This is a genomic window from Citrobacter sp. CK189, assembly GCF_030333505.1.
Lineage (GTDB): Bacteria > Pseudomonadota > Gammaproteobacteria > Enterobacterales > Enterobacteriaceae > Citrobacter_B > Citrobacter_B koseri.
This window is the reverse complement of the sequence record NZ_JAOWFV010000038.1, coordinates 617,327-674,997: the sequence shown is the minus strand read 5'-3', so window position 1 is coordinate 674,997 and position 57,671 is coordinate 617,327. Positions and strand designations below refer to the sequence as shown.

The window sequence follows — 57,671 nt, the reverse complement described above, 5'->3', positions numbered from 1 at the left end:
CCGCCAGCGACTGCAACTGTTCAAAATCGTAGTCTCCGTTCTCCTGCGCCCCGCTTACGCCCAGCGATGCGCTAATGCGCAGGGTCGTACCTTTTGCGATCAGGATTTCTTTGTCGTTCACGCGCTGGCGTATCCGCTCTGCGATCTGTGCTGCCTGCGCCAGCGTCGTCCCCGGTAAGACAATACAGAACTCTTCGCCGCCTACGCGCCCGGCAAGGTCATGCGAACGTATTGTGCCGCTAATAAGCCCGGCGGCATGGGAGAGCACCCGGTCTCCCGCCTGATGGCCGAAACGGTCATTGACGCTCTTAAAGTGATCCAAATCGATCTGAATAACGGAAAACGGCTGTCGCTGCTCGTGGCAGCGCTGTATCAGTACGCGCGCCCTCTCAAACAATGCGCCACGGTTATACAGCCGTGTCAAAGGATCGTGCCAGGCCTGCCATTGCAGGGAACTTTGCAGCACAAACATATTGCTGACCATCTTGCGGATAACAACCCATGAGATGAGCAACATCATCGTGAAAAGCGCCCACAGGAGACCAAGCGCAATACTGATACTGCCAAAAGCCCCCTGCACGCCTTCTCTCAGGGTATGAACACGCAAAAGCACGCCATCGAAATGATCCAGCCTTTCCCAACTGATATAGCGGCTGCCCATACGGATACCGCCATGCGTATCATGTTCGATGTCATTCGCGAGCAACGCCAGTTCAAGGTCATCAAAGGTATTAACCTGACGCTTTTCCGGCGTTGAGGTCGCCAGTAGCCTGAGCTGATAGTCGTAGAGCTGGTACTCCCCTTCGGAATCTTTTTCGACCGCATCCTCCAGGAAACGCTTCATGGATGACACGGGAATATCCATTGCCAGCACGCCATACCAGTGTCTTTCGTTATCCAGCGACAGGCTCACGGTGACTTTTTGTTGCACTTCGCCGCCCGGCACCGGCGAGCTAAACCAGCGCACGCCGCGCGCTGAATTTTGTCGTTGGGATTGCCCGCTGAACCAGGGTTGGATCACATACTGGTAATAACGGGACATAATGTCGCCGCCATTGGTTGTGGGTTCAGTTGAGACATAAAAGCCTGAACGCGAAACATACATTGTCCGCTGCGCCAGCATGGTAGAAGAATGCGCCAGCCGTAACAAATACCCCAGTTCCAGCGCGGCGCTTAACTCGTTTGCCAGCGCATCGTTATCCCGCGTGAGAAGCGTTGTACGGCTAACAAACGCGTCAGAGACGCCGTTAAGCGGTAACGTTCGCCGTCTGTCGAGCTCCAGTTGCCAGAAACTTTTGCCGCGCAGTTGCGCAAATTGCGCCACCGCATCGTGCAGGTCGGAAAAATCGAGCGGCGTGACCAGCGCTTCGTACATACCGTTGCGCAGAAACAAGAGTTTATCCACGCTGAATTGCAGCTGTCTGTCCAGCACATTAGCGACGTTTTCCAGATGGTTACGTTGACTGGCCCGGTATGCCGACTCCAGCACGACCACTTCACGCCAGGTCAGCAATGTTGAACAAATCATCACAACCAGAAAACAGATATTTACGACATGGCCTGGCCCAAAGCGTCGTGCTAACGTTCTCAGCCAGCTCCAGTTTCCTGGCGTTGTTTCATGCGGCACCTGACGGCTCCCTACTTTTATTCCTGAACTATGTGTCGCGACTCAACGGCAATTTTCTGGGGTAACAAAACGCCCGGCATTAACCGGGCGTTCCTTTATCAGACATCTTCCCGCAACCGCCTGCCATCACCGGGCATAAGTTCATTCTCGTGGAATGCTTCCCGTTTGACGCCAAAACCGTCATACCAACGGCACTCCACCATGCCGCTGGAATAACCGGTTACGATCATGCGTGGACCACCTTCTTTTGCGATAACTTCCTCACTGACAAAAAAGACCATACCTGCCTCCTGTATCCAGTGAAACTTTTTCACCTTAGACGACGATGGCCTTTTTTGCATAATCCGGCGAGGCATAAATTAGTGCGAACCACCGCGAACGTTGGCAACAGTTTTTACCAGTCCTACCACCACGCTGCCGATGATGAAACCGAGCACCAGATTAATCAACATGGGAAGCGTGAGCGCAATAAGACCATTCTGCTGCTGAGCAAAATGGTCGATCGCGTGGTGTAATGGCGCGATGCCGTGCACCACGATCCCGCCCCCCACCAGGAACATCGCGAGTGTGCCGACAATGGACAGCGCCTTCATAAGCCAGGGCGCCGTAACCAGTAACCCTTTGCCCACCGCCTGAGCCAGTACGCTGCGTTTTTCCGCCAGCCAGTACCCCATATCGTCCAGTTTTACGATGAGTCCCACCAGACCATAAACGCCAATCGTCACCACCAGCGCGATACCGGACAACACCAGAACCTGATTGAGCAACGGCGCGTCCGCGACAATTCCCAGCGTAATCGCGACGATCTCCGCAGAAAGGATAAAGTCGGTGCGCACAGCCCCTTTCACTTTCTCCTTCTCAAACGTGAGAGGATCTTGTGCGGCGATCGCGGCCAGACGCTGCTGACGCGCCTCCGGGCTCTCTTTGTGCTTTCGGGCCTCAAGCGTGTGTAAAACTTTCTCTACGCCTTCAAAACAGAGAAAAGCGCCCCCAATCATCAACAACGGTGTAATCGCCCACGGGATAAAAGCGCTGATCAGCAGCGCCAGAGGCACCAGGATGACCTTGTTGATCAACGACCCTTTCGCCACGCTCCAGACGACCGGCAGTTCGCGGTTCGCCCGCACGCCCGTCACTTGCTGCGCGTTTAGCGACAGGTCATCACCCAATACGCCTGCCGTTTTTTTCGCGGCCAGTTTTCCCATCATCGAGATATCATCCAACAGCGTGGCGATGTCATCGAGCAACGTCAGCAAACTACTTCCTGCCAAAATAAATCCCTCAATATTTTTCTTTTGAAGAGGTAAGTATGAAGTAAAAAACGTAATGCCGAAACGGGTAGCAATCGTCAACAAAAATTTAACAAAAGAGTGCAATTATAACGCTCGCCAGCGCGATAGTTTTGACGTTTACTATGTTGCACCTTTTTATTTCCGCCGTGAGGGATTATGCGTTTCAGGCAGTTACTACCACTTTTTAGCGCGCTCTTCGCGCTGTATATCATTTGGGGTTCCACGTACTTCGTTATTCGTATTGGCGTTGAGAGTTGGCCGCCGCTGATGATGGCGGGCGTCCGTTTTCTGTCTGCGGGGATTTTGTTAACAACATTCTTACTTCTTCGTGGGCATAAACTGCCCCCTTTGCGTCAATTGCTCAATGCCGCGCTAATTGGCATTCTGCTGCTGGCGGTGGGGAACGGTCTGGTTACCGTAGCGGAACATCAGGACGTACCGTCCGGTATCGCCGCCGTGGTAGTCGCGACGGTTCCATTATTCACGCTGTGCTTCAGCCATTTCTTTGGCATTAAAACGCGAAAACTGGAGTGGACAGGCATCGCCATCGGCCTGGCGGGGATCATCATGCTCAATAGCGGCGGAAATTTGAGCGGCAACCCCTGGGGCGCGCTGTTGATCCTGATTGGCTCGATGAGCTGGGCATTCGGCTCCGTGTTCGGCGCCCGCATCGCGTTGCCGACAGGCATGATGGCCGGAGCGATTGAAATGCTGGCTGCCGGTGTTGTGCTGATGTTCGCTTCCTTTATCGCCGGGGAAAAGCTGACGACGATGCCGACGCTCTCCGGCTTCATGGCGGTAGGTTATCTGGCGCTATTCGGTTCCATTATCGCCATTAACGCCTATATGTATTTGATCCGTAATGTCAGCCCGGCGCTGGCGACCAGTTACGCTTACGTCAACCCGGTAGTGGCGGTGTTACTGGGAACAGGTCTGGGGGGAGAAAGCCTTTCTTCCGTCGAGTGGCTGGCATTAGGGGTAATTGTTTTCGCTGTCGTTCTGGTGACGCTGGGGAAATATTTGTTTCCCGCCAGACCCGCGACCGCAGTGAGCGAATCGGAGAAATCACTCCAGTAAATGAATACCCTGCGTGTCGATCTGCGCGGTGGGGCCACCGCCGCAGATCCACTCCTCAAGCCGTTCCGCCAGTGCGGCGTCGCTGAGTTTCAACCGGCCACGCAAAGCACACTCCCAGACAATCAGCACACGCCAGCCAAGCTCGCGAAGCCTCAGCATGTCTCGCCGATCGCGCTCCACATTTTTACCGATTTTGTTCAGCCAGAACTCGGTACGCGTGGCGGGAACTTTGAACAGGTGGCAGTCGTGATGATGCCAGAAACAGCCGTGCGTGAAGATAACGCAGCGATACTCATCCACGACAAAATCCGGGCGTCCGGGCAACGTGGCGTCCTGCACATGAAACGCCATCCCCTGCTCCTGCAACAGACCGGCAAGGCGTTTTTCTATCGCCGTATCGCGCGTGGCTATCGCCCGCATATTCTTGCTGCGCGTCGCCTTATCGTGTACGTCCGCCATGCTGGCTCTCTTTCTGGCGCAATGTAACGGCCTGTTTAATTCTCGACTCCAGCAGTTTTGCTACTGCGGCAAATGCCGGAACCACGACGGAGTTACCAAACTGACGGTAGGCCTGGGTGTCTGAAACGGGAATGCGGAACTGATATCCCTGCGGCGATTCAAATCCCATTAACCGCGCGCACTCTCTGGGCGTTAACCGGCGTGGACGGTGCTGCTGATTCACCGGATCGTCGAAATTCGCCTCTCCTGCGGCCATATCCCAGCCACGGTCAATCAGTATCTCCGCGCCATCTTTATAGTAACGCGCCGACAATGTGCGCGTTACGCTGCCGGGATTCGCAGGATAGACCATCCCATAGCCGAAACCGTTACCCCGGGCCTGATGCTTTTTCGCGTAGCGGTACAAATACTTCCACAATACCGGCGTCAGCACATATTTCGCTTCAACCGCCGGTTCAAGCAGCTCCGCCAGCGTGATGCGCTGCTGCGGATAGCGGGTGGCAATATCCCGCAGCGTAAAATCGGTTTTCAGATTAAGATCGCGGCGGAACCCCACCAGCACAATCCTCTCCCGATGCTGGGGTAAAAAATGGCGGCCATCAATAATTTTCGGGTCGTCCGGCCCGTTATCCGCAGCATCAGCGACGTCATACCCCAGTTCGTCAAGCGTTTGCATAATGATGCGAAACGTTTTTCCCTGGTCGTGGCTTTTCAGGTTTTTGACGTTTTCGAGCACAAAAATCGCCGGGCGTCGGGCGTCAATAACCCGCACGACATCGAAAAAGAGCGTCCCCTGCGTATCGCAGGCGAAACCATGCGCCCGTCCCATCGCGTTTTTCTTTGATACGCCTGCCAGAGAGAATGGCTGGCAGGGAAAACCGGCCAGTAGAACATCGTGCTCCGGTATGTGCTGGCGAATATGCTCCGCCGCTTCGCTATCGCTCACGCCGTCGCGGTGGCTCAGCGTAATATCGCGAATATCTTCATTGAAATGATGCCGTTGTGGATCGCAGTAATAATTGGCTTTATAGGTGCGTACCGCGTGTTTATTCCATTCGCTGGTAAACACGCACTGCCCGCCTATCGCTTCAAAGCCACGGCGAATTCCGCCGATCCCGGCGAAGAGATCGACAAAACGAAAGGCATAATGCGGATGGTGTGCCGGAGGCGTTGGCAACAATGTCCTGAGGTGCGTATATTCGCTCTCGCTCAGACGATGCCACGCCGTTGCGTTCGCCACGACGCGTTTAAAAATAGCCGGGCTCCAGTGGTTCTCCCCAACGCCATTCAGATGCGCCACCAGCGTTTTCACATCATAGATTTCCAGCAGTTTGCCCAGCAGCGCCTGTACGGCAGCCCCGGCATTGTCCGTCATCAGATCCTGGAAACCTGTTACTGAAAGATTTTCCTGCATACATTTAACCGGCGAAATTGATATTCGACAGGTTAACACAAAATGAACGCGTTTACGTTTTGGGTATGGTCGCTACTTATCGCGGCTAAAAGCCTGAATTACCGTCTGATCCAACGTGTCGTACTCCCCTCTTAGCTCCGCGCTTAGCTTCGCCATCCAGGTCACCAGGAAGTCGGCGTTATGCTCTGCCAGCAGCTTTCCCCGCGCGGTTTGCATGGTTTGCGGCAAGGTCAGAAGTTTTGTCTGAAAATGGTCGAGGGCGAATTGCTTATCGTTAAGCGGGCGACGTTGCGCGAAGGGATCTTCAGCATCAAATAGCGAAACGCCCAGCCCGCCGGAAACGGCAAACACGCGCGCCAGACCGATTGCGCCCAGTGCTTCAAGCCGGTCGGCATCCTGCACAATCTTCGCCTCGCTGGTCATTGGCGCAATGTGGGCGCTAAAACTGTGCGCCTCAATCGCATGACTGACTGCCGCTAATTTCTCTTCAGGATACGCAGGGAAATCGTTCATTAATATGCGACGTGCCGCGTCAGCGGCCAGCACGGATGAACGATGGCGATCGGGATGATTTTTCGGCAGGCTGACGATATCGTGGAAATAACACGCGGTCAGTACAACAAGCCAGTCAACATCCTCATCCGTCGACAGCTTTTGTGCCGTTCCCCAGACGCGACGAAAATGAAAAATGTCATGAGCGCTATCCTGCTCGTGGTGATTTTTGCCCAACCACGCTTCGAACTGCGATTGCCAGTAGTGTAAATCCACGCTGCCTCCTCTGAATCAGAAAGCAACATTAGCAATATTCCGCCTTGTCTTCACGCTCAATGATTACGGGAGGAGGTATCAGACAGGTTGACGAAGGCAATAAATGGAATAAAAAGAAAATCCGAACGACGTTAAAATAGCGTTAATTACGATAAAATATTCACAAAATAAATTCCAAAAACGTAAATCATAATTTATTAAAAGAAAAACATAACACAGTTAAATATAAAGCAATAAATACATATTAAATTATTTATAATCGCACCCAAAGAAACAATTAGAAATATTTTAAATACATTTGTTACATGTAATATTTAAAAAAGAATGAACTTCCTGGAATAGTATTCAACAGTGATCTTCAGGATTCGATCACTTATTCATATCAATTATTATTATAGGGAATACATAATGAAAAGAAAAGTTCTGGCGATGCTTGTCCCTGCTCTATTAATTGCAGGCGCTGCAAATGCGGCTGAAGTGTATAATAAAGACGGCAATAAACTGGACCTGTACGGTAAAGTTGATGGCCTGCGTTATTTCTCTGACGATGCAGGCAGCGACGGCGACATGTCCTATGCCCGTCTGGGTTTTAAAGGCGAAACGCAAATTGCCGAGCAGTTAACCGGTTATGGTCAGTGGGAATACAACATTCAGGCCAACGGTACTGAAGGTGATAAAGGTGACTCCTGGACTCGTCTCGGCTTCGCTGGTTTAGGTTTTGGTCAAAACGGTACTTTCGATTACGGTCGTAACTACGGCGTGGTTTACGACGTAGAAGCCTGGACCGATATGCTGCCAGAATTCGGCGGCGATACTTACACTCAGACTGACGTTTATATGTTAGGCCGTACTAACGGCGTAGCAACCTACCGTAATAACGGCTTCTTTGGTCTGGTTGATGGTCTGAACTTTGCGCTCCAGTATCAGGGTAATAATGAAGGCACCGGTTTTGGTCAGGAAGGTTCCGGCAACAGTACTAATCGCAAGCTGGCCAAAGAAAACGGCGACGGCTTCGGTATGTCCACCTCCTACGACTTCGACTTCGGTTTAAGCCTGGGTGCGGCATACGCCAATTCCGATCGTACCGATGCTCAGGTTGCTCGTGGTTACGGTGACGGCATGAACCAGCGTAATAACTATGCTGGCGGTGATAAAGCTGAAGCCTGGACCGTTGGTGCAAAATACGACGCCTACAATGTTTATCTCGCCGCCATGTACGCTGAAACCCGTAATATGACTTACTATGGCAATGGCGACAGCGAACTTAATGGCGGTATCGCCAACAAAACGCAGAACTTTGAAGTTGTTGCACAGTATCAGTTTGATTTCGGTCTGCGCCCGTCTATTGCCTACCTGCAATCTAAAGGCAAAGACTTAGGTGGTCAGGAAGTAAGACACGGCAACTGGCGTTACACCGATAAAGATTTGGTGAAATATGTTGATGTGGGTATGACCTATTACTTCAACAAAAATATGTCCACCTATGTTGATTATAAAATCAACCTGCTGGATGAAGACGATAGCTTCTACGCAGACAACGGTATCGCAACCGATGATATCGTAGCCGTCGGTCTGGTTTACCAGTTCTAATATTCATTAGATACTGCACTAAGCCCGCATAATGGAATAATTTCATGATGCGGGCTTTTTATTATCACGCGCGCCCTTTAGACCAATATGCCATAAAGTTAATCGCTTTGTGCTCGACGCCACGCTCGCCAATTAGATGGCGGCGCAGCAGTTTGACGACGGTGGACTCTGCGGCCACCCACCCATAAAACGCCGTGCTGCTGGTCGTGGCCTTATCCCAGAGAAGCTCCCCTTCGGCTTCTTCTTTCACCGTATCCACCGTATCGGGATGGCGACTTTCGGGTACTCTGGCATGCGTTTTTACGGCCTGAATCAGGCATTCACCGCGCTTCGCCGCTGCGGGGTTACGCGGCAACCAAAAAATGTCGGCGAACTTAAACTCGCTTAAATTCGCGCAGTCGCCCTGTTCAGGAACTTCAAAGAACGCCTGAACCTGTGGCGGGTTGGTCTGTCTCGCCAGCATCTCAAGGATGCCGCGCGCGGCGGGGAGCGCCGTCTCATCAGCAATGATTAACGCATTCCGCAGTCCCTGGGGAGGCGTCCATTCATAGCCGCCGCTGTCTTCAGCATACGCCGCGTCAGGCGCCACCATCTGAATGGCGTCGCCGGGTCTGGCGTTAATCGCCCATGCCGAAGCCGGTCCTTCTGTACCATGATTGATAAATTCCACGGTGACCTCCTGGCGAGCAGGATCGACATGTCGCAGCGTATAGGTGCGGATAACCGGGCGCTTCTCTTTTGGCATCCCCAGTACAAGCTGATACCAGTGCCCTTCGGCAGGCAACGACGGCGGCGTACCGTCTTCAGACGGAAACAACATCTTAATGCGCTGATCCGGCGAGTCGCATTTCATCTGCGCCACCTCCTGCCCGCTGAAAACCAGGCTCAGCAGCGAAGGGGAAACCTCCGTCTTACGCGCCAGTTGAACGTTGAACAGGCGGTAGCCCTGAACTCCAGCCATAACTTTTCCTTACGCTTAAATCGCGGAATGACGTGAACGGTAGCGGCTGCGCCAGATAAAGCCAGACACCACGGTAAATAACACAGCGACGAAAAAAGCCGCCACAATCAGCGCCGCTGCGGCGCCGGTTTTCGACACCAGCGGCACCAGCAATGCGCAAAGCCCATAGCCAAGCGTGTGGCTGGTCGCGATCCAGCCCGCGCCTGCGCCGTCTGTCAGCTTATCATTCAGTAAAAGCTGATAAGCGGGTGTTGCCAGAGCAGCCCCAAACGACAGCACCGCACAGCCGAGGTAAAACAACCATAGCTGTTCGGCGAGCATTATCGCCAGGCCACAAATCATCAGCGCTCCGGCACTCAAAAGCAGCGCCATCGGCGTCAGGCGCTGCGGGCGAAGCACCCCGAACTGTGCGATAAGCGCGGCAACTGCGGCCAGCCCCAACAGCCACGCCACCTGATGGCTAATGGCGGCGGTATCCGTGGCGAACTGGCGAGTAAGGGCGGGCGAAAGACCAAGCTGCATCATGCTCACCGCCGCGGCTAATAACAGCGCGCAAAGCAGATAAGGCAGGCAATCCAGCCTCAGGCTGGCGCTCTTGCGCTCCGCTGCGGGCTGCGGCGGCGTGCCAGGCAACCGCAGCAGCATCACCAGCGCCAGCAGTGGCGCTGCCATCAGCAGCCCCATCGGCGCCAGAGGATGAATTGCCAGCATCGCCGCCGCGCACAACGGCCCGAATAGTCTGCCGCAGCTCAAGCCGGAGCTAATGGTTGCCAGAGCGACCATGCGATTCCCTTCCCCCGCTCTTTGCAATGCCCAGACCTGACAGGCTGGCACCATCGCCGACACGGTAAGCCCGTAGGCGATCCGCGCGATGATTAATATTCCCAGCCCCACCGCTGTTGTTACGGCGCCGGTCGCCATCAGCATGCTTCCCAGCCCAAGCAGAGTAAAGCTTGCGCCGTATCCCCCCAGTGCCCACAGCACCACAGGCTTACTGCCCACACGGGCAATTTGCTTTCCCCACCACGGGGAAGACGGCAGGAACAGCATTGAGCCAAGCATCAGCAAAGCCGCCCAAATCGACAGGCTCAGGTTTGTCTGAATCACCAGTACAGGGATCGCGACCAGCAGGCCGTTTTGCCCGACACCGAGTAACCCCGCACTAAACGCAAGCGGCCAGCAGGACAATGGTTTTTGCGGCGTTTCCGCGCTCTCAAGAGACGTCACGATGTTGCAATTCCATGTATTAATTGTGTTTATTTGTAAAATTAATTTTACCGATTCTAACAATTGTTATTGATAATGAGAAACCTTATCGGCAAAATTCGCATTATCATAACGAGTGGGATCTGTTTGATTATGACTTTGCCAACTAAAACGTCAGCCCTGGATGTGGCTGCGCAGTGCTTCCTGAATTCCCTGGTTCGTGAAACCAAAGACTGGCGGCTGACGGAATACCAGCCAACCGAATTGATCATCCCGCTGGGCGAACAGCAGGCGCTCCATTTCAGAGTGGCTTATTTTTCCCCAACCCAGCATCACCGCTTTGAATTTCCGGCGCGTCTGGTCACGGCCTCCGGCAGTCACCCCGTCGATTTCGCCACCCTCTCCCGGCTTATTGTTGATAAGCTCCAGCACCAACTCTTGCTGCCCGCGACCAGTTGCGAAACCTTCCACCAGCGCGTGATGGAAAGCCACGCCCATACGCAGCAGGCGATTGATGCCCGCCATGACTGGGCAGCCCTGCGTGAAAAAGCGTTGAACTTTGGCGAGGCGGAGCAGGCTCTGCTGGTCGGGCACGCCTTCCACCCGGCGCCTAAGTCTCATGAACCGTTTAACCAGCAGGAGGCCGAACGCTACCTGCCGGACTTCGCGCCCCACTTCCCGCTGCGGTGGTTTGCGGTGAACAAAACGCAGATCGCCGGTGAAAGCCTGCATCTCAACCTGCAACAACGGTTGACGCGATTTGCCGCAGAGAATGCGCCGCAGTTACTCAATGAATTAAGCGACAATCAATGGCTATTCCCGCTGCACCCGTGGCAGGGGGAGTATCTGTTGCAGCAGGAATGGTGCCAGGAGCTTGTCGCTAAAGGGCTGATTAAAGATTTAGGCGAGGCCGGCGCGCCGTGGCTACCGACCACCTCTTCCCGCTCGCTCTACTGCGCCACCAGCCGCGACATGATCAAATTCTCCCTGAGCGTGCGCCTGACCAACTCCGTCCGTACCCTGTCAGTGAAAGAAGTGAAGCGTGGAATGCGCCTGGCGCGCCTGGCACAAACCGACGACTGGCAGACGCTACAGGCCCGCTTCCCGACTTTCCGGGTGATGCAGGAAGACGGCTGGGCCGGGCTGCGCGATCTCCACGGCAACATCATGCAGGAAAGCCTGTTTGCCCTGCGTGAAAACCTGCTGGTGGATCAGCCGCAAAGCCAGACTAACGTACTGGTCTCCCTGACCCAGGCCGCACCGGATGGCGGTGATTCGCTGCTGGTTGCGGCGGTAAAACGCCTGAGCGATCGCCTCGGCATCACTGCGCAACAGGCCGCCCATGCATGGGTCGATGCTTACTGTCAGCAGGTGCTGAAGCCGCTGTTTACGGCTGAAGCGGATTACGGCCTGGTGCTGCTGGCGCATCAGCAAAATATTTTGGTTCAGATGCTTGGGGATCTGCCGGTCGGGCTTATCTACCGTGACTGCCAGGGCAGCGCGTTTATGCCTCACGCGGCAGGCTGGCTCGACACCATTGGCGAAGCGCAGGCGGAAAACGTCTTCACCCGTGAGCAGTTGCTGCGCTACTTCCCTTATTACCTGCTGGTTAACTCCACTTTTGCCGTGACCGCCGCGCTGGGCGCCGCCGGGCTGGACAGTGAAGCGAATCTGATGGCTCGCGTACGAACGTTGCTGGCTGAAGTGCGTGATCAGGTGACTCATAAAACCTGTCTCAACTACGTGCTGGAAAATCCGTACTGGAACGTAAAAGGTAACTTTTTCTGTTATCTGAACGACCACAACGAGAACACCATCGTCGATCCCTCGGTGATCTACTTCGATTTCGCCAACCCGCTGCTGGCTCAGGAGGGCTAAATGTCTAAGGCAAACATCGTTCACAGCGGATATGGACTGCGCTGTGAAAAACTCGACAAGCCTCTGAATCTTAGCTGGGGGCTGGACAATAGCGCGGTGCTGCGCTGGCCGGGGCCGCTGCCGACAGGGTGGCTGCGCGACGCGCTGGATCAGATATTTATCGCCGCACCGCAACTTTCAGCGGTGGTTCTCCCCTGGGCCGAATGGCGTGAGGAGCCACAGGCGCTGACGCTTTTCGGGCAGGTAAAAAGCGACATCATCCATCGCGCCGCCTTCTGGCAGTTACCGCTATGGCTGAGTTCTCCGGCAAACCGGGCCTCCGGCGAAATGGTTTTTGATGCAGAGCGTGAGATTTATTTCCCGCAGCGCCCGCCCCGTCCGCAGGGCGAGGTTTATCGCCGTTACGATCCACGCGTTCGCAAGACGCTGAGTTTCCGCGTTGCCGATCCCGTTCTTGATGCAGAACGTTTCACCTGCTGGATGAACGATCCGCGCGTTGAGTATTTCTGGGAGCAAAGCGGCTCGCTGGAGGTACAGACCGCCTATCTGGAGCGCCAGCTCACCAGTAAACATGCGTTCCCGCTGATCGGCTGCTTCGACGATCGGCCGTTTAGCTATTTCGAAATCTACTGGGCGGCGGAAGACCGCATTGGCCGCCACTATTCGTGGCAACCCTTTGACCGTGGCCTGCATCTGCTGGTTGGTGAACAGCAATGGCGCGGAGCCCACTACGTGCAAAGCTGGCTGCGCGGGCTGACGCATTACCTGCTGCTGGATGAGCCCCGCACGCAGCGCACCGTACTTGAGCCACGCGCCGATAACCAGCGCCTGTTCCGCCACCTTGAGCCTGCGGGATACCGGACAATTAAAGAGTTCGACTTCCCACACAAGCGCTCGCGCATGGTGATGGCGGATCGCCATCACTTCTTCACGGAGGTCGGTCTGTAATGAATCACAAGGATTGGGATTTTGTTAACCGCCAGCTGGTGGCAAAAATGCTGGCCGAGCTGGAGTATGAGCAGGTTTTCCACGCGGAATCTCAGGGCGATGGCCGCTACTGCATTAACCTGCCGGGTGCGCAATGGCGCTTCAGCGCTGAACGCGGCATCTGGGGCTGGCTGTGGATTGATGCTCAAACGCTGCGCTGCGCGGACGAGCCCGTTCTGGCGCAAACGCTACTGATGCAGCTAAAGCCGGTGCTGTCGATGAGCGATGCCACCGTTGCTGAGCATATGCAGGATTTGTATGCCACGTTGCTGGGCGACCTGCAACTGCTGAAGGCTCGTCACGGGCTGAGCGCCAGTGACCTGATTGATCTTGATGCCGACCGCCTTCAATGCCTGCTAAGCGGCCATCCTAAATTCGCTTTTAATAAAGGACGTCGGGGCTGGGGCAAAGAGGCGCTGGAGCGATATGCGCCAGAGTACGCCAACACCTTCAGACTGCACTGGCTGGCGGTAAAACGTGAGCATATGGTCTGGCGCTGCGACAGCGAGCTGGATATCCAGCAGTTGTTGACGGCCGCGATGGGCCCGCAGGAGTTTGCCCGCTTCAATCAAGTCTGGCAGGAAAACGGGCTGGATAACGACTGGCTGCCACTGCCGGTACATCCGTGGCAGTGGCAGCAAAAAATCGCCCTCGACTTCATCGCCGATCTTGCCGAAGGCAGGATGGTTTCTCTCGGCGAGTTTGGCGACTTGTGGCTCGCGCAGCAGTCGCTGCGCACCCTGACCAACGCCAGTCGCCAGGGCGGGCTGGATATCAAGCTGCCGCTGACCATTTACAACACCTCCTGCTACCGGGGGATTCCGGGCAAATACATCGCCGCCGGGCCGCTGGCCTCACGCTGGCTGCAACAGGTTTTTGCGACCGACGCCACGCTTAAGCAAAGCGGCGCGGTGATCCTCGGTGAACCGGCGGCGGGCTATGTGTCCCATGAAGGCTATGCCGCGCTTGCCCAGGCCCCCTACCGCTACCAGGAGATGCTCGGCGTTATCTGGCGTGAGAATCCGTGTCGCTGGCTGAAGCCGGACGAAACTCCGATTCTGATGGCGACACTGATGGAGTGCGATGAAAACAATCAGCCGCTGATAGGCGCATATATCGACCGCTCCGGGCTGGACGCTGAAACCTGGCTCACGCAGTTGTTCCGGGTGGTAGTGGTTCCGCTGTATCACCTGCTCTGCCGCTACGGCGTCGCGCTTATCGCCCACGGACAAAATATAACGCTCGCCATGAAAGAGGGCGTACCGCAGCGCGTGCTGTTGAAAGACTTCCAGGGCGATATGCGGCTGGTGAAAGATGCGTTCCCGGAGATGGACTCCCTGCCTCAGGAGGTGCGTGACGTCACCGCTCGCCTGAGCGCCGACTACTTAATTCATGATTTGCAGACCGGCCACTTCGTGACGGTTCTGCGCTTTGTTTCGCCGCTGATGGCTCGCCTTGGCGTACCGGAGAGGCGTTTTTATCAACTGCTGGCAGCAGTGTTGAGTGATTACATGCAGGAACATCCACAAATGTCAGCGCGCTTTGCGCTTTTCTCACTCTTCAAGCCACAAATCATTCGCGTAGTGCTGAACCCGGTAAAACTGACCTGGCCCGACCAGGACGGCGGCAGCCGCATGTTGCCGAATTACCTTGAGGATCTGCAAAACCCGCTGTGGCTGGCAACCAGGGACTGAATCATGACAAACACTGTAGATTTTATTGGCGTAGGCATCGGCCCGTTCAACCTGAGCATCGCGGCGCTGTCTCATCAGGCCGAAGGATTAAGCAGCCGCTTCTTTGACGGCCGCCCGCATTTTGCCTGGCATCCCGGCATGCTGGTGCCGGACTGCCATATGCAAACCATGTTCCTGAAAGATCTGGTTAGCGCTGTGGCTCCCACAAGCCCGTACAGCTTTGTTAACTATCTGGTGAAGCGCAAAAAATTCTACCGCTTCCTGACCACCGAACTGCGTACCGTGTCCCGCGATGAGTTTTCCGACTACCTGCGCTGGGCCGCCGAAGGGATGAACAATCTGCATTTCAATCATACCGTTGAGAGTATTGATTTCGACGAGAGACGCCAGCGGTTTGTGGTGCAGACCAGCCAGGGCGAAAGCGTTGCCCGCAATATCTGCCTTGGCATTGGCAAGCAACCGCACCTGCCGCCTTGCGTAAAAACGGCGACGCAAACCTGCTTCCACGCCAGTGAAATGAGCCTGCGCCAGCCAGACCTCGGCGGCAAGCGAGTCACCGTGGTTGGCGGCGGGCAAAGCGGCGCCGACCTGTTCCTCAATGCGCTGCGCGGAGAATGGGGCGACGTTGCAGAGATCAGTTGGGTCTCGCGCCGCAATAACTTTAACGCGCTGGATGAGGCGGCGTTCGCCAACGAATACTTCACGCCTGAGTACGTTTCAGGCTTCGTCGGTCTGAATGAAAGCGCGCGCCAGAAGATGCTCGACGAGCAGAAAATGACCTCCGACGGCATCACGGCCGACTCGCTACTGACCATCTATCGCGAGTTGTATCACCGCTTCGAGGTACTGAGGCAACCGCGTAACGCTCGTCTGCTGCCAAGCCGCTCGGTCACCGGGCTGGAAAGTCGCGGCCAGAGCTGGCAACTGCTGCTGGAGCATCATCTGGATAACGGCTATGACACTCTGGAAAGCGACGTGGTGATTTTCGCAACCGGCTACCGTCCCGCGCTGCCGCAGATACTTTCACCGCTAATGTCGCGAATCGCCATGCGCGATGAGTGCAATTTCAAAGTACGCGACGACTTCACCCTGGAGTGGAACGGCCCGAAAGAGAACAACATCTTCGCGGTCAACGCCAGTATGCAAACCCACGGCATCGCCGAACCACAGCTCAGCCTGATGGCCTGGCGCTCCGCCCGTATTCTTAATCGCGCGCTGGGGCGTGATTTATTCGATCTCAGTATGCCGCCCGCCCTGATTCAATGGCGCAGCGGCAGCCGGGAAAAACCGCAGCCGGAGGCTGCTTCTTTAACTCGCTACACAGCATCTTTGGGCTGATTTTTTCCGCCCGTGTGAAGGAATAATGATGATAAGCAAAAAGTATACGCTTTGGGCTCTCAACCCGCTGCTTCTCGCCATGATGGCGCCAGCAGTCGCTCAACAAACCGATGATGAAACGCTCGTGGTGTCTGCCAACCGCAGCAATCGCACCGTAGCGGAGATGGCGCAAACCACCTGGGTTATCGAAAACGCCGAACTGGAACAGCAGATTCAGGGCGGCAAAGAGCTGAAAGACGCGCTGGCTCAGCTGATCCCTGGCCTTGACGTCAGCAGCCAGAGCCGCACCAACTACGGTATGAACGTGCGTGGCCGCCCGCTGGTCGTGCTGGTTGACGGCGTGCGTCTCAACTCTTCACGCACCGACAGCCGACAGCTGGACTCTATCGATCCTTTCAATATCGACCATATTGAAGTGATCTCCGGCGCGACGGCCCTGTACGGCGGCGGCAGTACCGGTGGTCTGATCAACATCGTGACCAAAAAAGGCCAGCCGGAAACCCAGATGGAGTTTGAGGCTGGCACCAAAAGCGGCTTTAACAGCAGTAAAGATCACGATGAGCGCATTGCCAGCGCCATCTCCGGCGGCAATGACCATATCTCCGGGCGTGTTTCAGTGGCGTACCAGAAGTTTGGCGGCTGGTTTGACGGTAACGGCGATGCCACCCTGCTCGATAACACCCAGACCGGCCTACAGTATTCCGATCGCCTGGACATCATGGGCACCGGTACGCTGAACATCGATGAAACCCAGCAGCTTCAGCTGATCACGCAGTACTATAAAAGCCAGGGCGACGACGATTACGGGCTGAATCTTGGGAAAGATTTCTCCGCCATTAGCGGGGCCAGCACACCATACGTCAGTAAGGGGCTGAATTCCGACCGTATTCCCGGCACCGAGCGTCATCTGATCAGCCTACAGTACTCCAACAGCGATTTCTTTGGTCAGGAGCTGGTCGGCCAGGTTTACTACCGCGATGAGTCACTGCTGTTCTACCCGTTCCCGACCGTAAATGCGAACAAACAGGCGACGGCTTTCTCCTCGTCACAGCAGGACACCGACCAGTACGGCATGAAACTGACTCTGAACAGCAAACCGCTGGACGGCTGGCAAATCACCTACGGGCTGGATGCCGACCACGAGCGCTTTACCTCCAACCAGATGTTCTTCGATCTGGCCCAGGCAAGCGCTTCCGGGGGGCTGAACAACCAGAAGATTTACACCACCGGGCGTTACCCGTCGTATGACATCACCAACCTGGCGGCCTTCCTGCAATCGAGCTATGACATCAATGATATCTTTACCCTCAGCGGCGGCGTACGCTACCAGTACACTGAGAACAAGATTGATGATTTCATCGGCTACGCGCAGCAACAGCAGATTGCCGCCGGGAAGGCGACATCCGCCGACGCCATTCCAGGCGGCTCGGTCGATTACGACAACTTCCTGTTCAACGCCGGTCTGCTGATGCACATCACCGAACGCCAGCAGGCATGGCTCAACTTCTCCCAGGGCGTGGAGCTACCGGACCCGGGTAAATACTACGGTCGCGGCACCTATGGCGCAGCGGTGAACGGTCACCTTCCCCTGACCAACAGCGTGAACGTTGGCGACAGCAAGCTGGAAGGCGTGAAGGTCGATTCTTATGAGCTGGGCTGGCGCTTTACCGGCGACAACCTGCGCACCCAAATCGCGGCCTACTACTCGATTTCCGATAAGAGCGTGGTGGCGAATAAAGATCTGACCATCAGCGTGGTGGACGACAAACGCCGCATTTACGGCGTGGAAGGCGCGGTGGACTACCTGATTCCAGATACCGACTGGAGTACCGGTGCGAACTTCAACGTGCTGAAAACCGAGTCGAAAGTGAACGGTAGCTGGCAGAAATATGACGTGAAGGTGGCAAGCCCATCGAAAGCGACAGCCTACATTGGCTGGGCGCCGGACCCGTGGAGCCTGCGCGTACAGAGCACCACCTCCTTCGATGTGAGCGATGCAGAAGGCTACAGCATTGATGGCTATACCACCGTCGATTTGCTCGGCAGCTATCAGCTTCCGGTGGGTAAACTCAGCTTCAGCGTTGAGAACCTCTTCGACCGTGACTACACCACCGTCTGGGGGCAGCGCGCGCCGCTGTACTACAGCCCAGGTTACGGCCCCGCTTCCCTGTATGACTACAAAGGACGCGGCCGCACCTTTGGTCTGAACTACTCAGTTCTGTTCTAAACCGCCCTCCTTGCCCGGCACATGCCGGGCAAATTCACCGAATGTCAATACGCAATCAATAGCATTGAACTATTTTTGAAAATTCAACAATAGGCCGCATCCTTTTATTTTTAATAAACAGGCGATCGCAACATGGGATAATAATCTGAAAGGACATTGTATTTTAGAGAGATGGTATGTCAGAAGGAGTTTCGAAAAAATCCAGATATGAAATCATTGCTATCCTGAGAGAAGAATTCAGGGTTAAGTCTAAACTGGATTTTAGTTTTAACGATCTGAGCTGGCAATCAGATTTACGAAAAGTTGACAGTTCATCTTTTTATATCGATCTCCCTCCCTCTTTTCAGCCTTCGTTATCTGAAAACGGCGATGTCTGTTTTCAGATCCACAGTAAACTTGGCAGGATTGAGTTTGCCACCGCGCAGATAAATACTGAGCACAATAGCCCGGATAATATTTTCCGCTTTGCCATTCCTGAGAGCATAAACATACTGCAACGGCGATCGTCCCCCCGACTTAAGACAAGAGAGAGTTATCAATTCTGTTGTTCTGGTCGTTATAAAAATGGCGTTACTTTTAAACATACGTTAAATGATGTCTCTGACGGCGGGTGTTCTTTCATATCCACCCAATCTCAACTTAAATTTATGCGTAAAGATAATGTGTTAGAAAACGTTGAGATGAGCTTTGGTGAATATGGCAGCGTAATGACTAACTTAAAAATCATCAGCGTAACAGAACTCCATAGCGAAAAATCGTATGAAGAAGCAGATTTCCGCATCTCTTGTATGTTTCAGCATAAAAGTGACGATTATAAACATTACATAGAGAATGTTATCGTCAAATTAATTATTGACAATAAAATTAAAAATAAGATTTTTTTAGTTTAACAGACCGAGAAAACATTGAGTAATTTATTATTTTACACGGATGATAATCTCATTGGGCAATCAATCCTGCATTACATGGTGGACAATGAGATAAATATTACCACGCTGGGCTATCAGGAGATCGCCGGGAGAACCCGTGCCCCTCAGTCGGGTACGATTATTATCAATGTCATTCATAAGGATATCTCTGCGGCCAGAACGGTCGCCTTACTCAATAGATTACGAATGTATCTCACGCACTGCACGCTGCTCGTTCTGATTGTAAAAAGCGACCTCGCCAGCTTATGTCGTGAACTTCTCGATCTTGAAAATGTATTGATTCTGACGGAAAACGCGTCTTGCTCCGATCTCTCGGCTATCTTGAAACATCCTTTAACGACCCGCGAATATCAGCGCTTATACACCCGGCGAAAACTCACTACCAGGGAGCAGCAGGTGCTGGCGCTAATGATTGCCAGCCATAACAATAAACAAATAGCAGAGCTTCTCAATATTGACTATAAAACAGCCCACACTCACAGAGCGAGTATTATGAGAAAGTTAGGCATGAATAACTCGCAAGTGATGAACAAAAGAATCGTCAATATGTTTCGATGCTAAACATATTAAATGTGCAGATGACCAATCAAAAACCGATAATTAATTGTTAACCAGCCCCCTGTCAATCATTTTCACCGACAAAAATATCACTTATATTAATACCACCTCCTCCCACCGTTGACCTGATTTCTGACGAGATATAATGGACGCACTTATGTTTTTCAATCATAATTTGTCACGTAGCGATATATCCGTTCGATATGTCTTCCAAAAAATGTTTTCACCTCTCGGGGCGCTTGTCGCCGTTGAGTGCCTGAGCCGCTTTGACCATATCCCTGTTTCTCCAGAAGAGTTATTTCGTTATGCCAATGCGGATTTACGGGAAAGTATCTTTATGGAACAACTGGCGTTAATAGAAAAACATAAAGCGTGGTTTATAAAAAACAATGTTTCTGCCACGATTAACGTTGACGACCATATACTCAGCGTCCTGCTACGGCCAGAAGTGAAAGCGAAAGTCAAAGCACTGGGCTGCGTTCACTTTGAACTCACGGAAAACTCTAACGAACTGTTGAATAACTCTCTCGCCGCCTGGTGTGATTCCCACAGCACCCCACTCTGGCTCGATGACTTTGGCGCTGGCTACGCGGGAATTAACGCGATTCGCGGCTATCATTTTGATTATGTCAAAATCGACAGAAACTTCTTCTGGCATTTAATGCAAAAAGAGTCTGGTCGGCCATTGATGGATGCGCTGGTCACCTTCCTTTCCCGTAACCAGCATAATGTGATTATTGAAGGCGTCGAAAGCGAAGCGCATAAGAAATGGTTGCAGGGTATGGAGTGGTTTGCCATTCAGGGGCATTACTGGAAAGAAGTCAGTATTGAACAACTGGTCAAAGAAGAGATTACGGTTTAAAAAAGAGAAAAAAATGCCGGAAGACTCCGGCATCAAAACCAACCTTCACACGCAAGAAATCAGTTATACACTAACTCCCAGGTTGCCCAACTGGTCAACGGGCCACTGGTCGCTTTCTCCGGCGCTGGCGTAACGTAACCGATGTAATAAGTAAACACACCGCCGCTTACCGCTTTTTCCACCAAAGGCACCCGGTTTTGCTGCGGGTCAGCCGGAACAATTTTATTGCTTTTATCCAGCGTATTATTGTCGTTGGTCGACAGCGCCAGAAAAATATGGCTGGCCCCATCCGCTCGTGTATTCGCCAGATAACCGGCATTTTCGTTGCCGACGGTATTGACCGTGAATCCATCAATCCAGCGCACACTTACCGTGCTGATCTCATCGTTATTCGCAGCGCCACCATCATGACGTAACTGACAGTTCGACAATTCCAGGGTGAAGGATTGCGGTTTCATAAATGCGCCCGCGCCACGGGCATGTACTTCCGCCAGGCTTACCGGTGCCAGCCAGACGCTACCGCTGCCCGCATTGTTGCCCCCATTGAGCGCTACGCTACAGGAGATATCCGTTACTCGCCCTGCGAAGTCCACCCGTCCGCGATCGTAATTGGTTTCAAATCCCCACGCTGAAGAGGCAACAAGCATTCCGCTTATCAGGGTCAACTGAGTGAGTCGTCTGATATTTTTATACTGTGCTGAATCACGCATACCCACCTCCCGAATTAATCGTACGTCAGGTTAAAGATCATGTGCGACTCCACCTCACCGGTACTTGTGGTCGATGCGTATTGATAGAAGCGTGCACGATAAGGCAATGTAATGTAACGGGTTTCCTGGGTCTGCAAAGTGCCGATATTATATTTCTTGCTAAATTCCAGCGGGGTGCCATCTTTCAGTACCTGGACGCCAATCCCTTTCGCCGCAGCGTTTCCGCTTTTTTCGTTGATGAGCACGCCCTGAGCGGCAGTGGTGCTTGTCGCCAGGTTGCCGGAAAATGTCGTATGGATATTGGCGAAACCGGATTCACTTACGCCGCCGCTGCACTGCAACTGGATATTAAAATCTTTACCTCCCGCCGTGGTGCCAACGCCATTCAGATCGCTGCGCTTAATCGTACCGATATCAACGTTCATATTCTTACCGCTTAACACGGTACAGGAGGGCGAGACGACGGTGATGGCATTGGCGCTGAGGAACGTTTCAAGGATCGGGTTACTGCCGTTTTCCCAGTCATAAGAGGTATATTTCCCCGCCGCCAGGGTGCCACTGCCGGTCACGCTCGCAGTTTTAATCACTTCCAGCGTAAAGCGGGAGCCTTCCAGTGAATAATTGGTCTGCCTGTTGACATAGGAGGAGTAGACATCCGGGTAGACAATATTGACCGTTGCGCCACCGCGACTAAAACGCAAGCCGATGCCGTCTACGTTTGTCGAATAAATTTTATTCCCCAGGTCGGTGGCTCCGGGCACGACAATTTTCGCCGCAAAACGGTTAGTACCGGCTGAACAGCTATAGCTTGCGCCACCCGACGCCGACATTGTCCAGTCACGGGACACAATCACTGAGCCCACCGGCAGATCCGGCGGAACAACCACTCGCCCGATGGCCATGTCTAATGTCACCGTCGGCTGTGAAAGGCGCGAGCAGAAAGCCCATGCCGACGTTGTCCCCAGCGCCATTAATCCAATAAAAAGCGTCAGTCTTTTACTCAGCGACATAGCGTTTCCTTTGTTTTTGCCTGACTCAGATCCACCGTACATTGCCCGCCATTCCACTTAACCGTGGCCTTTGACGCGCTGGCGTCGCTGATAAACATCATGCTGCCCTGCCCCACAACACCGATCTCTTTTCCGCTCGGGTCAAAAATCGTGGCGGCGAACGGTAACGGCAGGCCATTCGCCTGGCGCGCCTGCACCGTGATGTTGTTTTGCACCGTAGTATTGAAGGCAACTTTGACTACGCTCCCCTCCCACGGCACAACCTGCGCCACGGTACGATCGAAAGCGATATCGTCATTACTGCCTTTCGGGTCAATTTCAACGGCGTTAATCCGGTAAGGCCGCAGATACGGCAGAATGGCGTAGCCGTTGCTGTCAATGCGGGTCCCCGGCGAACCTGGCAACATGGCGCCTGCGGCATCTTTCGCTTCGATCAGCGCCATCGTGGTGCCGCTTTCCGGCGAGAACACCACGCCGTGCTGATGGGCAATCAGCGTCCCGCTGGCGCCCAGCCCGCTCTGACGATACCCTTCGCCCTGGCTATAACTGCCGTTCAGCGTAGTCCACGGGGTACGATAGCTGCCGTTCAGCGCCACATCGTGCTGGCCTCCGGTCGCGGTGGTGGTCGATACGCCGTAGTTGAGGTTGTTTTCACTGTCCAGCGAGCCGTTGACGCCAATCTGCGAGCTGGCGAAGTGCGAGTTGTTGAACGAGGTATTTGACGTCAGATTCGCGGTGCGATTCTCGCCGAACCACAGCGGGTAGCTAAAGTTGAGCGAAACGCGATCGTCGCGACGATGACCGGAGCTGTCCGGCGTATAGACGCGCTGAGCGCTGACCGACCATGAGAGGCGACCGAACACATTGTTATAGCTGAGCTGATACTGCTTCTCCGTGCCTGAACGGTTCCAGTAATCCGAAACCCGACCGCTTAAGTAGAAACCGCCCCAGCCGTCCGGCAGGTTCTGGTTTACGGTAAAGGTCATGCTGTTTTTCTGTCGCCACACGGTGTAGTTGCTGTTGTGGTTCTTTTCCTGATCGACGGCGTACAGCGCGTCGTTCAGGTTGTAGTAGCCTTTGGTGGAGTAACGATACGCCGCCAGGACAATACTGGTCTGCGTTTCGGTGAACATACGGTTAAAGGTGGCGCGGTAGCTCTGACCATGCTCGTCAAGGGTATCGCTCTTCAACCGCGAATGGGTGACATCGAATGACAAGGCGCCGACGCCGGTGTTCATCCCGGTCCCCAACAGGAATGCCTGATAGTCATCAAAACCGGTCACGCCAGCATAGCCGGTGAACAGGTTACTTAAGCCCTGTTGCCAGGTTGCCTGGTAGAGCATCGGTTTATTGCGCAGCGAACTATCATCAACCTTACCGGCAGAGAGCGCATAGCGGGTCATCCCCGGGCGCAGTAATTGCGCTACCGAGGCATAAGGCACGCTGAACACCTGTACCGAGCCATCGGCTTCTTTTACTGAAACCTCAAGGTCGCTGCCATAACCGGAAGGGTAAACATCCTGCAACGTAAACGGCCCCGGCGGCACGGTGGTCTGATAGATAATATTGTTGCCCTGACGTACCGTCACCAGCGCGTTACTTTGCGCCACGCCGCGAATTTCCGGGGCGTAGGAACGCATACCGTCCGGGAACATATTGTCATCGGTCGCCAGATTTACCCCTCGCAGGCCGATGGTGTCGAAAAACTCACCGTTGGTAAAAATCTGCCCACCGCTGACAATCGAGTTAATTTGCGGAATCGGACGTTGCAGGTAGGTCTGGTTACTGTTCCAGTGCGCCTTCCCCTGCTGCTGTTGCCAGTTCAGGTTACCAATGTGTTTGAGCAGCCAGCCGTCCCAGGAAAGACCCGCGTTAACGCCAAGATAGGCGCTGCTGTTATCTGACCCGTTGGCCGATGACGTGTGGCTGTTCCAGGCGTTAGCCATCCAGCCTAAATTCAGCGCCGCAACGCCTTTATCCCAGAACTCCGGGCTGACAAAATTCTTAAAGCGCTGATCTTCGTAGATTTGCGGTACGGAAATATCCAGCCTCAGAGAGGACTGAATCAGGTTGTCGCTGACATTTTCTTCGTTACGCCACTCTTGCAGTCGTCCGCAATAGCCCTCTTTCGCGCTAAGCTGCGGGTTAAATTTTTCTGGCGAGATACCGTATTGCATCAGCATCGCTTTGGTGTAGCAGACGCCCATTTTGCCGTCTTTTCCACGGGTGATATTCAGGTCGTAGCGGCCTTTCCACTCACCATTGGTATACACATCAAGTGAGTAAACACCCTCGGAGATAGCGCTCGTGGAAAAGCGCGACAGATCGACCTTTTCGCGACTGCCGACAATAAAGCCATCGTTAAACTGATAAACCGTTCCTGGGTTTTCCTGGCCGCTTGAAAATGGCGGAAAGCAGTACAGTGCAATCGCAATTGCCGTACTTAATCTTTCCGGGCGGATTGACCTCTGCTTCATGATCGTTTCCCTTATTTAACGGCAACTTTCACTGCGACATCTGCGCCATAGTCATTAATGTTGTTAACAGTCAGGGTCTCGCCTTTGTTCACTGTCGAGGAAAGCACGATAGTCTGACTGGACTGTGGGGCAAACATCACCGTTTTGCTGTTCAGCGCTTTGCCGCCGTCACGAGAGATACGGCTTACGGTGATATAAAAAGGCGTGGGATTGTTGACGGACAGACTGCTGCCGTTGGCGGAAAGCACCAACTTTTCCGCCGCCGCATCACGGTTGCCTAATCCATTCGGACGATAGATAAACTTAAAGCGAGAACGAATCGCCAGTTGCAGGATATTCTGCCCTTCATTTTTCTGGTTAGCCTCTACCGGCGGAATTTCCAGAAGATTCAGCCACCATAATGTCTCTTTATCTTTAGCGAGCCCTGCATTGCTGCCGAGCTTAATACGCAAAGTCTGACCGCTTTTAGCGTCAACGCGGGAAATAGGTGGTGTAATAATAAATGGTGTAGTAATCGTATCCGGCGTCGCATCGGCATTACCGTTATCCAGCCAGGCTTGTGCCAGTGCCGGACGATCTGCGGTATTAGAGAGCTGCACCGTTATTTCTTTTTCATTTCCTGGATAAATAAAGCGGGTGCCATTAACAATAATGTTATTAGCATTAGCCGCAAAACTAAAAATGAAACAGAAAAAAAGGGCAATAAGCTTCATGCTGACCTCTGAATAAAAAATAAGCGGCAGCAGCGGCCGCTTTATTATTGTTTTATACCGCCCCGGCGCGAGGCGGTTTTATCTCTCAGCCGATATTACTGGTAGGTAATTTCGTAAGTCGCATAGCTATTGACCACACCGGTTGTCACGCTGTCAGGCGTGCTGGTGGCATAACCAACATAGTAAGTGAAACGCGCGCCATCCTGAACGGCAGTTGCGTCGCCAGTCGCTTTCGGCTGAGCGGTGTCTCCCGGGATGATTTTCTTGGCCAGCGCGGTGTCGTTATCGGTAGACAGAACCAGTTGGATATCCTTCGCGCCAGCCGCTTCCGTATTGGCCAGGTAGCCCTGTTGTTTGCCGGAAGCGCCCGCCAGCAGGTTGCCGCCGGTCCAGTTCACACCCAGTTTGCTCACGTCATCTTGTTTCGTACCATCAGCCGCCTGGCAGTTAGAAACATCGATGGTGAAAGATTTTGGTTTCAGATAGGTATCCGCAGCCGCAGCTTTAACTTCCGTTAACGTTACCGGAGACAGATAAACATTAGCATCGCTGCCCTGGCCGTTTACGGAAACAGTACAAGATACGTCGGTAACTTTACCGAAGAAATTAACCTGACCGCCGCCGACATTAGTATCAGCAGCATTTGCCGCAGCCATGCCAAAAAATGCAGTCGCGATTGCAGCAGAGAGAAGAACCTTTTTCATTGCCATTTCCTTGTCAGAGTGAATTAAGTATCAATGAGCAAACAGTGAGTTCACACAAAAATCAGAAGCGATATGCGATTCTTACTTGTGCGACTGTTAATAGAAACTTCGACTGACCGGAAGCTGCTATATTTAAGGTATCAAAAACGAACTCGATAAAAACTCGTTGATGCTGTCGGCGTCAAAGAATGCTATTTCGGAGTCAAATATACATTTTTTCATATCTTGATTGAGGCCGTTTAACAGGATTACACCTATTAATCCTCACCTGAAAAATAGAAAAATCCACTCAATGGCATATTGCTATCTTAAAACTTCTACAATTTCTCTCTGTACTGCCTGTCAGTGCTTCACCAATATTGCCAAATAAGATCACCGGTTAAATTCGCGGCGAACCCGGCAAAGAGAAGCCGTTATTCTCCGGTCATAAAACGGAAAGCCAGAGGTTTGTTGCCGATCGCAAAGCGCAAGTGTTCCCCGATGCTGACTCGTCCTGTTCTGGAAAAATCGGAGGAGGATGATGGCGAGAAGCATACCCGGTGAATATACCAACACTATACCAAGTGTGACGGGGGTCGTTGAAAGGGAGTGAACTAAGTGCTTGAATAGTGGCGGAGAGAGGGGGATTTGAACCCCCGGTAGAGTTGCCCCTACTCCGGTTTTCGAGACCGGTCCGTTCAGCCGCTCCGGCATCTCTCCGTTCTGGTGGTTGCCATGATGCCAGGTAATTTGGCATTTTAACAGACCCTGTTCCTGCAATTTTGTTCAAGTGACGAGTTTGCGAGCAAAACGATGATTAAGTGGCCCTGGAAAGTACACGAAACAGACCAGAATGCGGCCTTGCCGTGGGATGACGCCCTGGCAATTCCCCTTCTGGTCAACCTGACCGCGCAAGAGCAAGCCAGATTAATTGCGCTGGCCGAGCGTTTTTTACAGCAAAAAAGGTTGGTCGCTCTTCAGGGATTTGAACTGGATGCGTTGAAAAGCGCGCGTATTGCGCTGCTTTTTTGTCTCCCGGTTCTGGAGTTGGGCATCGAATGGCTCGATGGCTTCCATGAAGTGCTGATCTACCCTGTGCCTTTTGTTGTGGATGATGAATGGGAAGATGATATTGGTCTGGTGCATAACCAGCGCGTTGTCCAGTCCGGGCAAAGCTGGCAGCAAGGCCCAATAATTCTGAACTGGCTTGATATCCAGGACTCCTTTGATGCGTCCGGCTTCAATCTGATTATCCATGAAGTGGCGCATAAACTTGATATGCGCAATGGCGACCGGGCCAGCGGCATCCCGTTGATTCCTCTGCGCGAAGTGGCCAGTTGGGAGCACGATCTCCACGCGGCCATGAACAATATTCAGGATGAAATTGATCTTGTGGGTGAAACCGCATCCAGCATTGATGCTTACGCAGCAACCGACCCTGCTGAATGCTTTGCGGTTCTGTCAGAATACTTCTTCAGCGCCCCGGAACTGTTCGCCCCGCGTTTCCCGGCATTGTGGCAACGTTTTTGTCAGTTTTATCGCCAGGACCCCTTACTGCGACTGCGTGATAACCCAGAAGAGGACAATATACCGACATCACACGTCCATTAAATCGTGGTTTTGAAGATTAATTAACCAATTGAAATGACGTGCGAATTTTACTGTTGACACGTTACAGAGCGGTCAGTATTATTCGCCTCGTTCACACGATTCCTCTGTAGTTCAGTCGGTAGAACGGCGGACTGTTAATCCGTATGTCACTGGTTCGAGTCCAGTCAGAGGAGCCAAATTTAAAGAAGCCCGCTTTTTAGCGGGCTTCTTGCTTTATATCTGATAATCAATGACCGCCTCATCCGACTCCATCACCTGCCGCTTAATATCTTCGACAGACAGCCCCGCATTACACAACTCAATAAACCGCCAGACGTAGTTGCGCTGTAACTGTCCGCGCTTCAGCCCCAGCCAGACGGTATTGGCATCAAATAAATGTCGGGTATCAAGACGCGTCAGCGCCCCCTCTTCCTGCTCGCCGCTGGATTGCTCGGCGACCAATCCAATCCCCAGCCCCAGAGCAACGTACGTTTTGATCACATCAGAATCCTGAGCGCTCAGGACAATATCCGGCAACAACCCTTTGCGGGAGAAGGCTTCATCAATACGGGAGCGCCCTGTAATGCCCTGACGATAAGTGATTAGCGGCCAGTGCGCGATCGCTTCCAGCGTCAGTGGCGAGGTCTGCACCAGGGGATGATTGCGAGGTACTAATAAACTGTGGTGCCAGCGAAACCAGGGAAAGGCCACCAGCAACGGATCATTACTCAGACGCTCACTGGCAATGCCGATATCCGCGCCACCGTTTTGCAACAGCACCTCTATCTCCTGCGGCGTGCCCTGAATAAGCTCCAGTCGGACTTCCGGGAAAATCTCGCGAAAGGCTTTGATCACTTCAGGTAAACTATATCGCGCCTGGGTGTGCGTCGTGGCAATGGTCAGTACGCCAGATGTATCATTGGTGAACAGGTCGGCCAGTCTGCGAACATTGCTGGCCTCATTCAGAATGCGCTCGGCAATGACCAGCAGCGCCTTACCCGGTTCTGTCATCCCGAGCAGGCGCTTGCCGCGCCGGATAAAAATTTCAATACCGAGCTCATCTTCAAGCTCGCGAATATGCCGACTCACTCCCGACTGAGAGGTATAAAGCATATTGGCGACTTCAGTCAGGTTGTAATCCTGACGGGCCGCCTCGCGGATGATTTTAAGTTGCTGGAAATTCACGCTTCGCTCCGAAGACATCAGACATGACGCTATTGTTAAAGTCTGAAGCCCGGCATAACAAATAATAAAAACCTGCATCTTATACCGCGATGGAATAACGCTTAGCTCACCAGCAGAAGCTCACGGTTTTCCAGCATAGGGCGGCTCACCAGCGACATCAGGATCTCTTTCACTGCCTGTGCCTGCGGCGTCAGACTCCCCCTCGCCGACATATTCAGCGACAGCGGTAAACTCATCGACGGCGTGGTGATACGCGCCATCCAGCCATTTGCCGCGCCGCTTAACGATCGGGCTGCCGACTCCGGTAACACCGTCACCCCCATCCCACTGGCGATAGCCGCTGTTAATGTCGCGATGGATTCGATTTCACCAATCACTTTTGCGGTCAATCGGCGTAAGGAAAAGGCCTCATCCACGCGCGAACGAACGGCGCTATAGTCGCGAGGAAGGAAAAGGTTCATCTCCGCAACCGCCGTTAAATCCACGCTCGGCCCAGGGCAATCCCGGGTTCCCACCAGAAAAAGATCTTCTTTCAGCAGCGGCTGGCTGGTAATACCGGCCACCGGAGAACGCTCGTAAAGAACCGCCATATCAAGTTGGCCGCTGAGTAATTTATCATTCAGCACCACCCCGCTGTTTTCATGCAGGTAGACCAACACCTCTGGCAATTCCGCCCGCACGGCCTGTAGCAGCGGCATCGTCACCGACGAGGCAGCCGTTCCCGGCGCCAGACCGATCGACACCTGCCCCCTCAGCGTTTGCCCGACGTTATTAACCGCCAGCTGTGCCTGTTCACACTGACGCAAAATCGTTCGCGCATGGGTATACAGGATTTTTCCTGCTTCAGTCGGCGTCACGCCGCGCTTTGTCCGAATCAACAATTGCTGATCCAGTTCCCCTTCCAGCGTAGCGACCTGCTGGCTGAGTGCGGGTTGCGCAATGTGTAATACTTCAGCGGCCTGCGTCAGGCTACCGATGTCGACGATTTTCACAAAGTATTTCAGTCGTCTGAAGTTCATTTTGCCTCCTGTCAGGAATACCAGTCATGATACTGGCTGTCATGTTATGGAGGATTTTGCAAAAGGCTTGCCAGTTTCTGGCCGACGCTGATTTTTATGCTAACCTGCTGTCAAATAAGAGAATGTGATTACAAGACAACGTTTTTAACGTTAACAACAGTTTCCGATCTGCCCCATAAGAGGTACGTTTGCACCAGAATGGCGCAAAATAGTGGCCGAATGAAAGATCATCGCTTTGTTGATTTTGTCAGCAAACGAACGCGCAATCGCATTTCACCCTTTGACAATGCTCGTGGGCGTCGTTAATATGCGCCCCGTTCACACGATTCCTCTGTAGTTCAGTCGGTAGAACGGCGGACTGTTAATCCGTATGTCACTGGTTCGAGTCCAGTCAGAGGAGCCAAATTTAGAAAAGCCCGCTTTTTAGCGGGCTTTTTGCTTTTCTGTACTCCGAACAACCACAATCAGGTATACGTTCCAGCCGCTTACCGTTTCTGACCGTCATATTGACGACGTTCTGGCGAGCAACACAATAATAAACAAACCGCCAATACCCGCCGTAATAATGCCGACAGGCAGTTCCTGCGAGGTCAGCAACGTTCGGCTGACAATATCGCCGCCGCACAACAGCACAGCCCCCCAGACACCACAAAGAGGCAGTAAAAGCAGATGCTTAACGCCAGAAAAGTACCGACACAGATGTGGCACCATCAGCCCAACAAAGCCGATCACTCCCGTCAGTGCCACTAAGAAAGAGGTCGCCAGCGCGCAGCACAGGAAAATTTCCATCCGCAGGCGGCTGACGTTAATCCCCAGCGATAACGCCGTCTGCTCACCGGCCAGCATGCCATCCAGCGCACGCCATCGCAGCAGAATAAAAGCGCTCAGTAACATCAGGCTCAGTAAGGCAAAAGGCAGATTGCCCCAACTGGCTAATCCCAGGCCGCCCAGTGACCAGAACAGCACGGAACTGGCGGCACGTTGATCGCCAGAAAAAATGAAATAGCTGGTTAACGCGCCAAACAGAAAGGAGATAGCAAGCCCACTGATAATTAACTGCTCAGCCCCGCGTTGCTTTTTGAAGTGGAACAGTAATATCACCGCCATAGCGGAGCAGATCCCACCAACAAATGCCGATACGGGGAGCGTCAGCGTGCCAAGCTGATTGCCGAATCGGGTAATGACCAGTACCGCGCCCGCCGATGCGCCCGATGACAGCCCAAATAAAAATGGATCGGCAAGATCATTACGTGTGGTGGTCTGCAACAACGCGCCCACTATCGCCAGCCCTGCCCCTGTAAGTACAGAGAGCAGCGTCCTCGGCACGCGTAAGTCAATCACAATTCTGCTGACCATATCCGATACCGGCACATCTGCAATCCCCATCGCCCCCAGCACCTGCAACAGCGATAACGAAACAGCGCCTTTGGCAATACTGAGTAACATTAGTCCTGCCAGTACCACCACCGCGCTCCACATCGCCCAGTGGTAACGGTACGAAGTGAAACTCATTGTGCAGCCGTCTGATACATGGCCCGCGCCAGTTTTTCTACTGCTTTGACATTCGCAGGGCCTGGCGTCAGTTCAGCATATTGCAGCTTCAGATAACGTTGGTGTTTCACCGCTGGCGTGAGTTTCATCAACGGGTGATTTTCCAGGAAGTGACGAAGCTCATCAGCCCCACTTCCCGTTTGATAATCCAGCAGAATGATAAAGTCCGGCTCAGCGGCAGCCACACTTTCCCAGGAAGTTGTGCCCCAACTGATATCCAGCGCCTCCATCGCATTTTTACCACCAGCCGCTTCAATAATGGCGTCAGGCATCGCGTATTTCCCGCTAGTAAAAGGTTTATCCTCTCCCGAATCATAAACAAACACGCTTAATGGTCGGGTTCCTTTCGGCGGTTTGGGCAGCACCTCCAGCGTCTTTTTCCAGTGATTAACCAGCGCCCGAGCGTCATCTTGCTTACCAAAAATCTTCCCCAGCGTCAGTACGTCATTATAAAGTAGATCCATACTGGCTTTACGCTTATGCGCGGCAGTAAAGACGCAACTTTCGCTCAGAACAAAAGTCTTGATGCCATATTTATTGAGTGAAGAAGGCGTCACTTCACCCCCTACTTTCATGCCATAATTCCAGCCTGCGAAAAAGAAATCTGGATTAACCGCCAGCAATGTTTCCAGAGAGGGATATTTTGGTGCCAGTTCAGGGATCGACCCCATTGCTTTTTTAAATTCCGGCGTCATTTTGTACCACCCGCTGATACCGGTCAGACCGACGATACGATCCTGTAAATTCAGAGCGAACGCCATTTCAGACATATTAAGGTCATTAATAATCGCTCGCTTTGGCGGTTCCGTGAACGTCACGGGTGTTCCACAACTCTCTATGGTGACAGGAAAATCCGCAGCCTCTACTGCCGATACCGACAAAATAGCAACCATGCCTGCAAGCAATTTTTTCATCACAATCCTCAGATATTTATTATGCATAGCCAGGAACTTCAAAAATACGTAACGCTTTCCCCGTATCAGGGTGTGGTACGGTAAAGCAGGTCAACCCAAAAACGGGATAAAGGTTTTCAGACACCAGCACACGCTCCGGTGTGTCGCAGAGCACCATTCTTCCCTGCGACAGAAGAAGAACGCGGTCAGCAAAAGATTCAATCAGCGACAGATCGTGCAATACCGCCACCACCGTTATCCCCTTGTTTTTCACCAACGAAAGCAGTTCCACCCGACCGGAGGGATCCAGATGGTTGGTTGGCTCATCAAGCAGCACCAGGCTCGGCATCTGAGCTAACACCCGCGCCAGCGCCGCCCGCTGCCTTTCTCCGCCAGAAAGCGCAGACAGCGACCGCTTTCGCAACGCCAGTAATCCCGTCTCTTTAATGGCCTTCGTCACGATGGCATCATGCCTGTCGCGTAGTGCATCCTGGGCGTGCGGGATACGCCCCAGCGCCACATAATCCTCAAGAGCCAGCCTCAGATCGGGCGTATCATTTTGCGCCAGAACGGCGATCTGCTTTGCCCGCTGCTGCCGCGACAGCGCCGAAACAGACCGGCCCAGTAGTTGAATATCGCCCTTCTGAAGGGGGAGTTCCTGACTTATTGCCCTCAGTAAAGACGTTTTACCGCTGCCGTTAGGCCCAATAACAGCCAGGCATTTCCCTTCCTCAACCTCAAAGCGAATTGCACAAAGCAGTTCTCCGCCTCCGGGTCGCTGTAGCGACGCAATATTGACGCTTAGAGCACTCGCCGGGTTATCACTGGATGCGACGAATTGCACAATACTTAACCTCTTCCATGATCGAACCATTAATTGGATATGTTATATCATAACAATTAGCGTTAACAACCCTGAGATACAAGGCGATTTCAACCGGGGCTCCGTACTATTTTTCATCTTGTCTGCGCGTGACGGATAAAATCATTTTCTCTTTCCGTCTGTCGCGGTAGTCTCATAAAGGCCGTTAATATGTCGGCAGCAATATGAGTCATCATTTCTCCATACTAATAACTAAAAAAACAGCACAGACAGGATAACTATGGATTCCACCCTCACCTCCACGCGTCCCCAGGATGAGACGCCTTCGCTTAATCGCGCGCGCCGCGCCGCATTAGGAAGCTTCGCTGGCGCAGTCGTCGACTGGTACGATTTTCTGCTCTATGGCATCACCGCTGCCCTGGTGTTTAATCGTGAATTCTTCCCGCAAATCAGCCCGGCGATGGGCACACTCGCGGCGTTTGCCACCTTCGGCGTTGGCTTTCTGTTTCGCCCGCTGGGGGGTGTGATCTTCGGCCACTTCGGCGATCGTCTGGGCCGCAAGCGTATGCTGATGCTGACCGTATGGATGATGGGTATCGCTACCGCACTGATTGGCATCCTCCCTTCTTTCGCCACTATAGGCTGGTGGGCGCCGGTATTACTGGTGATATTACGGGCTGTTCAGGGTTTTGCCGTCGGTGGCGAATGGGGTGGCGCGGCATTGCTGTCGGTTGAAAGCGCGCCGGAGAACAAAAAAGCGTTTTACAGCAGCGGCGTTCAGGTGGGTTATGGCGTAGGGCTGCTGCTCTCGACCGGTCTGGTCTCGCTGATCAGCACGCTGACGACCGATGAACAGTTTCTGAGTTGGGGCTGGCGCATCCCATTCTTGTTTAGCATTATTCTGGTGCTTGGCGCCTTATGGGTGCGCAATGGCATGGAAGAGTCCGCCGAATTTGAACAGCAAAAACAGGAAACACCACCGGCGAAAAAACGCTTGCCGGTCATGGAGGCGTTGAGCCGCCACCCTGGCGCATTTCTGAAAATCATCGGCCTGCGCCTGTGCGAGCTGCTGACGATGTATATCGTCACCGCGTTCGCCCTGAACTACTCCACCCAAAATCTGGGCCTTCCGCGTGAGCTTTTTCTGAATATTGGTCTGCTGGTGGGGGGACTAAGCTGCCTGACGATTCCCTGCTTTGCCTGGCTTGCGGACCGCTTCGGTCGTCGGCGTGTCTATATTACAGGTGCCTTAATCGGTACGCTCAGCGCATTCCCGTTTTTTATGGCGCTTGAAGCCCAGTCAATCTTCTGGATTGTGTTCTTCTCCATCATGCTGGCCAATATTGCTCATGATATGGTGGTCTGCGTACAGCAGCCGATGTTTACCGGCATGTTCGGTGCAGGTTATCGCTACAGCGGTGCCGGAGTCGGTTACCAGGTCGCCAGCGTCGTGGGCGGCGGGTTCACTCCCTTTATCGCCGCCGCACTGGTCACCTTCTCCGATGGGAACTGGCACAGCGTTGCCATTTACCTGCTGGCAGGCTGCCTGATCTCTGCCGTTACGGCGCTGTTGATGAAAAATAAACCACACGTCTAATCCCTGTACGGGGGCCGTCTGGCCTCCGTCTGTTCTTACGCAACGTCTGACTTTTGTTTCACATTCCTGTGACATACTATCGGGAGAGCAGTACACCTGTGGAACAAGGAGACAGACATGAATAATAAGGGCGCCGGCCTGACCCCGTCTCAGGCGCTGGATAAACTGGACGAACTCTACGAGCAATCGGTTCAGGCTCTGCGTAACGCAATTGGTAAGTATGTTGAAAACGGGGAGCTTCCAGACATTACAGCCCGAAATAATGGCCTTTTTGTTTACCCATCGCTTTCCGTCTCCTGGAGCGGTAATGCGACGAATCCCCCCAAGACCCGCGCCTATGGCCGTTTTACCCATGCTGGCTGCTACACCACAACCATCACCCGTCCTGCGCTGTTTCGCCCTTACCTTGAAGAGCAATTAACGCTGCTGTATCAGGATTATGACGCGCATATTGCGGTTGAACCGTCCCATCATGAAATTCCGTATCCTTATGTCATTGACGGTTCCGAGCTGTCGCTTGACCGCTCCATGAGCGCCGGATTGACGCGCTTTTTCCCCACCACTGAACTGGCGCAGATTGGCGACGAGACCGCAGACGGTTTGTTCCACCCCGGTGAGTTTTATCCGCTCTCTCACTTCGACGCGCGCCGTGTCGATTTCTCGCTGGCGCGACTGCGTCACTACACGGGGACGCCGGTTGAACATTTTCAGCCCTTTGTTCTGTTTACCAACTACACCCGCTATGTAGACGAATTTGTGCGCTGGGGATGCAGCCAGATTCTGGACCCGGACAGTCCCTATATCGCACTTTCCTGTGCTGGCGGGATCTGGATCACCGCAGAAACCGAGGCTCCCGAAGAAGCCATCTCCGATCTGGCGTGGAAAAAACACCAGATGCCAGCCTGGCACCTGATTACGGCTGACGGCCAGGGGATTACGCTGGTGAATATTGGCGTCGGGCCGTCAAACGCCAAAACTATTTGCGATCACCTGGCGGTACTGCGCCCGGACGTCTGGCTGATGATTGGTCACTGCGGCGGTCTGCGTGAAAGCCAGGCGATTGGCGACTATGTGCTGGCGCACGCCTACTTACGTGACGATCATGTGCTCGATGCCGTACTGCCGCCCGATATTCCCATCCCCAGCATCGCAGAAGTTCAGCGCGCGCTGTATGACGCCACGAAAATGGTGAGCGGCATGCCTGGCGAAGAGGTTAAGCAGCGGCTGCGTACCGGTACGGTCGTCACCACCGATGATCGTAACTGGGAGTTGCGCTACTCCGCCTCCGCATTGCGTTTCAACCTGAGCCGCGCCGTCGCCATTGATATGGAAAGCGCCACAATTGCCGCCCAGGGCTATCGCTTCCGCGTACCTTACGGCACGCTATTGTGCGTCTCCGACAAACCGTTACACGGTGAGATTAAACTTCCCGGCCAGGCTAACCGTTTCTATGAAGGTGCGATTTCGGAGCACCTGCAAATCGGCATTCGCGCCATTGATCTGTTACGCGCAGAAGGCGATCGCCTGCACTCACGTAAACTGCGCACATTCAACGAACCGCCGTTCCGTTAAGGCATGAAGGTGTCTATGAGCAACCCAACTCCCCTTTCCGCCCTGCGTAATCTCCTGATTACACAGGGGCTGGATGGCATGATCGTTCCTCGCGCCGATGCTCATCAAAGCGAGGACTGTACGCCACACGATAATAAACTGGCCTGGTTAACGGGCTTTAGCGGTTCTGCCGGACTGGCGTTAGTGCTTCGCGACCGCGCATTGCTGTTTGTGGATGGCCGCTACCAGGTTCAGGCCCGCGCCGAAGTCGATCGTAATGATTTTGAAATTCATCACCTGCATAACGAGCCGCTTGCGGAGTATTTGCAGGAACAGGTTGCCTCCAGCGCACGTATTGCCTTCGAACCTCTGCTGATGGTCAACAGCCAGTTTGAGACACTCTCAGCCACCCACTGCGAACTGGTGGCGTTAGACAGCGATCCGTTCGACGTTGTATGGCAAAACCGCCCTGCCGCCCCCTGCGGCATCATCCGGGAAATGCCCGTTGAAATCAGCGGTGAAAGCAGCGCGCAGAAACGCGCGCGCATTCTCGACGAACTGGCAAAACAGCAGGCGGATTACCTGCCGATCACCCTGCCGGATAATATCGCCTGGACGCTGAACGTGCGCGGCAGCGACCTCAACATGGTGCCTGTTCCCTTCTCGTTTGCGTTATTGCACCGCACGGGCGAACTGGAATGGTTCGTTGATGAAAAGAAAACTCAGCCGTTACCTGCAAGTTTGCTCAGCACGCTGACCATTTCCCCGCCGGGTGAGTTCCTTGCACGCTGTCAGCAACGCGCGGCCGGAAAGCGTTTCCTGGTTGATAAAGATTTCGCCCCGGTCGCCCTGCGCTTCGCTATTGAGCAGCATGGCGGTGACGTCATCTGGTCAGCAGATCCGATTACGCTGATGAAAGCGCACAAGAACGAAACCGAGCTGGCAGGATACCGCGAATGCCATGAGCAGGACGGCGCCGCCTGGGTTAATTTCCTCGCCTGGCTGGCGCACGAAGTGCCGCTGCGTGAAGCCGCAGGCAATCCGATAACGGAGCTGGAAGCCCAGGAAAAACAGCTGGCTTATCGCCAGCAACAACCGGGATTTCTTGAGCAGAGCTTTAACACCATTTCTGCATCGGCAGGCAATGCCGCCATGTGCCACTATCATTCAAGCGAGAAAACAAACGCGCCAGTCACAACCCAGGAGATGTATCTGAACGATTCGGGCGGTCAATATCAGAACGGTACGACAGACACGACCCGTACCCTCGCATTTGGGCCGCAGGAGCCGCAGCGTCGGTTACACTACACCGCTGTGTTGAAGGGCTTTTTGTCGCTGATTACCCTGCAATTCCCCAGCGGAACTCAGGGACACCAGCTTGACGCCTTTACCCGCCGGGCGCTTTGGGATCTTGGTCTGGATTACGATCACGGTGCGGGACACGGCGTAGGCCATCAGCTATTGATTCATGAGCAGCCACACCGTATCGCCAAAAAAGTGAACCCCTGGCCGCTGGTGGCGGGCAACATCATTACGATAGAGCCGGGCTATTACCTCGCCGGACAATACGGTATCCGCATTGAAAATCAGGTCGAAATTGTCGAAAGCCGCCCTGGTTTCTGCAAATTCTCCACACTGACGCTGGTGCCGATCGACTTAAGTCTCGTGGAATTACATCTGCTTAGCGAGGCAGAAAAACTGTGGATTGATGAGTACCATCAGCAGATAAGAGAAACATTATCCCCTCGCGTAGAAAGCAACGCCCGCCCGTGGCTGTTCGCCGCCACCGCTCCCATACGGGTGCGCGCAAATTAACCCTGTATGCTGAAAACCAAAAGCCCGCTAAAAGTGGGCTTTTTGGGTAGAGGGTCGGGTTTGTGCCAGGTATAGTCATTCACACCCTGAGAGTTACACTTTTAAGTGATTCAGGGTATGCCCTTATTGGTTACGAATATTGTGCCAGAATCATGTGATTTGATGATTGCCGCTTTGCTTTCGAGCCAGTAAGTGCTCCACGTTCGCTAACGAATACTCAGGGCATGCAGAAAAAACTGCTGACTATATTTCTTTCGAAGAGCGTGGAATGCATACCAATCCCCGATAAAAAGGAGTTGGTGATGACTGCGAAAGATCAGTTTGCTGCTCATGTTGGTCTGGACTGGGCAGATAAAAAACACGATGTCTGCGTTCAGTTTAAAAACGGTGATCGCATATTTCATGTGATTGAACATACGCCTGAGGCACTTGATATCTAGCTCAATGAGTTACACCAGAGGGCGAAAGGCAGGATTGCTATTGCCGTTGAGCTGAAGAAAGGCCCGGTGGTGTATGCACTCCAGAAGTACCCATTTGTCACTGTTTTTCCAGTACACGCGTTGTCACTGGCCCGCTACCGACAGGCTTTCTGGCCCAGCGGTGCGAAGGATGATCCGCAGGATGCTGAGCTGGCATTAGACCTGATGCTACGTTATCCCCACAAGATAAAAGCCATTGAAGCCGACAATCCGGATATCCGATTACTCCAGCAATTAGTTGAGCAGCGACGACTGCTGGTCGAAGACAAGCGTCGCTTTGTTAATCGGCTCATCAATACGCTTAAGCAGTATTACCCCCAGCTCCTGGAATGGTTCTCCCATCGGGACAGCTCACTGTTCTGTGAGCTAATCATTCGCTGGCCGAGTCTGCAACAACTCAAACGTGCTCGCAGCGATACTGTCCGTCATTTTATGAATGCTAAAGGTGGTCCTGCTGTTGCATATACCGAACAGCGGGTTGCAAGTATTGCCAGCGCTATTCCCCTGACCACAGATAAAACTGTCATCGAGGCAAATGCATTGATGGCAACAGCACTTGCATCCCAAATCAAACTGACAGGCGACCTAATCAGAACCTACGACGAACGTATTGAATCCTTATTCGATACGCTTCCGGATGCAGAACTGTTCAAATCACTCCCTGGAATGGGCCCGTGTATGAGCCCACGGATGCTTGCCGCACTGGGTGATAACCGCGACCGCTTCAACAGCGCAGAAGAAATTCAAAACTACGCTGGCATCGCACCAGTAACCGAGCGAAGTGGTCAAAAATCCTGGGTACACTGGCGTTGGCAGTGCGCAAAGTTCGTCCGACAGACATTCGTGGAATGGACTGCGAAGACGGTTAACTCATCGTACTGGGCCAGACTTTATTACCAGGGCCAGCGAGAAAAAGGGAAATCTCATCAGTCAGCGATCCGGGCTCTGGCGTTTAAATGGATAAGGATCATTTACCGTTGTTGGAAGACCAAAACCCGGTACGACGAAGCGAAATACTTGCTGGCACTGGAAGCGCGAAAGTCGCCCTTACTGAAGCCATAAAAAGCTTGTCGAATGTCTCAGGGCGTGAAGCGGACGCTTGCTCCGTACGGAGCAAGGCCGGAAATCTTCAGACCTTCAAATCAAAACAGTATCGTATTTCACATAGTTTAATTAAATACCTAAGCGATATCGCTGTTCATCCGATAGTGGATTTTTTATAGCCTCTTGATACGCTGCCTCACATTTGAGCCAAAATTCATTATGGGATGTACGTAACTCAATTCCAACAAGTGCATCAAATCTAACCCAAAAAAGATATCTCACTGCACCCAAACTTAACGAGCTCTGGAAACATGTTGGGTTGTGTGTTTTTGAGTCAAAAGGGACAATAAGTCCTCCATGTTTTGCAAAATCATGTTCTCCGTATGTATCTCGATAAGTCTGGTAGATTGGATCTATATCAATGTGTAGAAAAATAATATTCCTGCTTGTTTTCCCTATAGCAAATTCGCAAGCTTCTAATGGGCGAGGGCCGCCTGCTTCTGCAATTTGGCAGCATAAAATTTTGGAAAAATATCTAAACACATTGAGGTAAGCTTCTGAGTCCAAATTATACTGTGGCATATTAAACACCTCGGAAGGATCCCTGCCTTCCGATAAAAGCGATGACACTAAAGTGTGAAATCGATCAAATTCCTGATCTGCAGGCTGCGTGCGTGAGCCATTGCATAAAGAGCACATTCGTACCGAAAAATGGAAAGCCTTAGACTTAGGACCTTGTGCTGCACGAAGAATACCACCATCATCAAAATTTCCAATGACCATTGCATTGCTTCCAAAAATTTTTCTCAACGCCGAAGCTTTTATTTTGTGCTCTCCGGTGAGAGAACCACTAGACCCGCATAAGCAACAGGCTTCAGTCTGATACGATTTAAAGAATATTTCCATAAGACCACCTAATGTGTATGAGGTTCTTTAGGGGTAGATACTTAGTCAGCGACACGATAAGTATTCCAGAAAGTCGCGTTATTGACATTTGAATCCTCTTTCAATCTATAAGTTAATATCCTCTTTCGCTCGCTGCGTACCTACAGCTCAGGTAACTTGTCCGCTTCGTGCGAGGAGCGGACATAAATAGCATTGATATGCGTTAAGTCGCTTTATAATAAAATTCTGAAAGAGGAGATTAGGCTGTAAAAAAACATAACTGCAAATAATACAATAATGATGAACATAAGCCAGACAGCACACATTACTAAGCTCTGAACTCCGCGTGGCGCTCCCCACGGTTTCGACAATTGAACTATAACCCAGATGAATCCGGCTACCAAACAGCAACCTACAGCTAGTCCAGTAAGGGATAAAATTGTCGCTCCAAAAAAATTTTCTACATTCAACTTGCCAGTCCCAGCGACTAAGGTTAAAACCCCAGCAGTGACCGTTGCTACTGATACGCCCGCAAGGGTTGCTATATCGGCGATAACAGCCAGCCTATCTTTGGCATTCCCTTTTGCCAGTGTTGCTAATATTGTTTTCATCCAATCGAAAGACCTGTTATGTGTTAATTAAAAATATAACCTACTGTTTTATTGTATCTAACTTTTCTTCTCTTTTAACTATTATCTTGTCCGCTATTCGCTCATAGTTGTCTGTTAAGCCTGCTTAAAAAGCAGGCTTAATGTAAGATGTTTCCCATTTTCCAAGCGGACCCAATATAGGTAGTTTAGTCTCACATGGGGTAAATAGCTTCGTACAATCCGCCAAGTAGAGATTTGAGCAATGATTGGGCTGAACTATGGGTTCTGATGATGTTTCTCACATTTAACTCATATCTTTTTCTATCAGGAAAACCGAGTTTCTTAGCTATGGTGTTTAGCAAGCCAGTCTCTCGGATAGGATATCTAGTCATCAAAGTAACGACATCATTGTTTTGAATAGCCGTGTCGAAAATATCAACTTCAGCAAGGCGAATTTCATTTATATTTAGATGGAAATGAAAGTCTTCATTGGAATTTATATGAGCCTGAGTTGGTATGTTTGAAAAAACCTTACTTCTAACTATTTTTTCTATAGATCTTGAGCACAAACGATCCTTGTTGCTATTCATCACCTTAATTATTTCTTCATTTATGCTATCAAAAACTTCATTTTTATTTTCTATTCCAAGATAGTCTGCATATGCACTTATAACAATTCGTATGACTTCTGGATGATAATAAATTGACTCGACAGAATGAACATCTAAGGTATAAACCCGCCGAGATAAAAGAGAGGAAATTTCACCTTGTGTTTTATTATCATTATCAACCAACCCATAGGCTTCAACCCACTGAAGACTACGGTTAGATGCGATACCAACAACAGAAGCCTCAACATCTTTACAGCTCCCTTTTGGTATTACACTAAAATCATGAAATAAAGATGAATATATAGATAAATCAAGGCTATTTTGATCACCCTCTACAAAGAGAACCTTTCGCCTTGAACCGAATATGCTTTCTTTTATCTCTTCGGGTATGTCATCACTACCATCCAATATATCCAAAGTCCAAGATGATGGATCTTTCGAAACATACTCACAAGATCTAACCAAAATAACTTTTGAATTAATAAAGAAAGACGGGAATAGAATTTCATGAGTCGAGATTAAAAATGAACAATCACTTCTTAAAGAGACTAATTCACTAAGAAGAGGGAGTGTTATTGCTCGATGTAGGTGCCTTTCAGGCTCATCCATAATGATGAGCGTACCAGGTGATGACGTAAGAACGTCAGCGGCAATAAGCAATGCATTTTTCTCGCCATCAGACAGTTCAGCAATACTGTATGTGACATCATCATTATAACTACGGTTCTTGACAATGAAATTGTCATCTTTATCAACATGAATAGATATATCCATGTTTGATTTTTCTATCAGAGAATTAATTACTACAAGAGGCGATTCTGGAGCTTTAAACTCCGGATCATTTAAAGTATTTCTATCATACGCAGATTCTATTTCTCTAGCTCTTCGATTAATGTGCCTTTTTAATTTTGCCACTACCATTCTGTTAGTACTTTCGCCTTGATATAACTTCCACCGAGAATCGACTAGTGTACGATAGTGTCTATTGTTTTGATTTATATTCTCAATTTCACTACCTGTCATATCAATAACTGAATCATTGAACCAATTCTGTCTGTGTGCACTTATAATTTTTACATGGTTATCTGGTAATTGCCTATGGAAATGATTAACTAGTGAAGATTTCCCTGAGCCGTTTGAGCCAATAAGGAAAACAACATCACCATTATCAATATCTACAGTTATGTTACCAACTCCAGTTTTATTTAGTTGTAAAGATTTCAATTTAAAACCTCGCTATTCCTAAAGTAAGTTGTTCGACTGATATCTTAAGATAACAAAATTTTCCCTAGCGATGGTATCCTTCCTCCTTTGCTTCTGGTATTGCCACATCCTATCGGATCACCAAGGTATTCTTTGCCAATACCCATAACGCTTTATCACTATTCATTGCCCCAATAGTGAAATTGCTTACGCCGCTATCACCAATAACGGTGGCAAGTTCCTACTGACAACATTTCGATTAAGCGAAGGGATTCTAAAGAAAATGGATCTGATTTCTCTAGTGTTAGCATTGATATATACTACAAGAGATTATAACCAGCATAAAGTATCCTGCTTGGAAAAGCTTCATACCAAAATGGGGGATGGGACAACTCTGATTACTAGCTATCCTGAGGATGTTATGTCCGCTTCTCGCCCATAGCAGACTGTTCACTTACGTCGGGCAGTGTTGCGTCAAAACGGACGCTACGATTAACCATTTTCTGTCTCTGGCGATCTTAATCGGCTCATAATTCGGGCCGATTAAGATACATGATTACACCGTCGGGATGGTGCCGCCATCTATCACATATTCGGTGCCGGTGATGGTGGCAGCATGGGACGACGCGAGGAAAGCAATGAGCTTCGCCACCTCAATGGGCTTTGACGGACGACCAAGAGGAATACCCCCGAGTGCATTCATGATGATTTGCTTACCGCCTTCGTAATCCGTTCCCGCCTGCTTCGCCAGTCGCTCTGCCATCGCTACCGAAGCCTCGGTTTCGATCCAGCCGGGCGCAACACGAACCACACGAACCCCCTTCGGGGATACCTCTTTCGACAGGCTCTTGCTGTACGCCGACAGCGCAGCTTTTGCCGCCGCATAACCGGTGGTCGATTCCGGTAACGGCAGTTCACGCTGGATAGAGGTGACGTGAATGATAACCCCGCTGCCCTGCGCCAGCATCCCTGGCAGCAGCGCACGATCTAAGCGTACCGCTGGCAGCAGATTAAGGTTGAGTTCCTGCTGCCACTCCGTTTCGCCCAGTGCTGCAAAACCACCTCCAGGTGAGGTAGAACCGCCCGCAACATGGATGATGGCGTCGACACCGCCCAGATGCTTCTGAACGGCTTCAGCTACTGAAGCACACCCGTTGACTGTGGTCAGGTCCGCCGCCACGAAGGCGTCGGCGATACATTCTGTGGGCGTATGACGCGCGGTGGTTAACACCCTGGCACCCAGTTGCTTTAATAATCCAACGACCGCTTTGCCGACGCCTTTGGTGCCGGCAGTAACCAGTATGCGTTTGTCCTGAAAATCAAGATCTAACGACATCAGATAATCTCCAGTGTGTTGATCTTGCCGCCGACCAGGCCGAAAGCATGCTTAAGCACTATCGGGCTGCCGGGAAAATTACCGACGACGTTTGAGGTGACTGTCACCCGGTGACCTTCGGTGAGGAGCTGAACCGGCTCAACGCTGTAGTCAAACGCGGCCTGTGCGGCACGTTGCCATGCCTCGATCGCTGCGTGTCCCTTATGCGTTTTACCTTCGTCTGTCACGACAGCATCGGCAGTAAAACAGTACTTAACGTTGGCAATATCTGCTCCGTTGCTGATCGCAAAATAGTCAGAAATAGCGTGCGGTAGGGCTAATGACATGGCGCTTTACTCCCGTTGTTTACAGTACAGGAATTTTCAACATAGACTGTGAAATTGACAAGTACGCACGAAAAAGTGAGCAACTGAATTATGAGTAAGTTATACACTCCAGAATCTGCCGCAAGCGGCGTGGAGCATGTGCTGCGACTGCTGGAAGGTCGCTGGAAATTAATTATTCTTTTTCATCTGTTCGATGGAAAGGTACAGCGCTATTCTGATTTTGAAAAACTGATCCCGGGTATTTCACAGAAGATGCTGGCTCAGCAACTGCGACAACTGGAAGCCGACGGCATAGTATCACGCACGGTGTACCCTCAGGTGCCGCCGAAAGTGGAATATCGCCTGACCGAGTGGGGGCAAGAACTGTGCCCGGCCCTTGATGCAATGCTGAAATGGGCGGAAAAACGCGAGGATTAGTTGTCACCAGGGCCTTTTTGTCGTGAGCGAAAATCACTGATATCTGGTTTTCGCTCAAATCGGACATGGTTATGCCGAACCTCTTGTCCGGCGTACACCGGGGAACAATGACGATATATTTGAATGGGTTACATCTGGAATAACGTGCAAATACCTGCGTACCATTCCCGTAGTATTAAACTGCCTGAGTCATCACCGATTTAAACTGCGCATGCCACATGTCGTAAAATTTCCCCCGATGGCTTATCAGCGCAGTGAAGTCCCCATTTTCGATGACCTCTCCAGCAGACATCACGATAATCCTGTCGAACTCTTTTATATTACCGAGCCTGTGCGTCACTGCGATCACGGTTGTGTTCAGGGCAAGAATATCATTAAACAGCCGGTGCTCAGTTTCAGGATCGAGTGATGAAGAGAACTCATCAAAAATAAACAGATTGGACTTTCGGTATAGCGCCCGTGCAATCGCGAGCCGCTGCCACTGCCCTATGGAGAGTTCATCGCCGCCGAACTGCTTGCCCAGCCGGGTGTGCTGGTCATACGGAAATCCTACCTTTTTCAGCAATTCATCAACCGCTGGCGACGGGGTTTCTGCATCATAATTATTCAGGGCAATGTTTTCGCCCACCGTGAACTCGTACTTTCCGTAATCCTGAAACACGGTGGCTATCTGGTTCCGGTAACTTTCAATATCCAACCTGTCGAGCGGCACGCCTGACACAGACACCGCCCCCTCACTGAAGGCGTACATGCGCAGGATCATTTTAATCAGAGTTGTTTTTCCGCTGCCGTTCTCACCGAGAATAGCGACCTTTTCACCGGGGGCAATTTCAAGGTTAACCCCATTCAGGGCTGGATGATTACGCCCCTCATACTGAAACCGAAGTCTGTGGATGCTGAGGGCAAAAGGTGTTTCGGCGGGTAAGGTAAGGTGCCCGTTTTTCACCGGTTCAATCTTATCCGTCATAAACGCATGGTAGCGGGTGAAAAAACTGCTCATGCTGACGAGATTCGAACCATAATTGGCTATCTCGTCGAGGTGCGATTTCATCATCACAATGGACTGAAACACCATCACCAGCGCACTCACGGCAATATCACTGGTGCGTAAGTTGTTTAAAAAAAGAGTTACCCCGACGAACAGCATAGTCAGGCTCAGCATCATGGCCGGCACAGGCGTGATTAGCGCGCGGATGCGCTGTTTGTGCATGCGATTATAGGTATTGCGAGCGGACGCATTGAATTTAGTCAGCAGATATTTACCAAGACCGTAAAGCCGGATCTCCTGCAAAAAACTCTTGTCCATACTGACGCCATATACGTAGCGCATCGCAATCGCATCTTTAGACGTGAAGAATAAATCCCGCACGTATCTCTGCTGGATACGCATATTGATGGCAATCATCGGTATGGCGGAAAGCGCGCAAATGGCCGCCCCTGCTCCTGAATAGTTGATCAGAACCAGCAGCAGACTGCCGGCCATGACGATTGCCCGGATAACGTAAATGATACAGATGATGAAATTAAGCGGTCGATACGCCGCTTCTTTTTTCAAATATTCCAGTTGCTCGTAACGCTCCTTATTATCAAACAGGCTCAGGGAAAAGGAGTCGTTCATACGGCACATAATCTTAGCGCTGAAGTGATTGGTCGAAATCTCCGTGACATCCCCCTGAACAAGATTGACCAGAGGCTGCATAAGCTGCATGCCAAGGAGTGAAACACACCAGACCGCAACGTTCAGCATCAGATCGCCGTCGGTGGTTTGCACTGCATGCAGCGTGTTGATTATTTGGCCGGTCATAAAGATGTTGAGGGCCGGTATCAGCCCCTGAAGCAACACAACGACGATAAGTGCGGTAATACGAAGTGGGCATGACGCAAAGACGTACCTGATAGCCAGTAGCACTGACGACCTCCCTTGTTGCAGTAGCCATAGATCGTGTGAGTCGCAGATCATGATAGATGAGAATGGCACTCAATTGCATTAATGGAATGTAACAGTGAACTGGGTTGTGAAGTAGACGTTCTCTCCCATCTCTGGCCATCGGCCAAATGCAATCGCGACTTCCCCTCCCCCAACGCCCCCCTGGTCTGATGGACATTTATCACCCAAACTTAAGCCAAAGACATGGTCTGCGTGGGCATTGTGCTTTACACTGCGCGCTGTAAAAACTGAGTAGATAAACGATTAACCAGGCGGTAAGGCGATGAACGGAACAATCACAACGTGGTTTAAAGATAAAGGTTTTGGATTTATCAAAGATGAAAACGGTGATAATCGCTATTTTCATGTGATTAAGGTTGCCAACCCTGAGCTGATTAAGAAAGACGCGGCGGTGACTTTTGAACCCACCACCAATAACAAAGGCTTGTCCGCTTATGCTGTGAAAGTCATCCCGGAAAGCAAATACATCTATATCGCGGGCGAGCGCCTGAAGCTCACGTCGATCAAGTCTTATCTGGTTTACAGCGAAGAAGTGCCAGCCGATACCCGAATTGATAAAGAAAACGCGGTGCTGTCTGTGGGCGTGCTGATGAGTAGTATCAGACCCAAATCAGCCGCAAAGCCCGGTGAAATGCGCTCGCTGAGAAAACTGGCAATCACCACCTTCCAGGGAACGACGTTAATCTTCTCGGAAGATGAGATAGACATAGAGGCCACGGTGAAACTGCTCAAGTAATTCATCTGAATCCCGTGCCGGAATCCTGCGCCATTCATAAACAGAATTCCGGCTCGCGTGCGCCAGGTACAGACGCAAAAATTACGGGTATAATCACATACATTATTCAACGGTTTCAGAAACGAAGATGACAAAACTCACCTTACAAGAGCAGATGCTAAAAGCAGGATTAGTAACCAGTAAAAAAATGGCCAAAGTCCAGAGAACGGCTAAAAAATCACGAGTTCAGGCGCGTGAAGCAAGAGAGGCTGTGGAAGAAAATAAAAAAGCGCAACTTGAGCGTGATAAACAGCTAAGCGAGCAACAAAAACAAGCGGCTTTATCCAAAGAATATAAAGCGCAGGTGAAGCAACTTATTGAAATGAATAGAATCAGCATTTCAAAAGGCGATATTGGTTTTAACTTCACAGATAATAACTTAATTAAAAAAATAGATGTGGATAAGGCGACGCAAGCCCAGTTGATTAATGGCCGCCTCGCCATTGCGCGTTTGGTTGTTGATAACGGTGGGGAATGTGAATACGCGATTATCCCCGCAAGCGTAGCCGATAAAATTGCACAGCGAGATGCTAACAGTATCGTCCTAAATAGTGCGCTTAGTCAGGAAGAGCAGGACGAAGAAGATCCGTATGCTGATTTTAAAGTGCCTGATGATTTGATGTGGTAATCAACGTTTGTCGTTCAGCGTCCGGCGTGCCGGGCACTGAAAGAACTGAATGCCGATGACGGAAAGCAAAAAGCCCGCTAAAAAGCGGGCTTTTCTAAATTTGGCTCCTCTGACTGGACTCGAACCAGTGACATACGGATTAACAGTCCGCCGTTCTACCGACTGAACTACAGAGGAATCGTGTGAACGGGGCGCATATTAACGACGCTCACGATCATTGTCAAAGCCTGAATGCACAAACACGTTCGTTTGCCGAAATATTCTTCATTTCGTTGGAGATTCAGGCTGAACGGGCGATTTTATGCGCTCTTCACGCTCAGGACGCGGGTATTTCCATAGCCAACGGCCGCTGACCATACGCCAGTAAAACAGTGCGGCGCGCACCGCCCAGTCAAAGAACATCCCCAGCCAGACCCCGACAACGCCCCAGCCAAGCACGATCCCCAGCGTATAACCCGCAACCACGCGGCAGCCCCACATCCCCAGCATCGAAACCCACATTGCAAAACGTGCGTCCCGCGCCCCTTTAAACCCTGAGGGCAACACCCAGGACGCAGACCAAATCGGCATAAACGCCGCGTTCAGCCAAATCAGAACCACGACAACATCTTTTACATCCTGATCGTGGGTATAAAACGAGGCCATCAGTCCCGCAAACGGCGCGCTCAACCATGCAATCGCGGTCAGTCCAATGGTCGATAGCCAAAACACATGACGAAGCTGAATCTCTGCCTGGGAAATCTGACCATTCCCCAGCCGTCGGCCAGTGATGATTGTCGATGCAGAACCCAGCGCGTTTCCGGGCAGGTTGATCAGCGCGGCAATTGAAAAAGCGATGAAGTTACCGGCAATAACGCTGGTCCCCATTCCCGCTACGAACATCTGCGTTAACAATTTCCCACCGTTGAACAAAACAGATTCGATACTCGCAGGGATACCAATCCCCATCACTTCCCAGATAATGGTGAAGTTCAGCGGCTTAAAATAGCTCTTCAACGTAATGCGCAATGCCGGGTTAAAACCAATCATCAACACCCAGATGATGGCGACGGCTCCGATATAGCGAGAGATGGTCAGCCCGAGTCCCGCCCCGACAAAACCCAACCCCTGCCAGGAAAAAACGCCATAAATCAGGACGCTGCTGATCATGATGTTAAGAATATTCATGCCACCATTGATCAACAGCGGAATTTTGGTATTTCCGGCTCCACGCAATGCGCCACTGCCAATCAGGGCGATGGCCGCAGCGGGATAGCTGATCACCGTCAGTTCCAGGTATGTCAGCGCCAGAGCCTTCACCTCGGAAGACGCCTCCCCAGCCACGACATCAATAATCTGTTCGCCAAAATAGTGAATAACCGCCGCCAGCACGATGGCAAAAAGCGTCATGATCACCAGTGACTGTCTTGCGGCGGCCCTGGCGCGACGACGATCGCGTTTTCCCAGGCTAAACGCCACAACCACGGTTGTCCCCAGATCGATAGCAGCAAAAAACGCCATAATGACCATGTTGAAGCTATCGGCAAGCCCTACCCCGGCCATCGCCTCTTTACCCAACCAACTGACCAGAAAGGTGCTCAGCACCCCCATTAGCAGTACACAGGTATTTTCCAGAAAGATAGGCACGGCAAGCGGGGTGATTTCACGCCAGAAAAGAACCTTATAACTCTTACGTTTGGCATACCAGGGCGTACGGGAGACGGCCTGGCGTAAGACTGCGGAGACGTTCAAAGTGGACCTTAATGAAGAAAGTTGAAACCTCATTTCAAATAATGAGGGAGAATCCAAAAAGCTGCAAAGTTTTTTCCCTGTAAAATGTCTGCAATTGCAACAAACTGTTGAGAGAAGCAGCAATTGAACCGTCACCAGGGAAATGAGGTTTGACAAAAGATTTTTCGCCGCTAAGATAAGCCTCCACAACGATTCCTCTGTAGTTCAGTCGGTAGAACGGCGGACTGTTAATCCGTATGTCACTGGTTCGAGTCCAGTCAGAGGAGCCAGATTTTAGTCTCGAGATATCTCAGTGAGTCTTGAGGCGTTTTAAAAGCAGTAGTTAAATTGAACCGGTTGTCCTGATAAGGATTGCCGGTTTTTTGACGCCTGTCGTTTTTGGACACCCCACAGACCTCTCCAGCCCCCTTCCCACTTGTTCTCATTTGCCTACTTTTTTTCTTTATGAGATATGTTATGTTATAACATATCCATTATAATGTAATGCCAACCTATGAAACTTAAGCCTTCTTTGATAGCTCTCGCAGTAGCAGTAAATACTTCGCCTCTGGCCTATGCAGCAGATGAAACCATCGTCGTCACCGGCAGTGACGTATCCGACTATTCCGCCGAATCCGACTCGGCACGTCTTTCATCCGGCTCAGCCTCACGTCTCGGTCTGACCGATAAGCAAACGCCACGCCATACTGAAACCATCAGCGCCAGAACCATTACGGCTAAGGGAAAACGCACGCTCACCGAGGTTGTTGAGACCGCCCCGGGCATGTCCGGCACCAGCTCACCTACGCTCTCAAACAGCGTTTCACTGCGCGGCTTCTCCGGCGTTTCCTGGCTGCTAAACGGCGTGGCTGTACCCGGTAGCACCATTCAAATCGCCGACCCGGTTCATTATGAAAACGTGGACATCCTGTATGGCACAGGCTCCGTTTTAAATGGTCTGAGTTCTGCCGGTGGCAGCGTCAACCTGATATCACGTAAAGCAACCTTTGGTCGACAGCCAGTAGAAGCTGACTATAGCTGGTCAAGCTATAACAGCCATCGCGCCCACATCGGCGCGGGCGGTACGCTTGTTGAGGGTATAGCTGCTGGCCGCGTGGATGTAAGCGCATCAAATACCGGCACTCAGGTTGATAAAGATCGCAGTCGCCCGAAGCGTGTCAGCGCACAGCTCCTGCTGACGCCGACCGATAACACACAGGTCACTTTTGACATCGATCGTAGCTTAACGGATATGCGCAATCCCTATTTCGGGACGCCTGTCATCAACGGTAAAGTTGATCGCGACTTGCGCCATGTAAACTACAACAACATTCAGGATGCGCATATCCGCAGCCAGGCAACCTCATTCCAGTCAACCCAGTCCTGGTATGCAACGCCTGATGTAACCTTTGATAACCAGTTCTACTATTACAAAGGTTTCCGCGAATGGCAGAACGTTGAACGCTATTACCCGTCAAACAAAGCGGGCTATGTTACCCGTGATTCTTATGGCGATCTTGCTCATGATGACAAGCTGACTGGCAACCGTACAATGGTCACCTGGGATCACCCGATTGCATCATTCGCCAACCGCGTGACTGCGGGTGTCGATTTTTCAAAACGCGAATTCCAGTACTATTCTAACGGCTTCCCGGGGGGCGAAGAGGTTCTGCTGACCAACCCCGTCTCCAATGACTTTCGCACCGGTGCGGGTGGCAAGATGCGCTCACCTGTTCGTCACATCACTCAGAACCAGTATGCCTTGCTGCTGGAAGACAATCTGAATATTACTGATGCTGTCGCCCTGTTAAGCCAGTTGCGCTATACCAACCTGGACATGCACTGGAATTACCAGCAGGACAATAAAACCATCAATCATAGCTATAGCTTTATGAGCGTTGGTATTGGGCCGAGCTGGGCCATTAACGAAAACTGGACGGTATATGCCAACTATTCCACAGGTAAAGAGCCCGGCAGCGATATCTTCTTTATCAGCCCTGAACAAACGTCCCTGCCGCTTACAGAAGTTCAGCAATATGAAGCCGGTGTAAAAGGGACATTCGACCACGGCGAAATGAAGCTGGCCGTTTACGATCTCCAGAAAAAAAATCTTTATCAGCAATCGGCTGTCCAGGCCGGTGTATGGAATGCGGTTGGCAAGCAGACTTCGCGCGGCATTGAGTTCAGCGGATTGATTAAACCGCTGGATAGCGTCGCGCTGGCGGGTAATGTGGCTTATACCCATGCGCGCTTTGACAATTTCAAACAAGGTACGCAGGACCTTTCCGGTAATCAGCCGCGCTATATCCCGGAGTGGACGGCTAACCTTTCTGGCCGTTATATGCCGATTAGCAAACTGGGGCTGGGCGCGCAGCTCCACTATGTTGGCAGTAGCTATAACGATGATGCCAACAAAAACAAAATGGGCGATTACACGACCGTCGACCTGAACGCCGATTATGAAGTGATTAAGGACGTTACCGTAGGCGCCCGCGTGCGTAACCTGACGGATCGCTTCTACACCTGGCAGCGTACTTATACAGGGCAAGAAATGATTGCGCCAGGTCGAACTTACGAAGCCTATGTCAACATGCGCTTCTGATGAAACGCCTGGCCTCTCTCGCATTGCTGGCAACCTTCGCCAGCTTTGCGCATCCCGTTACGTTACAGAATTGCGGAAGCTCCTGGACGTTTGAGCATGTACCACAGCGGGCAATCGTCTATATGCCGACCGCAATGGAAAACATGCTCGCATTACATCTGGGAGATTCCGTGATCAGTGCTGTCGGTTATCGGCCAGATGAAGATACCGCGCCCTCCCCCTGGTACAAACCGCTAAAAGCACGTCTCGACAGTTCGCCCTGGTCGGGAGAGGCCTTGCTGAGTTCCCGGCCAGATTTTATCTATTCCGGCAGCTACTACTGGTTTAACAGCCCGGAGACCGCCGGTCGTGAAAGGATGGCTGAATGGGGAATTGGAAGCTGGCTCATTGAAGGGATGTGCAATGGCCTGCAAAGTGGGCCTCCTGCGCCTGTAACCTTCGACAGCATCTACGACGAGTTGCGTAATATTGCGCGCATATATGGCGTGGAGCCGCGTGCAGAAGCGCTTATCAATGAACTGAAGCAACAGGTCGCGGCTGACAGCCGCATAAAACTGCCACGCAGAACGCTCATGTGGTGGTATTCCGGTACGGCAACACCTTATGTGGCGGGTGGTTATGGCGCTTCTGAGCTGTTAACCAAAACCATCGGCAGTAAAAACATCTTTGATAACAGTGCTGAACTGTGGCCCGCCATGAGCTGGGAGGTCATTGCCGAACGGGACCCTGACTACCTGATCCTGGGCGATCTGCAAAGGGGGGGAGATGGCGACAGCGCCCGGAGCAAAATCGATTTTCTTGAACGTAATCCCCTCACCGCAGGCATGAAGGCGGTTAGAGCAAAACGTTACATCATTTTACCTGGCTATGACATGGACGCATCTGCGCGTTCAGTTCTGGCCCTTCACCGACTAGTCACACAAATACACGCTAAGGAACAACATGACCTTTCCAGCCCGCGAATTACTGAAAAACTGGGACGAACAACAAAGCGCCTACATCGCTCACCGTGAAGAACGCTATAACGCCGCGCTGGATGTTCTGGCAATGCTATATGGCGAAGAATTCCATGTGGTGGATCTGGCCTGTGGTCCAGGCTCATTCAGCATGCGTCTTCTGAATCGCTTTCCGGCGATAAGAGTAACGGCTATTGACCTCGACCCGCTTCTGCTTACGCTGGCCAAAGAAGCCTTATCTGAATACAGTGACCGTATTCAGTTCTTCAGCGGCGATATTGCAACAGCGGATTGCTTTGCCGCCATGACCGACAAACCGCAGGCCGTTGTTTCCAGCACGGCCATCCACTGGCTGCTGCCGGAACAGCAGGTCGCGCTTTATCGCAACATCTTTAACCTGCTGGATGAACATGGCTTATTCATGAACGCCGATCATCAGCGATTTGATAATCGCAATCCATGCCAGAAACGGATTGCCCAGCTTCATGACGAAGATACGCAGAAAAAAGCCTGGACAGCGGGAGTGCAGGACTGGGATAGCTGGTTTGCATCGGCCACCCGTCATCATGAGCTGGCTGATTTGATGGACGCGCGCACCGCTATCTTTAAAGACCGCCCGACACCGCTGCCCACCACGGTCGAATTCCAGCTCGCTGCTCTGCGCCAGGCGGGTTTTAGCGAAACGGGTACTCTCTGGCAATTCCTGGATGATTATGTGATCGCTGGCTGGAAATAATCATGCTGCGTTCTCCTGTTTTTCGCCTTTCCATGCTGTTTCCGGCCCTGATGCTGGCGTTTTGCATTGCCATTATGTATGGCCCGGTGACCTTTTCCATGAAGGACGTGGCAAATGCCATACTGGCAGGCTACTGGCATAGCGATACAGCGGGAACGCTTCATCAGCGGATCGTATGGTCTCTGCGTATGCCGCGCACCCTGCTTGCTGCGCTGGCGGGTGCCGCATTAGCGCTGGCCGGAACGGTGCTCCAGTCGTTGACACGTAATCCTCTTGCCGACCCCTGGGTGTTGGGGATCTCATCCGGCGCAGGGTTTGGCGCGGTACTGGTCATTGCGCTTGGTCTCAGTGCGGGCTGGGCCGCTGTACCTGCCGGGGCGTTCTGCGGCGCGATGCTGGCTTTCGCACTGGTGCTTTTCATGGCGCGGAAATCGCTATCCGGCCAGTCCAGCCGTTTTATCCTGACCGGCGTCGCCGTGACACAGCTTCTCTCCGCCGCCACATCATTAACCACGCTCTGGAAAACGGATGCAGACACCACGCGAGGGGTGATGTTCTGGCTGCTGGGAAGCTTTGCACAGGCATCCTGGCTTCAGGTACTGCTTTGCGCACTGGTGCTGTTGCCGATATTTCTGCTCTGCTGGTGGCGGGCAATAGAGCTGGATGTGCTCACGTTTGGCAATGTGACGGCGGCATCGCTTGGTGTGGACGTTGGCGCAATCAGGCTCGCCCTGTATTGTTTATTGACCTTATTGACTGCGGTCATTGTGGCATGTTGCGGAGCAATAGGTTTTATTGGGCTGACCGTGCCTCATATCGCCCGCATATTCATTGGTCATCGCCATCGTTCGCTGCTGCCGGCATCCATGCTGTGTGGCGCGACTTTTACCGTTCTGGCTGATACGCTTGCCCGAACGCTGTTTGCGCCCCGTGAATTACCCGTCGGCATCCTGACGGCGATGCTCGGGGTTCCGGTATTTCTGTTCCTGATTTCACGGACTTCCCGATAAAATACTGACGAAGGCGATCCCTGGCAGAAAGCCCGCTTTTTAGCGGACTTTCTGCCATTTACCCGTGACGAGCGCCACCGGAACGCTCAGATAAGCATTTCCGGCCTGAACAGCGCGCTCAGATTCATTGTCTTGCCCGACACCATGAACTCCCCCTTCCCTGTATAGTGAATCGTCTCAGGGTGTTCCGGTGATGTGGCCACATGCGCCTTCACGACCTCGAAAATGAAAAAATTGTAGCGTTCCACCAGCACATCATCATACAAACAGCACTCAAAATTCGCATAACATTGCTGGATCAGCGGGGCATCAACCTCATCGGCTTCCTGTGCCGTAAGATTAAATTCGGCAAACTTATCGATGTCAGCGCCGGACGAGTTGCCGATTCGCACGACCGTCTCGGCCAAATCCGTCAACGGAACGTTGATCACGCATTCCCGGCTATGACGGATCATCTCAAAACTGTGGTTGCCGCCCGAAATCATCAGCCCGACCAGCGAGGGAGAAAATTCCAGAACGGTATGCCAGCCCAGCGTCATGATATTGGTCTTCCCGTTCCATTTGGATGACACCAACACAACCGGGCCCGGTTCTAAATACCGGCGAACCTGACTGACCGGATAATCAACTTTAGTGATAGCTAAGCTCATAAGATGACTCCTGTTAAAGTGTTCCACAAAAACAGGCCACACTGCTGCGGTAATACCTGAGCAGTCCTCGCGCTACAGCATACTCTCTCTCGTCATATCGCAAAAAATTAACCATACTAATAAAATGGTTTTATGACCGTAATCAGGGTTCCGCGATTCACCTCTGGCAGGCATGACCGTCTGACCTACACTTTTAACAATAGAATTTCAGGCCAACCACAACAACTCAGTGCAGAGGACATTATGGTATCTCTACCTTTTACCCGCTCACTGCGGTTTACGACGGGCACCGAGCTGGAACTCCAGTTAATCGACAGAAACGATACCAGGCTGGTGGATAAAGCGGATATCGTGCTGGCCGATATGGCGCACACTCAGCAAATAAAGCATGAGCTAACCAAGTCAATGATTGAACTGAACAGCTCAGTACACTCTTCGGTGTTTAAACTGCATGAAGAATTATCTTTATTAGCCTGTAACGTCAGGGAAGTCGCCAGAAAACACGGCTGCGATGTTACCGGCGGCGGCCGCCATTTAGATGGCGACTGGCGAGAACAGGTGATTAGCGATTTACAACGTCATCAAAATCTGGCCGTACGCTATGGCTACATCACCAAAATGGCCTGCGTATTTGGGCAGCATATTCATATTGGCGTTCAGGATGGCGATGACGCCATTTATCTGTGTCATGCGCTTATTCCCTACCTGCCCCATTTAGTTGCACTCAGCGCCTCTTCGCCGTGGCTGGATGGCGTGGATACCTCTTTTTCAAGTTCCCGCTTTACCGGGCAGAACGCCTTTCTGAACAGTGAACTGATTGAAAACATCTATAACTGGGACGAGTTCGTCGTATTTTATAACGAGATGGTCGATGTCGGGATCATTAAAAGTATCAAAGATATTTACTGGTACGTCAGGCCACAGCCTGCTCTGGGCACAATTGAAATCAGAATATGCGATATGCCGCTGACAATATTTCATGCCGCAATGCTCACAGGCTATAGCAAAATACTGGCTCAGTATCTGTTAGCCAACCGGACGAATATCGTCAAAAAACATCATGCTATTGAAAAATACAATATCTTTAACGCCCGGCGCGATGGCTTACAGGCCAGCTACGTCAACACGTTAACCAGGCAGCGTCAGTCGCTGGCGAGTCAGATATTGCAGACCGTAGAGAACCTGTCATTACGCACCCACAGTGATGAGGATAAGTACGTTCTGCAATATATTGCCCGGTATGTCAAAAAGGGCATCAATGATTCAGACAGAATACGCAGT

49 protein-coding genes, 5 tRNA genes and 1 pseudogene (1 of these 55 cut by a window edge) are annotated in these 57,671 nt (G+C 51.8%); 26 read left to right on the top strand and 29 right to left on the bottom strand.

The window, feature by feature from the left end; all coding sequences use genetic code 11:
• From dgcQ to OGV83_RS13110, 3 genes are all read right to left on the bottom strand, one after another.
• Nucleotides 1-1,627, bottom strand: partial view of a cellulose biosynthesis regulator diguanylate cyclase DgcQ gene (gene dgcQ / locus OGV83_RS13120; RefSeq protein ID WP_286463771.1) — the 5' portion only. 89 nt of this gene lie to the left of the window's left edge; the window shows 1,627 of its 1,716 coding nt (coding positions 1-1,627); it begins with the start codon at nt 1,625-1,627; its stop codon lies beyond the left edge, outside the window.
• Nucleotides 1,628-1,725: 98 nt separating this feature from the next.
• Nucleotides 1,726-1,908, bottom strand: coding sequence for a YodC family protein (locus tag OGV83_RS13115; RefSeq protein WP_024130230.1), 183 nt, complete (start codon nt 1,906-1,908; stop codon nt 1,726-1,728).
• 78 nt (nt 1,909-1,986) lie between these two features.
• Nucleotides 1,987-2,898, bottom strand: a complete 912-nt coding sequence (locus tag OGV83_RS13110; RefSeq protein WP_049010009.1) for a DUF808 domain-containing protein — start codon at nt 2,896-2,898, stop codon at nt 1,987-1,989.
• Nucleotides 2,899-3,075: 177 nt separating this feature from the next.
• On the opposite strand from OGV83_RS13110, the gene yedA reads away from it, so the two are divergent.
• Nucleotides 3,076-3,996 (top strand): drug/metabolite exporter YedA, encoded by a 921-nt coding sequence (gene yedA / locus OGV83_RS13105; RefSeq protein ID WP_012131887.1) that lies wholly within the window; start codon nt 3,076-3,078, stop codon nt 3,994-3,996.
• Here yedA and OGV83_RS13100 read toward each other — a convergent pair.
• The 3 genes from OGV83_RS13100 to OGV83_RS13090 all read right to left on the bottom strand — a co-directional run bounded on the left by OGV83_RS13100 (nt 3,985) and on the right by OGV83_RS13090 (nt 6,637).
• Nucleotides 3,985-4,455 carry a very short patch repair endonuclease gene (locus OGV83_RS13100; RefSeq protein WP_047462890.1) on the bottom strand — a complete coding sequence of 157 codons (471 nt, stop codon included), beginning with the start codon at nt 4,453-4,455 and terminating at the stop codon, nt 3,985-3,987. The genes yedA and OGV83_RS13100 overlap by 12 nt on opposite strands.
• Nucleotides 4,436-5,869, bottom strand: a complete 1,434-nt coding sequence (locus tag OGV83_RS13095) for a DNA cytosine methyltransferase (RefSeq protein WP_071258789.1) — start codon at nt 5,867-5,869, stop codon at nt 4,436-4,438. Before OGV83_RS13095 ends, OGV83_RS13100 begins: the two co-directional genes overlap by 20 nt.
• A 72-nt stretch (nt 5,870-5,941) precedes the next feature.
• Nucleotides 5,942-6,637: a phosphohydrolase gene (locus tag OGV83_RS13090; protein ID WP_049010001.1), complete on the bottom strand. Its 696-nt coding sequence runs from the start codon at nt 6,635-6,637 to the stop codon at nt 5,942-5,944.
• A 408-nt stretch (nt 6,638-7,045) separates the two neighbouring features.
• Here OGV83_RS13090 and ompC point away from each other — a divergent pair, with 408 nt between their 5' ends.
• Nucleotides 7,046-8,227: a porin OmpC gene (gene ompC, locus OGV83_RS13085; protein WP_153257675.1), complete on the top strand. Its 1,182-nt coding sequence runs from the start codon at nt 7,046-7,048 to the stop codon at nt 8,225-8,227.
• A 64-nt stretch (nt 8,228-8,291) separates the two neighbouring features.
• Here ompC and OGV83_RS13080 read toward each other — a convergent pair whose 3' ends face one another.
• Together OGV83_RS13080 and OGV83_RS13075 are read right to left on the bottom strand one after the other, a co-directional pair.
• A complete protein-coding gene (locus OGV83_RS13080) occupies nt 8,292-9,188 on the bottom strand; it encodes a siderophore-interacting protein (protein WP_286463762.1) in 897 nt (298 codons plus the stop codon).
• 15 nt (nt 9,189-9,203) lie between these two features.
• On the bottom strand, nt 9,204-10,415 hold the full coding sequence (locus OGV83_RS13075) for an MFS transporter (RefSeq protein ID WP_012131880.1): 1,212 nt from the start codon (nt 10,413-10,415) through the stop codon (nt 9,204-9,206).
• A gap of 132 nt (nt 10,416-10,547) precedes the next feature.
• Here OGV83_RS13075 and iucA point away from each other — a divergent pair, with 132 nt between their 5' ends.
• The 8 genes from iucA to mrkJ all read left to right on the top strand — a co-directional run bounded on the left by iucA (nt 10,548) and on the right by mrkJ (nt 20,867).
• The gene (gene iucA, locus OGV83_RS13070; protein WP_058669303.1) at nt 10,548-12,272 is read left to right on the top strand and encodes an aerobactin synthase IucA; all 1,725 of its coding nucleotides are present in this window, start codon (nt 10,548-10,550) and stop codon (nt 12,270-12,272) included.
• A complete protein-coding gene (iucB, locus tag OGV83_RS13065) occupies nt 12,273-13,220 on the top strand; it encodes a N(6)-hydroxylysine O-acetyltransferase IucB (RefSeq protein ID WP_286463759.1) in 948 nt (315 codons plus the stop codon).
• Nucleotides 13,220-14,953, top strand: a complete 1,734-nt coding sequence (gene iucC, locus OGV83_RS13060; protein WP_286463757.1) for an NIS family aerobactin synthetase IucC — start codon at nt 13,220-13,222, stop codon at nt 14,951-14,953. The genes iucB and iucC overlap by 1 nt, the downstream gene beginning before the upstream one ends.
• Before the next feature lie 3 nt (nt 14,954-14,956).
• Nucleotides 14,957-16,291, top strand: a complete 1,335-nt coding sequence (gene iucD, locus OGV83_RS13055; protein WP_012131874.1) for an NADPH-dependent L-lysine N(6)-monooxygenase — start codon at nt 14,957-14,959, stop codon at nt 16,289-16,291.
• Between the two features lie 25 nt (nt 16,292-16,316).
• On the top strand, nt 16,317-18,518 hold the full coding sequence (gene iutA, locus OGV83_RS13050; protein WP_012131873.1) for a ferric aerobactin receptor IutA: 2,202 nt from the start codon (nt 16,317-16,319) through the stop codon (nt 18,516-18,518).
• Between the two features lie 176 nt (nt 18,519-18,694).
• On the top strand, nt 18,695-19,408 hold the full coding sequence (locus OGV83_RS13045; protein WP_114848157.1) for a flagellar brake protein: 714 nt from the start codon (nt 18,695-18,697) through the stop codon (nt 19,406-19,408).
• A 15-nt stretch (nt 19,409-19,423) separates the two neighbouring features.
• Nucleotides 19,424-20,008, top strand: a complete 585-nt coding sequence (locus OGV83_RS13040) for a LuxR C-terminal-related transcriptional regulator (RefSeq protein ID WP_464224776.1) — start codon at nt 19,424-19,426, stop codon at nt 20,006-20,008.
• 142 nt (nt 20,009-20,150) lie between these two features.
• Complete coding sequence (mrkJ, locus tag OGV83_RS13035; protein ID WP_047462857.1) at nt 20,151-20,867, top strand: cyclic-di-GMP phosphodiesterase MrkJ; 717 nt, start codon at nt 20,151-20,153, stop codon at nt 20,865-20,867.
• Between the two features lie 59 nt (nt 20,868-20,926).
• Here mrkJ and OGV83_RS13030 read toward each other — a convergent pair whose 3' ends face one another.
• From OGV83_RS13030 to OGV83_RS13005, 6 genes are all read right to left on the bottom strand, one after another.
• Nucleotides 20,927-21,577 carry a fimbrial protein gene (locus tag OGV83_RS13030; RefSeq protein WP_104868514.1) on the bottom strand — a complete coding sequence of 217 codons (651 nt, stop codon included), beginning with the start codon at nt 21,575-21,577 and terminating at the stop codon, nt 20,927-20,929.
• 14 nt (nt 21,578-21,591) lie between these two features.
• On the bottom strand, nt 21,592-22,587 hold the full coding sequence (locus OGV83_RS13025; protein WP_012131868.1) for a fimbrial protein: 996 nt from the start codon (nt 22,585-22,587) through the stop codon (nt 21,592-21,594).
• The gene (locus tag OGV83_RS13020) at nt 22,578-25,064 is read right to left on the bottom strand and encodes a fimbria/pilus outer membrane usher protein (RefSeq protein ID WP_286463753.1); all 2,487 of its coding nucleotides are present in this window, start codon (nt 25,062-25,064) and stop codon (nt 22,578-22,580) included. The genes OGV83_RS13025 and OGV83_RS13020 overlap by 10 nt, the downstream gene beginning before the upstream one ends.
• A gap of 11 nt (nt 25,065-25,075) precedes the next feature.
• Nucleotides 25,076-25,777 carry a fimbrial biogenesis chaperone gene (locus OGV83_RS13015; RefSeq protein WP_058669310.1) on the bottom strand — a complete coding sequence of 234 codons (702 nt, stop codon included), beginning with the start codon at nt 25,775-25,777 and terminating at the stop codon, nt 25,076-25,078.
• Nucleotides 25,778-25,872: 95 nt separating this feature from the next.
• On the bottom strand, nt 25,873-26,481 hold the full coding sequence (locus OGV83_RS13010; protein WP_104868512.1) for a fimbrial protein: 609 nt from the start codon (nt 26,479-26,481) through the stop codon (nt 25,873-25,875).
• Nucleotides 26,482-27,090: 609 nt separating this feature from the next.
• Nucleotides 27,091-27,180: transfer RNA gene (locus tag OGV83_RS13005), tRNA-Ser, on the bottom strand.
• A gap of 93 nt (nt 27,181-27,273) precedes the next feature.
• Here OGV83_RS13005 and mtfA point away from each other — a divergent pair.
• A complete protein-coding gene (gene mtfA, locus OGV83_RS13000; RefSeq protein ID WP_012131863.1) occupies nt 27,274-28,071 on the top strand; it encodes a DgsA anti-repressor MtfA in 798 nt (265 codons plus the stop codon).
• A 100-nt stretch (nt 28,072-28,171) separates the two neighbouring features.
• A tRNA-Asn gene (locus tag OGV83_RS12995) sits at nt 28,172-28,247 on the top strand.
• A 37-nt stretch (nt 28,248-28,284) separates the two neighbouring features.
• Here the strand turns inward: OGV83_RS12995 and cbl are convergent.
• Entirely contained in the window at nt 28,285-29,235 is a 951-nt protein-coding gene (gene cbl / locus OGV83_RS12990; protein WP_286463750.1) for an HTH-type transcriptional regulator Cbl, read from the bottom strand.
• Between the two features lie 101 nt (nt 29,236-29,336).
• Nucleotides 29,337-30,254, bottom strand: a complete 918-nt coding sequence (gene nac, locus OGV83_RS12985) for a nitrogen assimilation transcriptional regulator NAC (protein WP_047462844.1) — start codon at nt 30,252-30,254, stop codon at nt 29,337-29,339.
• A 327-nt stretch (nt 30,255-30,581) separates the two neighbouring features.
• On the opposite strand from nac, the gene OGV83_RS12980 reads away from it, so the two are divergent.
• Nucleotides 30,582-30,657 (top strand) — tRNA-Asn (locus OGV83_RS12980).
• A gap of 98 nt (nt 30,658-30,755) precedes the next feature.
• Here the strand turns inward: OGV83_RS12980 and OGV83_RS12975 are convergent.
• Genes OGV83_RS12975 through OGV83_RS12965 form a run of 3 tightly spaced genes read right to left on the bottom strand, consistent with a single transcriptional unit; the run spans nt 30,756 to nt 33,572 of the window.
• A complete protein-coding gene (locus tag OGV83_RS12975; protein ID WP_104868510.1) occupies nt 30,756-31,766 on the bottom strand; it encodes a FecCD family ABC transporter permease in 1,011 nt (336 codons plus the stop codon).
• Nucleotides 31,763-32,719, bottom strand: a complete 957-nt coding sequence (locus OGV83_RS12970) for an ABC transporter substrate-binding protein (protein WP_286463747.1) — start codon at nt 32,717-32,719, stop codon at nt 31,763-31,765. Before OGV83_RS12970 ends, OGV83_RS12975 begins: the two co-directional genes overlap by 4 nt.
• Before the next feature lie 19 nt (nt 32,720-32,738).
• Nucleotides 32,739-33,572, bottom strand: coding sequence for an ABC transporter ATP-binding protein (locus OGV83_RS12965; RefSeq protein WP_233599421.1), 834 nt, complete (start codon nt 33,570-33,572; stop codon nt 32,739-32,741).
• Between the two features lie 229 nt (nt 33,573-33,801).
• Here OGV83_RS12965 and shiA point away from each other — a divergent pair, with 229 nt between their 5' ends.
• The 4 genes and pseudogenes from shiA (at nt 33,802) to OGV83_RS12945 (ending at nt 40,025) form a co-directional block, all read left to right on the top strand.
• Nucleotides 33,802-35,118, top strand: coding sequence for a shikimate transporter (gene shiA, locus OGV83_RS12960; protein ID WP_012131820.1), 1,317 nt, complete (start codon nt 33,802-33,804; stop codon nt 35,116-35,118).
• Between the two features lie 117 nt (nt 35,119-35,235).
• Nucleotides 35,236-36,690, top strand: coding sequence for an AMP nucleosidase (locus tag OGV83_RS12955; RefSeq protein WP_110494095.1), 1,455 nt, complete (start codon nt 35,236-35,238; stop codon nt 36,688-36,690).
• A 15-nt stretch (nt 36,691-36,705) separates the two neighbouring features.
• A complete protein-coding gene (locus OGV83_RS12950) occupies nt 36,706-38,484 on the top strand; it encodes an aminopeptidase P family protein (RefSeq protein ID WP_286463743.1) in 1,779 nt (592 codons plus the stop codon).
• A 302-nt stretch (nt 38,485-38,786) separates the two neighbouring features.
• Nucleotides 38,787-40,025 (top strand): annotated as a pseudogene (locus OGV83_RS12945) (IS110 family RNA-guided transposase).
• Nucleotides 40,026-40,136: 111 nt separating this feature from the next.
• On the opposite strand, the gene OGV83_RS12940 reads toward OGV83_RS12945, so the two are convergent.
• The 5 genes from OGV83_RS12940 to OGV83_RS12915 form a co-directional block, all read right to left on the bottom strand.
• Nucleotides 40,137-40,913 (bottom strand): hypothetical protein, encoded by a 777-nt coding sequence (locus OGV83_RS12940; RefSeq protein ID WP_248623242.1) that lies wholly within the window; start codon nt 40,911-40,913, stop codon nt 40,137-40,139.
• 212 nt (nt 40,914-41,125) lie between these two features.
• The gene (locus OGV83_RS12935) at nt 41,126-41,503 is read right to left on the bottom strand and encodes a helix-turn-helix domain-containing protein (RefSeq protein ID WP_248623241.1); all 378 of its coding nucleotides are present in this window, start codon (nt 41,501-41,503) and stop codon (nt 41,126-41,128) included.
• A gap of 191 nt (nt 41,504-41,694) precedes the next feature.
• The gene (locus OGV83_RS12930) at nt 41,695-43,317 is read right to left on the bottom strand and encodes an AAA family ATPase (RefSeq protein ID WP_248623240.1); all 1,623 of its coding nucleotides are present in this window, start codon (nt 43,315-43,317) and stop codon (nt 41,695-41,697) included.
• Nucleotides 43,318-43,852: 535 nt separating this feature from the next.
• On the bottom strand, nt 43,853-44,632 hold the full coding sequence (locus OGV83_RS12920) for an SDR family oxidoreductase (protein ID WP_058669334.1): 780 nt from the start codon (nt 44,630-44,632) through the stop codon (nt 43,853-43,855).
• Nucleotides 44,632-44,958 carry a nuclear transport factor 2 family protein gene (locus tag OGV83_RS12915; protein ID WP_286463740.1) on the bottom strand — a complete coding sequence of 109 codons (327 nt, stop codon included), beginning with the start codon at nt 44,956-44,958 and terminating at the stop codon, nt 44,632-44,634. The genes OGV83_RS12920 and OGV83_RS12915 overlap by 1 nt, the downstream gene beginning before the upstream one ends.
• A 90-nt stretch (nt 44,959-45,048) precedes the next feature.
• Here OGV83_RS12915 and OGV83_RS12910 point away from each other — a divergent pair, with 90 nt between their 5' ends.
• Nucleotides 45,049-45,375: a winged helix-turn-helix transcriptional regulator gene (locus tag OGV83_RS12910; RefSeq protein WP_012131813.1), complete on the top strand. Its 327-nt coding sequence runs from the start codon at nt 45,049-45,051 to the stop codon at nt 45,373-45,375.
• Nucleotides 45,376-45,550: 175 nt separating this feature from the next.
• Here OGV83_RS12910 and OGV83_RS12905 read toward each other — a convergent pair whose 3' ends face one another.
• A complete protein-coding gene (locus tag OGV83_RS12905) occupies nt 45,551-47,284 on the bottom strand; it encodes an ABC transporter ATP-binding protein (RefSeq protein WP_286463733.1) in 1,734 nt (577 codons plus the stop codon).
• Between the two features lie 301 nt (nt 47,285-47,585).
• Between OGV83_RS12905 and OGV83_RS12900 the strand changes: the two genes are divergently transcribed.
• Together OGV83_RS12900 and OGV83_RS12895 are read left to right on the top strand one after the other, a co-directional pair.
• Nucleotides 47,586-48,059, top strand: a complete 474-nt coding sequence (locus tag OGV83_RS12900; protein WP_012131811.1) for a cold-shock protein — start codon at nt 47,586-47,588, stop codon at nt 48,057-48,059.
• A gap of 127 nt (nt 48,060-48,186) precedes the next feature.
• Nucleotides 48,187-48,726, top strand: a complete 540-nt coding sequence (locus tag OGV83_RS12895; protein WP_012131810.1) for a DUF2058 domain-containing protein — start codon at nt 48,187-48,189, stop codon at nt 48,724-48,726.
• Nucleotides 48,727-48,827: 101 nt separating this feature from the next.
• Here the strand turns inward: OGV83_RS12895 and OGV83_RS12890 are convergent.
• The 3 genes from OGV83_RS12890 to OGV83_RS21570 all read right to left on the bottom strand — a co-directional run bounded on the left by OGV83_RS12890 (nt 48,828) and on the right by OGV83_RS21570 (nt 50,644).
• Nucleotides 48,828-48,903: transfer RNA gene (locus tag OGV83_RS12890), tRNA-Asn, on the bottom strand.
• A gap of 87 nt (nt 48,904-48,990) precedes the next feature.
• Nucleotides 48,991-50,490 carry an EmmdR/YeeO family multidrug/toxin efflux MATE transporter gene (locus tag OGV83_RS12885; RefSeq protein ID WP_233593963.1) on the bottom strand — a complete coding sequence of 500 codons (1,500 nt, stop codon included), beginning with the start codon at nt 50,488-50,490 and terminating at the stop codon, nt 48,991-48,993.
• A 1-nt stretch (nt 50,491) separates the two neighbouring features.
• Nucleotides 50,492-50,644 (bottom strand): DUF5951 family protein, encoded by a 153-nt coding sequence (locus OGV83_RS21570; RefSeq protein ID WP_153258860.1) that lies wholly within the window; start codon nt 50,642-50,644, stop codon nt 50,492-50,494.
• A 6-nt stretch (nt 50,645-50,650) separates the two neighbouring features.
• Between OGV83_RS21570 and OGV83_RS12880 the strand changes: the two genes are divergently transcribed.
• From OGV83_RS12880 to OGV83_RS12860, 5 genes are all read left to right on the top strand, one after another.
• A tRNA-Asn gene (locus tag OGV83_RS12880) sits at nt 50,651-50,726 on the top strand.
• 224 nt (nt 50,727-50,950) lie between these two features.
• A complete protein-coding gene (locus OGV83_RS12875) occupies nt 50,951-53,038 on the top strand; it encodes a TonB-dependent siderophore receptor (protein ID WP_286463732.1) in 2,088 nt (695 codons plus the stop codon).
• Nucleotides 53,038-54,051: an ABC transporter substrate-binding protein gene (locus tag OGV83_RS12870; protein ID WP_286463731.1), complete on the top strand. Its 1,014-nt coding sequence runs from the start codon at nt 53,038-53,040 to the stop codon at nt 54,049-54,051. Before OGV83_RS12875 ends, OGV83_RS12870 begins: the two co-directional genes overlap by 1 nt.
• The gene (locus OGV83_RS12865) at nt 53,981-54,730 is read left to right on the top strand and encodes a class I SAM-dependent methyltransferase (RefSeq protein ID WP_110494087.1); all 750 of its coding nucleotides are present in this window, start codon (nt 53,981-53,983) and stop codon (nt 54,728-54,730) included. The genes OGV83_RS12870 and OGV83_RS12865 overlap by 71 nt, the downstream gene beginning before the upstream one ends.
• Nucleotides 54,731-54,762: 32 nt before the next feature.
• Nucleotides 54,763-55,740, top strand: coding sequence for a FecCD family ABC transporter permease (locus tag OGV83_RS12860; RefSeq protein ID WP_172958466.1), 978 nt, complete (start codon nt 54,763-54,765; stop codon nt 55,738-55,740).
• Between the two features lie 86 nt (nt 55,741-55,826).
• Here OGV83_RS12860 and OGV83_RS12855 read toward each other — a convergent pair whose 3' ends face one another.
• Nucleotides 55,827-56,390, bottom strand: a complete 564-nt coding sequence (locus tag OGV83_RS12855) for a flavin reductase family protein (RefSeq protein WP_104868499.1) — start codon at nt 56,388-56,390, stop codon at nt 55,827-55,829.
• 243 nt (nt 56,391-56,633) lie between these two features.
• Between OGV83_RS12855 and OGV83_RS12850 the strand changes: the two genes are divergently transcribed.
• Nucleotides 56,634-57,671, top strand: a 1,038-nt coding sequence (locus OGV83_RS12850) for a YbdK family carboxylate-amine ligase (RefSeq protein WP_286463728.1), incomplete at its 3' end; no start/stop codon positions are given.

Excerpts from the sequence above, each read along its gene's own strand:
- OGV83_RS13010 (WP_104868512.1), bottom strand. The coding sequence starts at position 26,481 with ATGAAAAAGGTTCTTCTCTCTGCTGCAATCGCGACTGCATTTTTTGGC.
- OGV83_RS12940 (WP_248623242.1), bottom strand. The coding sequence starts at position 40,913 with ATGGAAATATTCTTTAAATCGTATCAGACTGAAGCCTGTTGCTTATGC.
- OGV83_RS13080 (WP_286463762.1), bottom strand. The coding sequence starts at position 9,188 with ATGGCTGGAGTTCAGGGCTACCGCCTGTTCAACGTTCAACTGGCGCGT.
- OGV83_RS12975 (WP_104868510.1), bottom strand. The coding sequence starts at position 31,766 with ATGAGTTTCACTTCGTACCGTTACCACTGGGCGATGTGGAGCGCGGTG.
- shiA (WP_012131820.1), top strand. The coding sequence starts at position 33,802 with ATGGATTCCACCCTCACCTCCACGCGTCCCCAGGATGAGACGCCTTCG.
- OGV83_RS13015 (WP_058669310.1), bottom strand. The coding sequence starts at position 25,777 with ATGAAGCTTATTGCCCTTTTTTTCTGTTTCATTTTTAGTTTTGCGGCT.
- OGV83_RS12875 (WP_286463732.1), top strand. The coding sequence starts at position 50,951 with ATGAAACTTAAGCCTTCTTTGATAGCTCTCGCAGTAGCAGTAAATACT.
- OGV83_RS12950 (WP_286463743.1), top strand. The coding sequence starts at position 36,706 with ATGAGCAACCCAACTCCCCTTTCCGCCCTGCGTAATCTCCTGATTACA.
- nac (WP_047462844.1), bottom strand. The coding sequence starts at position 30,254 with ATGAACTTCAGACGACTGAAATACTTTGTGAAAATCGTCGACATCGGT.
- OGV83_RS12935 (WP_248623241.1), bottom strand. The coding sequence starts at position 41,503 with ATGAAAACAATATTAGCAACACTGGCAAAAGGGAATGCCAAAGATAGG.
- OGV83_RS12855 (WP_104868499.1), bottom strand. The coding sequence starts at position 56,390 with ATGAGCTTAGCTATCACTAAAGTTGATTATCCGGTCAGTCAGGTTCGC.
- iucB (WP_286463759.1), top strand. The coding sequence starts at position 12,273 with ATGTCTAAGGCAAACATCGTTCACAGCGGATATGGACTGCGCTGTGAA.
- ompC (WP_153257675.1), top strand. The coding sequence starts at position 7,046 with ATGAAAAGAAAAGTTCTGGCGATGCTTGTCCCTGCTCTATTAATTGCA.
- OGV83_RS12865 (WP_110494087.1), top strand. The coding sequence starts at position 53,981 with ATGACCTTTCCAGCCCGCGAATTACTGAAAAACTGGGACGAACAACAA.
- OGV83_RS12900 (WP_012131811.1), top strand. The coding sequence starts at position 47,586 with ATGAACGGAACAATCACAACGTGGTTTAAAGATAAAGGTTTTGGATTT.
- OGV83_RS13030 (WP_104868514.1), bottom strand. The coding sequence starts at position 21,577 with ATGCGTGATTCAGCACAGTATAAAAATATCAGACGACTCACTCAGTTG.
- OGV83_RS12910 (WP_012131813.1), top strand. The coding sequence starts at position 45,049 with ATGAGTAAGTTATACACTCCAGAATCTGCCGCAAGCGGCGTGGAGCAT.
- iucC (WP_286463757.1), top strand. The coding sequence starts at position 13,220 with ATGAATCACAAGGATTGGGATTTTGTTAACCGCCAGCTGGTGGCAAAA.
- OGV83_RS12885 (WP_233593963.1), bottom strand. The coding sequence starts at position 50,490 with ATGAGGTTTCAACTTTCTTCATTAAGGTCCACTTTGAACGTCTCCGCA.
- OGV83_RS12860 (WP_172958466.1), top strand. The coding sequence starts at position 54,763 with ATGCTGTTTCCGGCCCTGATGCTGGCGTTTTGCATTGCCATTATGTAT.
- OGV83_RS12920 (WP_058669334.1), bottom strand. The coding sequence starts at position 44,632 with ATGTCGTTAGATCTTGATTTTCAGGACAAACGCATACTGGTTACTGCC.
- OGV83_RS13045 (WP_114848157.1), top strand. The coding sequence starts at position 18,695 with ATGTCAGAAGGAGTTTCGAAAAAATCCAGATATGAAATCATTGCTATC.
- iutA (WP_012131873.1), top strand. The coding sequence starts at position 16,317 with ATGATGATAAGCAAAAAGTATACGCTTTGGGCTCTCAACCCGCTGCTT.
- OGV83_RS13115 (WP_024130230.1), bottom strand. The coding sequence starts at position 1,908 with ATGGTCTTTTTTGTCAGTGAGGAAGTTATCGCAAAAGAAGGTGGTCCA.
- OGV83_RS12970 (WP_286463747.1), bottom strand. The coding sequence starts at position 32,719 with ATGAAAAAATTGCTTGCAGGCATGGTTGCTATTTTGTCGGTATCGGCA.
- yedA (WP_012131887.1), top strand. The coding sequence starts at position 3,076 with ATGCGTTTCAGGCAGTTACTACCACTTTTTAGCGCGCTCTTCGCGCTG.
- iucD (WP_012131874.1), top strand. The coding sequence starts at position 14,957 with ATGACAAACACTGTAGATTTTATTGGCGTAGGCATCGGCCCGTTCAAC.
- OGV83_RS12870 (WP_286463731.1), top strand. The coding sequence starts at position 53,038 with ATGAAACGCCTGGCCTCTCTCGCATTGCTGGCAACCTTCGCCAGCTTT.
- OGV83_RS12915 (WP_286463740.1), bottom strand. The coding sequence starts at position 44,958 with ATGTCATTAGCCCTACCGCACGCTATTTCTGACTATTTTGCGATCAGC.
- OGV83_RS13095 (WP_071258789.1), bottom strand. The coding sequence starts at position 5,869 with ATGCAGGAAAATCTTTCAGTAACAGGTTTCCAGGATCTGATGACGGAC.
- mrkJ (WP_047462857.1), top strand. The coding sequence starts at position 20,151 with ATGGACGCACTTATGTTTTTCAATCATAATTTGTCACGTAGCGATATA.
- OGV83_RS13025 (WP_012131868.1), bottom strand. The coding sequence starts at position 22,587 with ATGTCGCTGAGTAAAAGACTGACGCTTTTTATTGGATTAATGGCGCTG.
- mtfA (WP_012131863.1), top strand. The coding sequence starts at position 27,274 with ATGATTAAGTGGCCCTGGAAAGTACACGAAACAGACCAGAATGCGGCC.
- OGV83_RS13100 (WP_047462890.1), bottom strand. The coding sequence starts at position 4,455 with ATGGCGGACGTACACGATAAGGCGACGCGCAGCAAGAATATGCGGGCG.
- OGV83_RS12965 (WP_233599421.1), bottom strand. The coding sequence starts at position 33,572 with ATGGTTCGATCATGGAAGAGGTTAAGTATTGTGCAATTCGTCGCATCC.
- iucA (WP_058669303.1), top strand. The coding sequence starts at position 10,548 with ATGACTTTGCCAACTAAAACGTCAGCCCTGGATGTGGCTGCGCAGTGC.
- OGV83_RS13020 (WP_286463753.1), bottom strand. The coding sequence starts at position 25,064 with ATGAAGCAGAGGTCAATCCGCCCGGAAAGATTAAGTACGGCAATTGCG.
- OGV83_RS12895 (WP_012131810.1), top strand. The coding sequence starts at position 48,187 with ATGACAAAACTCACCTTACAAGAGCAGATGCTAAAAGCAGGATTAGTA.
- OGV83_RS12955 (WP_110494095.1), top strand. The coding sequence starts at position 35,236 with ATGAATAATAAGGGCGCCGGCCTGACCCCGTCTCAGGCGCTGGATAAA.